At 73.6% G+C, this 56,595-nt stretch carries 51 protein-coding genes (1 of these 51 cut by a window edge); 30 read left to right on the forward strand and 21 right to left on the reverse strand.

Annotated elements, in window-relative coordinates:
- The 3 genes from ACH4ZA_RS22870 to ACH4ZA_RS22880 form a co-directional block, all read left to right on the forward strand.
- A partial coding sequence (locus ACH4ZA_RS22870; RefSeq protein ID WP_398431243.1) for a HAMP domain-containing protein occupies positions 1–3,595 on the forward strand: 3,595 nt, incomplete at its 5' end.
- A gap of 60 nt (positions 3,596–3,655) precedes the next feature.
- The gene (locus ACH4ZA_RS22875; RefSeq protein WP_398431442.1) at positions 3,656–6,139 is read left to right on the forward strand and encodes a SpoIIE family protein phosphatase; all 2,484 of its coding nucleotides are present in this window, start codon (positions 3,656–3,658) and stop codon (positions 6,137–6,139) included.
- Between the two features lie 227 nt (positions 6,140–6,366).
- Positions 6,367–6,756 carry an STAS domain-containing protein gene (locus ACH4ZA_RS22880; RefSeq protein WP_398431245.1) on the forward strand — a complete coding sequence of 130 codons (390 nt, stop codon included), beginning with the start codon at positions 6,367–6,369 and terminating at the stop codon, positions 6,754–6,756.
- Positions 6,757–6,934: 178 nt separating this feature from the next.
- Here the strand turns inward: ACH4ZA_RS22880 and ACH4ZA_RS22885 are convergent, their stop codons facing one another.
- Positions 6,935–7,405: a MarR family winged helix-turn-helix transcriptional regulator gene (locus tag ACH4ZA_RS22885; protein ID WP_398431247.1), complete on the reverse strand. Its 471-nt coding sequence runs from the start codon at positions 7,403–7,405 to the stop codon at positions 6,935–6,937.
- A 75-nt stretch (positions 7,406–7,480) separates the two neighbouring features.
- On the opposite strand from ACH4ZA_RS22885, the gene ACH4ZA_RS22890 reads away from it, so the two are divergent.
- From ACH4ZA_RS22890 to ACH4ZA_RS22915, 6 genes are read left to right on the forward strand one after another with little or no spacing between them, the layout of a single operon-like run.
- The gene (locus ACH4ZA_RS22890; protein ID WP_398431249.1) at positions 7,481–8,761 is read left to right on the forward strand and encodes a PP2C family protein-serine/threonine phosphatase; all 1,281 of its coding nucleotides are present in this window, start codon (positions 7,481–7,483) and stop codon (positions 8,759–8,761) included.
- 5 nt (positions 8,762–8,766) lie between these two features.
- Positions 8,767–9,675, forward strand: coding sequence for an STAS domain-containing protein (locus ACH4ZA_RS22895; protein WP_398431251.1), 909 nt, complete (start codon positions 8,767–8,769; stop codon positions 9,673–9,675).
- Positions 9,672–10,076: an STAS domain-containing protein gene (locus tag ACH4ZA_RS22900; RefSeq protein WP_398431253.1), complete on the forward strand. Its 405-nt coding sequence runs from the start codon at positions 9,672–9,674 to the stop codon at positions 10,074–10,076. The genes ACH4ZA_RS22895 and ACH4ZA_RS22900 overlap by 4 nt, the downstream gene beginning before the upstream one ends.
- Entirely contained in the window at positions 10,073–10,525 is a 453-nt protein-coding gene (locus ACH4ZA_RS22905; RefSeq protein ID WP_398431255.1) for an anti-sigma regulatory factor, read from the forward strand. The genes ACH4ZA_RS22900 and ACH4ZA_RS22905 overlap by 4 nt, the downstream gene beginning before the upstream one ends.
- A complete protein-coding gene (locus tag ACH4ZA_RS22910) occupies positions 10,522–11,598 on the forward strand; it encodes a SpoIIE family protein phosphatase (RefSeq protein ID WP_398431257.1) in 1,077 nt (358 codons plus the stop codon). The genes ACH4ZA_RS22905 and ACH4ZA_RS22910 overlap by 4 nt, the downstream gene beginning before the upstream one ends.
- Entirely contained in the window at positions 11,595–13,361 is a 1,767-nt protein-coding gene (locus tag ACH4ZA_RS22915) for a PP2C family protein-serine/threonine phosphatase (RefSeq protein WP_398431259.1), read from the forward strand. The genes ACH4ZA_RS22910 and ACH4ZA_RS22915 overlap by 4 nt, the downstream gene beginning before the upstream one ends.
- 8 nt (positions 13,362–13,369) lie before the next feature.
- Here ACH4ZA_RS22915 and ACH4ZA_RS22920 read toward each other — a convergent pair whose 3' ends face one another.
- Entirely contained in the window at positions 13,370–13,882 is a 513-nt protein-coding gene (locus ACH4ZA_RS22920) for a MarR family winged helix-turn-helix transcriptional regulator (protein WP_398431260.1), read from the reverse strand.
- Between the two features lie 227 nt (positions 13,883–14,109).
- Here ACH4ZA_RS22920 and ACH4ZA_RS22925 point away from each other — a divergent pair, with 227 nt between their 5' ends.
- Together ACH4ZA_RS22925 and ACH4ZA_RS22930 are read left to right on the forward strand one after the other, a co-directional pair.
- Complete coding sequence (locus tag ACH4ZA_RS22925; protein ID WP_398431262.1) at positions 14,110–15,486, forward strand: NAD(P)/FAD-dependent oxidoreductase; 1,377 nt, start codon at positions 14,110–14,112, stop codon at positions 15,484–15,486.
- A 40-nt stretch (positions 15,487–15,526) separates the two neighbouring features.
- Positions 15,527–17,773, forward strand: a complete 2,247-nt coding sequence (locus ACH4ZA_RS22930; RefSeq protein ID WP_398431264.1) for an FUSC family protein — start codon at positions 15,527–15,529, stop codon at positions 17,771–17,773.
- A gap of 67 nt (positions 17,774–17,840) precedes the next feature.
- Here ACH4ZA_RS22930 and ACH4ZA_RS22935 read toward each other — a convergent pair whose 3' ends face one another.
- The 5 genes from ACH4ZA_RS22935 to ACH4ZA_RS22955 form a co-directional block, all read right to left on the reverse strand.
- Positions 17,841–18,272 (reverse strand): hypothetical protein, encoded by a 432-nt coding sequence (locus ACH4ZA_RS22935; RefSeq protein WP_398431266.1) that lies wholly within the window; start codon positions 18,270–18,272, stop codon positions 17,841–17,843.
- A 28-nt stretch (positions 18,273–18,300) separates the two neighbouring features.
- A complete protein-coding gene (locus tag ACH4ZA_RS22940; RefSeq protein ID WP_398431268.1) occupies positions 18,301–19,137 on the reverse strand; it encodes a DUF1206 domain-containing protein in 837 nt (278 codons plus the stop codon).
- Between the two features lie 334 nt (positions 19,138–19,471).
- Complete coding sequence (locus ACH4ZA_RS22945; RefSeq protein WP_398431270.1) at positions 19,472–19,711, reverse strand: DUF5133 domain-containing protein; 240 nt, start codon at positions 19,709–19,711, stop codon at positions 19,472–19,474.
- Between the two features lie 62 nt (positions 19,712–19,773).
- Positions 19,774–20,628, reverse strand: a complete 855-nt coding sequence (locus tag ACH4ZA_RS22950) for a SigB/SigF/SigG family RNA polymerase sigma factor (RefSeq protein WP_398431272.1) — start codon at positions 20,626–20,628, stop codon at positions 19,774–19,776.
- A 222-nt stretch (positions 20,629–20,850) separates the two neighbouring features.
- Positions 20,851–21,294: an ATP-binding protein gene (locus ACH4ZA_RS22955; RefSeq protein WP_398431274.1), complete on the reverse strand. Its 444-nt coding sequence runs from the start codon at positions 21,292–21,294 to the stop codon at positions 20,851–20,853.
- A gap of 376 nt (positions 21,295–21,670) precedes the next feature.
- On the opposite strand from ACH4ZA_RS22955, the gene ACH4ZA_RS22960 reads away from it, so the two are divergent.
- Together ACH4ZA_RS22960 and ACH4ZA_RS22965 are read left to right on the forward strand one after the other, a co-directional pair.
- Complete coding sequence (locus tag ACH4ZA_RS22960; RefSeq protein ID WP_398431276.1) at positions 21,671–21,892, forward strand: hypothetical protein; 222 nt, start codon at positions 21,671–21,673, stop codon at positions 21,890–21,892.
- Positions 21,893–22,259: 367 nt separating this feature from the next.
- A complete protein-coding gene (locus tag ACH4ZA_RS22965; RefSeq protein ID WP_398431277.1) occupies positions 22,260–22,715 on the forward strand; it encodes a cyclic nucleotide-binding domain-containing protein in 456 nt (151 codons plus the stop codon).
- Between the two features lie 189 nt (positions 22,716–22,904).
- Here the strand turns inward: ACH4ZA_RS22965 and ACH4ZA_RS22970 are convergent, their stop codons facing one another.
- Together ACH4ZA_RS22970 and ACH4ZA_RS22975 are read right to left on the reverse strand one after the other, a co-directional pair.
- Positions 22,905–24,209, reverse strand: coding sequence for an MFS transporter (locus ACH4ZA_RS22970; protein WP_398431279.1), 1,305 nt, complete (start codon positions 24,207–24,209; stop codon positions 22,905–22,907).
- A gap of 228 nt (positions 24,210–24,437) precedes the next feature.
- Positions 24,438–25,052, reverse strand: a complete 615-nt coding sequence (locus ACH4ZA_RS22975; protein ID WP_398431280.1) for a LysE/ArgO family amino acid transporter — start codon at positions 25,050–25,052, stop codon at positions 24,438–24,440.
- A gap of 80 nt (positions 25,053–25,132) precedes the next feature.
- Here ACH4ZA_RS22975 and ACH4ZA_RS22980 point away from each other — a divergent pair, with 80 nt between their 5' ends.
- Positions 25,133–26,056 (forward strand): LysR family transcriptional regulator ArgP, encoded by a 924-nt coding sequence (locus tag ACH4ZA_RS22980; protein WP_398431282.1) that lies wholly within the window; start codon positions 25,133–25,135, stop codon positions 26,054–26,056.
- A gap of 74 nt (positions 26,057–26,130) precedes the next feature.
- Here the strand turns inward: ACH4ZA_RS22980 and ACH4ZA_RS22985 are convergent, their stop codons facing one another.
- Positions 26,131–26,856, reverse strand: coding sequence for a TetR/AcrR family transcriptional regulator (locus ACH4ZA_RS22985; RefSeq protein ID WP_398431283.1), 726 nt, complete (start codon positions 26,854–26,856; stop codon positions 26,131–26,133).
- Positions 26,857–27,019: 163 nt separating this feature from the next.
- Here ACH4ZA_RS22985 and ACH4ZA_RS22990 point away from each other — a divergent pair, with 163 nt between their 5' ends.
- Both ACH4ZA_RS22990 and ACH4ZA_RS22995 read left to right on the forward strand, forming a co-directional pair.
- A complete protein-coding gene (locus tag ACH4ZA_RS22990) occupies positions 27,020–28,237 on the forward strand; it encodes a saccharopine dehydrogenase C-terminal domain-containing protein (RefSeq protein ID WP_398431284.1) in 1,218 nt (405 codons plus the stop codon).
- Between the two features lie 101 nt (positions 28,238–28,338).
- Positions 28,339–28,587 (forward strand): WhiB family transcriptional regulator, encoded by a 249-nt coding sequence (locus ACH4ZA_RS22995; RefSeq protein ID WP_398431285.1) that lies wholly within the window; start codon positions 28,339–28,341, stop codon positions 28,585–28,587.
- 36 nt (positions 28,588–28,623) lie between these two features.
- Here the strand turns inward: ACH4ZA_RS22995 and ACH4ZA_RS23000 are convergent, their stop codons facing one another.
- From ACH4ZA_RS23000 to ACH4ZA_RS23015, 4 genes are read right to left on the reverse strand one after another with little or no spacing between them, the layout of a single operon-like run.
- Positions 28,624–30,459, reverse strand: coding sequence for a sensor histidine kinase (locus ACH4ZA_RS23000; protein WP_398431287.1), 1,836 nt, complete (start codon positions 30,457–30,459; stop codon positions 28,624–28,626).
- Positions 30,456–31,154, reverse strand: a complete 699-nt coding sequence (locus ACH4ZA_RS23005; RefSeq protein ID WP_398431288.1) for a response regulator — start codon at positions 31,152–31,154, stop codon at positions 30,456–30,458. Before ACH4ZA_RS23005 ends, ACH4ZA_RS23000 begins: the two co-directional genes overlap by 4 nt.
- A 17-nt stretch (positions 31,155–31,171) precedes the next feature.
- Positions 31,172–31,933, reverse strand: a complete 762-nt coding sequence (locus ACH4ZA_RS23010; protein WP_398431290.1) for a L,D-transpeptidase family protein — start codon at positions 31,931–31,933, stop codon at positions 31,172–31,174.
- A 59-nt stretch (positions 31,934–31,992) separates the two neighbouring features.
- Positions 31,993–33,411, reverse strand: coding sequence for a M1 family metallopeptidase (locus ACH4ZA_RS23015; protein WP_398431291.1), 1,419 nt, complete (start codon positions 33,409–33,411; stop codon positions 31,993–31,995).
- Positions 33,412–33,559: 148 nt separating this feature from the next.
- Between ACH4ZA_RS23015 and ACH4ZA_RS23020 the strand changes: the two genes are divergently transcribed.
- Positions 33,560–33,919 carry a DUF488 domain-containing protein gene (locus tag ACH4ZA_RS23020; protein ID WP_398431292.1) on the forward strand — a complete coding sequence of 120 codons (360 nt, stop codon included), beginning with the start codon at positions 33,560–33,562 and terminating at the stop codon, positions 33,917–33,919.
- 2 nt (positions 33,920–33,921) lie between these two features.
- On the opposite strand, the gene ACH4ZA_RS23025 is transcribed toward ACH4ZA_RS23020, so the two are convergent.
- From ACH4ZA_RS23025 to ACH4ZA_RS23035, 3 genes are all read right to left on the reverse strand, one after another.
- Positions 33,922–35,595, reverse strand: coding sequence for an FAD-binding dehydrogenase (locus tag ACH4ZA_RS23025; RefSeq protein WP_398431293.1), 1,674 nt, complete (start codon positions 35,593–35,595; stop codon positions 33,922–33,924).
- Between the two features lie 52 nt (positions 35,596–35,647).
- Positions 35,648–36,274, reverse strand: coding sequence for a TetR/AcrR family transcriptional regulator (locus tag ACH4ZA_RS23030; RefSeq protein ID WP_398431295.1), 627 nt, complete (start codon positions 36,272–36,274; stop codon positions 35,648–35,650).
- Between the two features lie 372 nt (positions 36,275–36,646).
- Entirely contained in the window at positions 36,647–37,078 is a 432-nt protein-coding gene (locus tag ACH4ZA_RS23035) for a MerR family transcriptional regulator (RefSeq protein WP_398431297.1), read from the reverse strand.
- Positions 37,079–37,132: 54 nt separating this feature from the next.
- On the opposite strand from ACH4ZA_RS23035, the gene ACH4ZA_RS23040 reads away from it, so the two are divergent.
- The 4 genes from ACH4ZA_RS23040 (at position 37,133) to ACH4ZA_RS23055 (ending at position 41,150) form a co-directional block, all read left to right on the forward strand.
- Positions 37,133–38,137, forward strand: a complete 1,005-nt coding sequence (locus ACH4ZA_RS23040) for an SDR family NAD(P)-dependent oxidoreductase (protein WP_398431298.1) — start codon at positions 37,133–37,135, stop codon at positions 38,135–38,137.
- A gap of 242 nt (positions 38,138–38,379) precedes the next feature.
- Complete coding sequence (locus tag ACH4ZA_RS23045; RefSeq protein WP_398431300.1) at positions 38,380–39,009, forward strand: alpha-ketoglutarate-dependent dioxygenase AlkB; 630 nt, start codon at positions 38,380–38,382, stop codon at positions 39,007–39,009.
- Positions 39,010–39,155: 146 nt separating this feature from the next.
- Positions 39,156–39,905 carry an MBL fold metallo-hydrolase gene (locus ACH4ZA_RS23050; RefSeq protein WP_398431302.1) on the forward strand — a complete coding sequence of 250 codons (750 nt, stop codon included), beginning with the start codon at positions 39,156–39,158 and terminating at the stop codon, positions 39,903–39,905.
- A gap of 9 nt (positions 39,906–39,914) precedes the next feature.
- On the forward strand, positions 39,915–41,150 hold the full coding sequence (locus ACH4ZA_RS23055) for a DUF4032 domain-containing protein (RefSeq protein ID WP_398431303.1): 1,236 nt from the start codon (positions 39,915–39,917) through the stop codon (positions 41,148–41,150).
- A 1-nt stretch (position 41,151) separates the two neighbouring features.
- Here the strand turns inward: ACH4ZA_RS23055 and ACH4ZA_RS23060 are convergent, their stop codons facing one another.
- Positions 41,152–42,024, reverse strand: a complete 873-nt coding sequence (locus ACH4ZA_RS23060) for a universal stress protein (RefSeq protein WP_398431305.1) — start codon at positions 42,022–42,024, stop codon at positions 41,152–41,154.
- Between the two features lie 62 nt (positions 42,025–42,086).
- Between ACH4ZA_RS23060 and ACH4ZA_RS23065 the strand changes: the two genes are divergently transcribed.
- The 9 genes from ACH4ZA_RS23065 to ACH4ZA_RS23105 all read left to right on the forward strand — a co-directional run bounded on the left by ACH4ZA_RS23065 (position 42,087) and on the right by ACH4ZA_RS23105 (position 54,537).
- Entirely contained in the window at positions 42,087–42,443 is a 357-nt protein-coding gene (locus ACH4ZA_RS23065) for a VOC family protein (protein WP_398431306.1), read from the forward strand.
- A gap of 144 nt (positions 42,444–42,587) precedes the next feature.
- Positions 42,588–44,264, forward strand: coding sequence for an FAD-dependent oxidoreductase (locus ACH4ZA_RS23070; RefSeq protein WP_398431308.1), 1,677 nt, complete (start codon positions 42,588–42,590; stop codon positions 44,262–44,264).
- 11 nt (positions 44,265–44,275) lie between these two features.
- Positions 44,276–45,778 (forward strand): ATP-binding protein, encoded by a 1,503-nt coding sequence (locus ACH4ZA_RS23075; RefSeq protein ID WP_398431443.1) that lies wholly within the window; start codon positions 44,276–44,278, stop codon positions 45,776–45,778.
- A complete protein-coding gene (locus ACH4ZA_RS23080) occupies positions 45,775–46,128 on the forward strand; it encodes a UBP-type zinc finger domain-containing protein (protein ID WP_398431310.1) in 354 nt (117 codons plus the stop codon). The genes ACH4ZA_RS23075 and ACH4ZA_RS23080 overlap by 4 nt, the downstream gene beginning before the upstream one ends.
- 97 nt (positions 46,129–46,225) lie before the next feature.
- Positions 46,226–49,243, forward strand: coding sequence for an ATP-binding protein (locus ACH4ZA_RS23085; RefSeq protein WP_398431311.1), 3,018 nt, complete (start codon positions 46,226–46,228; stop codon positions 49,241–49,243).
- Positions 49,244–49,334: 91 nt separating this feature from the next.
- The gene (locus tag ACH4ZA_RS23090; RefSeq protein WP_398431312.1) at positions 49,335–50,294 is read left to right on the forward strand and encodes a threonine/serine dehydratase; all 960 of its coding nucleotides are present in this window, start codon (positions 49,335–49,337) and stop codon (positions 50,292–50,294) included.
- 315 nt (positions 50,295–50,609) lie between these two features.
- A complete protein-coding gene (locus ACH4ZA_RS23095; RefSeq protein WP_398431314.1) occupies positions 50,610–52,265 on the forward strand; it encodes a serine/threonine protein kinase in 1,656 nt (551 codons plus the stop codon).
- A 94-nt stretch (positions 52,266–52,359) separates the two neighbouring features.
- Entirely contained in the window at positions 52,360–53,331 is a 972-nt protein-coding gene (locus ACH4ZA_RS23100) for an LLM class F420-dependent oxidoreductase (RefSeq protein WP_398431315.1), read from the forward strand.
- A gap of 120 nt (positions 53,332–53,451) precedes the next feature.
- Complete coding sequence (locus ACH4ZA_RS23105) at positions 53,452–54,537, forward strand: hypothetical protein (protein WP_398431317.1); 1,086 nt, start codon at positions 53,452–53,454, stop codon at positions 54,535–54,537.
- Here ACH4ZA_RS23105 and ACH4ZA_RS23110 read toward each other — a convergent pair.
- The 3 genes from ACH4ZA_RS23110 to ACH4ZA_RS23120 form a co-directional block, all read right to left on the reverse strand.
- Positions 54,522–54,947 carry a DUF6328 family protein gene (locus ACH4ZA_RS23110; protein ID WP_398431445.1) on the reverse strand — a complete coding sequence of 142 codons (426 nt, stop codon included), beginning with the start codon at positions 54,945–54,947 and terminating at the stop codon, positions 54,522–54,524. The genes ACH4ZA_RS23105 and ACH4ZA_RS23110 overlap by 16 nt on opposite strands.
- A 170-nt stretch (positions 54,948–55,117) precedes the next feature.
- Complete coding sequence (locus tag ACH4ZA_RS23115; RefSeq protein ID WP_398431318.1) at positions 55,118–56,101, reverse strand: aldo/keto reductase; 984 nt, start codon at positions 56,099–56,101, stop codon at positions 55,118–55,120.
- Between the two features lie 12 nt (positions 56,102–56,113).
- On the reverse strand, positions 56,114–56,595 hold the 3' portion of the coding sequence (locus tag ACH4ZA_RS23120) for a TetR family transcriptional regulator (protein ID WP_398431319.1). 175 nt of this gene lie beyond the right edge of the window; only the last 482 of its 657 coding nucleotides appear in the window; its start codon lies beyond the right edge, outside the window; it ends in the stop codon at positions 56,114–56,116.

The raw sequence follows: 56,595 nt of genomic DNA on the forward strand, positions 1-56,595 counted from the left end.
GATCCTCGAACTGAAGAACACCATCAACACGATGGTCGACCAGCTCTCCGCGTTCGCCGACGAGGTCACCCGCGTCGCCCGCGAGGTCGGCACCGAAGGACGCCTCGGCGGCCAGGCCGACGTCAAGGGAGTCAAGGGCACCTGGCGGGACCTCACCGACTCGGTCAACTTCATGGCGGGAAACCTCACCAACCAGGTCCGCAACGTCGCCCAGGTGGCGACCGCGGTGGCCAAGGGCGACCTCTCCCAGAAGATCACCGTCGACGCCCGCGGCGAGATCCTCGAACTGAAGAACACCATCAACACGATGGTCGACCAGCTCTCCGCGTTCGCCGACGAGGTCACCCGCGTCGCCCGCGAGGTCGGCACCGCGGGCAACCTGGGCGGGCAGGCGACGGTCCGCGGGGTGTCCGGCACCTGGAAGGACCTCACCGACAACGTCAACGTCATGGCGTCGAACCTGACGGGCCAGGTGCGCTCCATCGCCCAGGTCGCCACCGCCGTGGCCCGCGGCGACCTGTCGCAGAAGATCACCGTCGAGGCCAAGGGCGAGGTCGCGGCCCTCGCGGACGTCATCAACACCATGGTCGACACGTTGTCCGCGTTCGCCGACGAGGTCACCCGCGTCGCCCGCGAGGTCGGCACCGAAGGACGCCTCGGCGGCCAGGCGCAGGTGCCGAACGTGGCCGGCACCTGGAAGGACCTCACCGACAACGTCAACTCGATGGCCAACAACCTCACCGGCCAGGTCCGCAACATCGCGCTGGTGACCACGGCCGTGGCACGCGGCGACCTGTCGAAGAAGATCGACGTCGACGCCCGCGGCGAGATCCTCGAGCTCAAGACGACCATCAACACGATGGTCGACCAGCTCTCCGCGTTCGCCGACGAGGTCACCCGCGTCGCCCGCGAGGTCGGCACCGAGGGACGCCTCGGCGGCCAGGCCGAGGTGGAGGGCGTCTCGGGCACCTGGAAGCGCCTCACGGAGAACGTCAACGAGCTGGCCGGGAACCTGACCCGGCAGGTCCGCGCCATCGCCGAGGTCACGAGTGCCGTCGCCGAGGGCGATCTGACCCGGTCCATCACCGTGGTGGCCTCCGGCGAGGTCGCCGACCTCAAGGACAACATCAACTCGATGGTGGAGTCCCTGCGCGAGACCACCCGGGCCAACCAGGAGCAGGACTGGCTCAAGACGAACCTGGCGCGCATCTCGGGCCTGATGCAGGGCCACCGCGACCTGCCCGTGGTGGCCGAGCTGATCATGGACGAGCTGGTGCCGCTGGTGTCCGCCCAGTTCGGCGCCTTCCACCTCGCCGAGGACGGCCCCGACGGACCCGAGCTGCGGCTCGTGGGCGCCTACGGCTACCCCGCCGACGACACCCGTCCCACCCGCATCCCCTTCGGCCGCTCCCTGGTGGGCCAGGCCGCCCGCAGCCGGCGCACGATCACCGTGGACGAGCTGCCGCCCGGCTACGTCACCGTCTCCTCGGGTCTCGGCGAGGTCGAGCCCAGCGCCCTGCTCCTGCTGCCCATCGTCTTCGAGGGGCAGGTGCTCGGCGTCATCGAGCTGGCGTCGGTCACCGCCTTCACGCAGACCCACGTGGACTTCCTGGAGCAGCTGCGGGTGACCATCGGCGTCAACGTCAACACCATCGTGGCGAACGCCCGCACCGACGAGCTGCTCGACGAGTCGCAGCGGCTCACCGCCGAACTGCAGGCCCGCTCGGCCGAGTTGCAGTCCCAGCAGGAGGAACTGCAGCACTCCAACGCCGAACTGGAGGAGAAGGCCTCCCTGCTGGTGGCGCAGAACCGCGACATCGAGGCGAAGAACCTGCAGATCGAGCAGGCCCGGCAGGAGCTCGAGGCGCGGGCGCAGCAGCTGTCCCTGGCCTCGAAGTACAAGTCCGAGTTCCTGGCGAACATGAGCCACGAGCTGCGCACCCCGCTCAACAGCCTGCTCATCCTGGCCCAGTTGCTGGCGCAGAACCCCTCGCGCAACCTCACCCCCAAGCAGGTCGAGTACGCGGGCATCATCCACTCGGCCGGGTCGGACCTGCTGCAGCTGATCAACGACATCCTGGACCTCTCGAAGGTCGAGGCGGGCAAGATGGACGTCTCGCCGGAGCGGGTGTCGCTGCGCCAGCTCATCGAGTACGTCGAGGCCACGTTCCGGCCGATGACGTCGCAGAAGAGCCTCGAGTTCACCATCGACACGGCCGCCGGCGCCCCTGCCGACCTGCTGACCGACGACTCACGGCTGCGGCAGGTGCTGCGCAACCTGCTGTCCAACGCGGTGAAGTTCACCGAGCAGGGCGGTGTGGAGCTGCGTGTCGAGCCGGCCTCCGACGAGGAGGTGCCGAGCGGGGTGGTGCGCGGCGGCACGGTGGTGGCGTTCCGGGTGAAGGACACCGGCATCGGCATTCCGGAGCAGCAGCTGGAGACCATCTTCGGCGCCTTCCAGCAGGCGGACGGCACCACCAGCCGCAAGTACGGCGGCACGGGCCTGGGTCTGTCCATCACCCGGGAGATCGCGCATCTGCTCGGCGGCGCGGTCACGGTCGACAGCACGCCGGGGCGCGGCAGCACGTTCACGCTCTATCTGCCGGTGGCGCGGCGGGACTTCCAGGAGGTCATCGACGGCGGCCGGCCGGTGGAGCGGGTCCTCGGCGAGCCGCCCTCGGCGATCCCGGTCGGCGCTCCGGGCGTGCCGGTGGCGCTCGGTCCCGCCGGGCGGCGTCCGCGCCGGCTGCTGGTGGTGGAGGAGCGGCCCCGCGGTCTGCTGACCCTGGTGGCCGAGTCCGTCGTGGCGGACATGGCGCGCGGCCGGGAGGACGGCACGTCGGCGGCCCCGGTGGACATCGTCACCGCGGTCGGGGCGCACGAGGCGGCGGGCGCGCTGGCGGCCGAGCCCTGCCACTGCGTCGTCCTGGAACTGGGCATGCCCGACGCGGAGGCGTCCCGGTTCCTGGAGGCCCTGCACGACGACTCGGCGCTGACCGGTGTGCCGGTGCTCGTGCACAGCGGGCACCGCGCGGACCTCGCCCAGGAGCGGAGCCTGCAGTCCCGTGCGGCGGGCAAGCCGATGGAGTTCCTGTCCAGTCTGGACGAGCTGCGTGAGCGCATCACCCTGCATCTCTCCGCCGAGCAGCCGGGGGACGTGCTGGCCCTGGTCCGCCCGGACGAAGCGCAGCCCGAGGGGCCGCCGCCGGTCGACGACGCCGTCGTGGGCCGCACCGTACTGGTCGTCGACGACGACGCGCGCAACCTGTTCGCGCTCAGCGGGATCCTGGAGCTGCACGGCGTCCGGGTGCTGCACGCCGAGAACGGACGCGAGGGGATCGACACCCTGCGCAACAACCCGGAGATCGCGCTGGTGCTGATGGACGTGATGATGCCGGAGATGGACGGGTACACGGCCACGGCCGAGATCCGCCGCATGCCCGAGTACGCCGAGCTGCCGATCGTGGCGGTGACCGCGAAGGCGATGCCGGGAGACCGGGAGAAGAGCCTCGCCTCGGGGGCCAGCGACTACGTCACCAAGCCCGTCGACACCCATGACCTCATGGCCTGCGTCCGACGCTGGCTGACCGTCTGAGGACGTCGTGCACCGCCCGCGCCCAGGCGTTCGAAGCCGAGGAGTCCGCACACCGTGACCATTCCCGCCCAGCCGACAGAACCCGGTGACACCCGGTCCCTGCCCGTACCGGCCGCCGCGCCCGGGAGCCCCGCCCCGCAGGCCGGGGACCGGCTCGTGTCCGGGGAGGACGCGGGCCCGCCGGGGGCGGACGCACCGGCGGAGAGCGCCGGGCCCTCGCCGGTGGGGCGGCTCGCCGCGACCGTGGACCGGCTGCGCCGGGAGGTGCGGGCGGCGCAGGCCGAGGCGGACGGGCGGGCCCTGGTCGAACTCGCCAAGGGCATCCTCGTGGAACGCCTCGGGTGCGGGCCGGCCGAGGCGGCGCAGCAGCTGTCCGATCTCGCCGAGCAGGCCGGGACGACGCCGCTGGAGTTCGCGGTGGACGTCATCAACCAGGCGGCCAGGGACCGGGTGTCCGAGGTGACGAAGGCCTTCCTGGCCGCCGTCACGGGGACGGAGGATCCGCAGGAGCGGTCGGCCGCCGTGCGGCTGCGGGCCGCGGAGAGCGGAGCGCTGGCGGCGGCGCACGACACCCAGGCGGTCGCCGACTCCCTGCTCCAGCACGCGCTGGAGCCGCTGGGCGCGGTGGCGGTGGCGATCTGGGCGGTGGGCTCCGACGGTTCGCTGACGCTGGCGGGCAGCGCGGGGTTCTCCCCCGGCGAGGCCGAGCGCTGGCGCTATGTGCCGCCGGACGTGGCGACCGTGGCCCGGCACGCCCTCGCCGAGGGGTCGACCCAGTGGATCGGGTCGCTCGGTGCGACGGGGCTGCCCACGGTGGGGCGTCAGCTGCACGCGGGGGGTGGGCGGGTCGCGGCGCCCGCCGCGACCGCCGGGCGCGTGCACGGGATTCTGGAGATCGCCTGGCCGGCCCCGCTGCCACCGCAGCCGCCGCAGGTGATGCGCCAGGTGGAGGCGCTGGCGGAGCTGTGCGCGCACACGCTCCAGTCGTACGTGAGCGTGCGTGGGCCCGGCCGGCAGCCGGTGGTGCTGCCGGACGCCTCGGAGCTGATGGACCTGACGGACGGCCTGCACGACCCGGCCCTGGTCCTGGTGCCGCACGTCGACGCCGGGGGCAAGCTGCTCGACTTCCGCATCCAGCACGTCAACGACCGCTTCCTGGACCCGGCGGGGCGGCCCCGGGCCGTGATCAACGGCGCGCTGCTGCTGGAGGCCTATCCGATGGCCGCCGGAGGCGGTGACCTCTTCCAGCGCATCGAGCGCGTGCACGCCACGGGCGAGCCGTTCCGGGCCCGCCGGATGAGTCTGACCGCGCTGGTCGGCGAGGTGCCGCTGGCGGCCGTCGCGGACCTCAGCATCAGCCGGCACGGCGCGTGCGTGCTGCTGATCTGGCGGATCGAGGACGAGGCGGCGCGGCTGGCGAGCCTGTTGCAGAACGCACAGCGCCTCGGTCGCATCGGCGGTTTCGAGGAGGACCTGCTCACCGGCGAGACCACCTGGAACGGGCAGCTGTTCGCCCTGTACGGGCGGCCCCTGTCGAGCCCTCCGGTACCGCTGGAGGACCTGGCGGCCCACACGCACCCCGACGACGCGGTGATCGTCGGCCGGCTCCTGCGCACGCTCCTTCATCGCCGCCGTCCGGCCTCCGCCGCGTTCCGGCTGCAGCGGCCGGACGGGGTGACCCGGCACATGCGGATCGTCGCCGAGCCGGTGCTGGACACCGACGGGCGGCTGGTCGCCGTGCGAGGGGCATACCAGGACATCTCGTCGCAGCACTGGACGGAGGTGGCACTGGCCGCCACCCGCGACCAGCTGGCGCAGAGCGAGCAGCAGGCGAGCGAGCGCAGCCGGCTGGCGCTGCAGTTGCAGCACGCCATCATGCCGCCCACCCGGGCCCCGCTGGAGGCTCCCGGTCTCCAGGTGGCCGTCCGCTACCGGCCGGCCGAGGAGGAGCACCTGGTGGGGGGCGACTGGTACGACGCCGTCGTGCTGCCCTCCGGCCTGGTGATGCTGTGCGTGGGCGACGTGGCCGGGCACGGCATCGAGGCGGCGACGAGCATGGTGGTGCTGCGCAACGCGCTGCGCGGGCTGGCGGTGACCGGGGCGGGGCCGGGACAGCTGCTGTCGTGGCTCAACATCGTCGCGCACCATCTGACGGGCTCGATCACGGCCACCGCGGTGTGCGGCCTGTACGACCCGGCCCGGCACACCCTGCGCTGGGCCCGGGCGGGTCATCTGCCGCCGGTGCTGGTGCGGGACGCCCAGGCGGCTCCGCTGCCCCTGCTGAGGGGGATGCTGTTGGGCGCCGTGCCGGAGACGGTGTACGAGGAGGAGGAGGTCCAGCTGGCCGCGCAGGACACCCTGCTGATGTACACCGACGGCCTCATCGAGCGGCGCGACCGGTCCGTGGAGGAGTCCCTGACGCAGTTGCTGGTCCAGGCGCGCACGGTGCCGCCGACCCTGGACCAGCAGCTGGACCGGCTGCTCACCTACAGCAGGTCCGACACGGACGACGACACCTGCATCGTGGGCATCCGGCTGCGGTAGGGCGCCCGCGGTGTCCGGGTGTGCGGGGACGATGCATGAGGTCGCGGTTCGGGGGTATCCGGCTGTGCGCACCGACAGACCGGGGATCCGCAGGTGGAAAGGGGCAGGACAGGACGATGGGGAACATTCCCGTGCCGTGCCCTCCCGTCGCGGCCCACCATCCCGGCGCATCGAAGTCGCCCGCCGGGGCAGACGCCCCCGACCGCCAGCTTTCGGAGGAACACCACGTGTCCATCGCCCAGAACCCCCTGTCCGTCGAAGTCACGCTGCCTCGTGAGGACGTCGCCCTGGTCACGGTCGAGGGCCATCTGGACCTCGACACCGCCACCGAGTTCCAGGCCCATCTGGCCAACCAGCTCCATCACGGGCGACGGCATTTCCTGATCGACCTCTCCGAGGTCCCGTTCATGGACTCGTCCGGGATGAACATCATCCTGCGGGTCTACCAGGAGGCCCGGGATCTGCCGGGCAGCGTCCACGTGATCAACCCGAGGCCGGCCGTGCGCCGCGTGCTGGAGCTCACCGGGGTCAGCATCACGGTGCCCATATCGGAGAAGGCGGACGACGCCCTGGAGCTCATCGACCGTCGGCAGGCGCCGGAGACCCCGCAGGACTGATGTCCGCGGGGCCGCGCCGGACGACCGGTGACGTACGGGGAAAAGCGCAGGTGCGGACGACTGCCGCCCGACAGTTGTCATTTGACAACTGTCCGCGCGAGGCAACAGAGTGAGCGGGACAGATGCGGGAAGGATCACCGATGTGCCTGTGGGCGAGCCCGAGCACGCCGGGACACCGTCAGGCGGTACGGGCGTCGGCGTCGGACTGGTGGATCTGCGAGGCCGCGGCGGCGCAGAACGCCTCCAGCCCCCTCAGCAGGGCGTTGCGCTGCACCGCGGGCATCTGCTCCAGCACGCCCTCCAGCGCCGCCTCCCGGCGGGATCTGAGGTCGGCCAGGAAGGCGCGCCCGCGACGGCTGAGGAACAGTTCCAGCTCCCGGCGGCTGCCGGCGGCGGTCCGGCGTTCGACGAAGCCGACGGCCTGGAGCCGGTCGCAGAGGCGGCTGGTCGACGGCGGCGTGGACCCGAGGGACTCGGCGAGCGTGCGCAGGTTGATTCCCTCGTGGTGCTCCAGGATGAACAGCACGCGCAGCTGGGACGCGGAGACCGGAGCCGTGGAGGCGCGGCCCCACAGGACTTCCAGCAGCTCGGACGCCTGTGAGGTCACACGCGCCACCTGGTCGGGCTGCGGACGCGAGGAGGAGGACATCACGGTGACACTCTCGCAGGGATCGAGGCGACTGTCAGCCCGCGTCCGGCGCGGGGCGACGACGGGAACGGCCGCGTGAACAGACTCGTCGCCGCGGGACGCGCCCTGCGTTCCGCGGCACCGCACCGACTGCCCGACGTGCTGCGCGAGGTGCTGCGCGTCCACTACGCGGCGGAAGCGGTCGAACTGCGGCTGGCCGACTACGGACTGACGGTGCTGCTGCCCGTGCCGCCCGGCGGCCCGCGGGGCGCGGGCGTCCCGGCGCCGGCCGCCGTGCACGGCAGCGCGCCCGGCCGGGCCTTCGGCGCCCAGGAGCCGCATGTCGAGGAGCTCGGCGACGGGCTCGTCCTCACGCACCTGCCCGTGACCGTGCGCGGCGACCGGCTGGGCGTCCTGTCAGTGACGCTGCCCGGGACGCAGGCCCGGGAGCGGCTCACCGAGCTCGCCGAGGTGGCTCAGCTGCTGGGCCACGAGATCCTCGTCGCCGAGCGCGACACCGACGCGTACCGGTGTGCGCGCCGCACGGACCGGCTGACGCTGGCGGCCGAGATCCAGTGGCAGCTGCTCCCGGCCCGGTCCTGCGCCCGGGACGAGTACGCGCTGGGCGCCCAACTGCAGCCCGCCTACGCCGTGTTCGGCGACAACTTCGACTGGGCGGCCGACGACGACCATCTGACGGTGTGCGTCACCGACGGGATGGGCGAGGGCATCGAGGCGTCGCTGCTGACGAGCCTCGGCATCAACGCGCTGCGCAACGCGCGCCGGGCCGGCGTCCCGATCGCGGACCAGGCGGCCCTGGCGGACCAGGCGATCCACGCCCACTACGGGGGCGACGCCCATCTGTCGGTGCTCCTGGTGGACATCGAGCTGTCCACCGGGCGCATGCAGATCGTGGACGCGGGCTCGCCGCACCTGCTGCTGGTGCGCGACCGGGCGCTGAGCCGGGTGGACCTGGACGCGCAGCTCCCGCTGGGCATGTTCGAGGAGACCGACTACGTGGCCCAGGAGCTCGCCCTGCTGCCCGGCGACCGGCTGCTGTTCGTCAGCGACGGGGTGCACGCGGTCGTCGCGCCGGGCGGCGAGGCGTACGGCGAGCACGCGCTCGCCCGGGCGGTGGCGTCGGCGGCGCTGCTGCCCGCGGCGGACGTGCCGGGCGCGGTGCTGCGGGCGCTGACCGGCCACCGGGGCAGACCCGAGCCGGACGACGACGCGCTGGTCGTGTGTCTCGACTGGTTCGGGCAGCCGTCCCCGTCGCCGTCCGGCCGCCCCGGCTCACAGCCGTCGCCCGCCGAGGGGCAGGGCACGGTCCCGGCGCCACCGCCGGGACCGCAGCGGCACGACGCGGAGGAGGAGTGAAAGAGATGCCGGAAGACGAGACGGCGGCACAGCGGCCGGCCGGGCGGGCGGCGCCCGTGGAGGAGGTGGCGGCGTTCCTGAGCCGTCGCCGCGAGCAGATCGCCCAGCGCTGGGCCGACGAGCCCCTGTTCCGCGTCGTGTTCACGGTCTCGCGGGACGAGGCGGCGGAGGCGGGCCGGGGCGTCGTCGACGCGCTGGCCGACGTCGCCCTCTCCGGGCGGGTGGAGGACACCGACGGCGTCGGGTTCCTGCGGGTGCGCGAGCAGCTGGCCAGGATGGCGGCCGCCCGGGCGCGTGCCGGTCTCAGCACCGCGCAGATCTCCCACGAGGTGGACGCCCTGCGCACGCCCGTGGTGAACCTCCTGGTCGCCGATCTGCCGGAGGCGCCCGCAGAGCACCTGAGGGAGTGCGCGACCACCCTGACGGCGCTGATGGGCACCCTGCGGCTGGTGGTCATGGAGACCTCGCTGACCGAGGGTCAGGCCCTCATCGACCGGCAGCAGCTGCAGCTGATGGAGGTCGCCACGCCGGTCATCCGGCTGTGGGACGGCATCGTCGCCGTGCCGCTGATCGGGACGCTCGACAGCGCGCGCAGCCAGGTCGTGATGGAGACGCTGCTGGAGTCGGTCGTCGACCAGCAGGCCCGGTTCGCGATCCTGGACATCACCGGGGTGCCGACCGTCGACTCGCTGGTCGCGCAGCACCTGATGAAGACCGTCGCCGCCGTGCGGCTGATGGGCGCGGAGTGCGTCGTCTCGGGCATCCGGCCCGCCATCGCGCAGACGATCGTGCACCTCGGCCTGGACCTGCCCGTGGTCACCCGGTCGAGCCTCGCCGATGCCCTGGCGTACGCCCTCGACCGGCTGGGCGCCGGCATCGTGCCCACGGCGACCGGCGGTGCGGGTCCCCGGTGAACCACGACCTCTCGCGCGCGGGCACCGCCCATGTGCCGGTGCTGCGGCTCGGCGACGTCCTGCTGATCACCCTTCAGGGCGACCTGCACGACGGCGCGGCGGAGCGGCTCCAGCAGGACGTCGCGGAGTCGATCGTCCGCAGCCGGGTGACCGGCGTGGTCATCGACATCTCCGGCGTGGAGATCGTCGACTCCTTCCTGGGGCGGGTGCTGGCCGAGATCGCCGCGAGCGCACGCCTGCTGGCCGCCCGGACCGTGGTGGCGGGCATGCGTCCCGCGGTGGCGATCACACTCGTGGAACTGGGGCTGACCCTGCCGGGGCTGCGCACGGCGCTGAACACCGAGGCCGCCATGGAGCTGCTCGCGACGTCGTCGGACGAACCGCGCCGGGAGCCCCGGTGAGCGAGACGTCCGCGGGCGTCGGCGCCCGCCTGCCGATCCGTTCGGACCTGGACCTGGTGTGGGTGCGGCAGCACGTGCGCCGGGCGGCGGCAGCCCTCGGCTTCGGCCTGGTGGAGCAGACCAAGCTGGTCACCGCGGCCAGCGAACTCGCCCGCAACACGCTGGTCTACGGCGGCGGCGGCGAGATGGAGGCCCGGGAGACGTCGGACGGACGGGCCGCGCGCGGGCTGCGGCTGACGTTCACCGACAGCGGGCCGGGCATCGCCGACCTGGAGCAGGCCCTCAGCGACGGCTTCACCTCGGGCGAGGGCCTGGGGATGGGCCTGGGCGGTGCGCGCCGGCTGGTGCACGACTTCGCCATCGACAGCGCGCCCGGGGCCGGCACCACGGTCACCGTGACGTCCTGGGCGGCCCGCCCGCCCCGGCCGCGTGAGGAGCAGCCCGGATGACGCGCGTGTGGGACGTTCCGGTGCACGACTCGACGCGGGTGCGCGACGCCCGGGTGGCCGCGGAGGGCGCGGCGGCGCTGGCGGGTCTGGACGGGCGACGCACCGCCGACGCGGCGCTGGTCGCCACCGAACTGGCGACCAACCTGCTCAAGCACGCGCGGGGCGGGCAGTTGCTCGTGGAGGCGGTCGCCGCGCCGGGCGGGCGTGCCGAAGCCCCCCTGGTGCAGATCGTCGCCGTCGACCACGGACCGGGCATGTCCGACGTTCCCGCCGCGCTCGGCGACGGGTTCTCCACCGTGGGCTCGCTGGGGGCGGGGCTCGGCACCTGCCGACGGCTGTCGGACGACTTCGGCCTGCACAGCGTCCCCGGCCGCGGGACGGTCGCACTGGCCCGGATCGGCGGCGCGACGGCCTCTTCCGGCCGCCGGGGCCCGGCCGACGCCCCGTCCCCGCACTCCCCCGCCGCCGTTCGGGCCGGCGGGGTCAACGTCCCCTTCCGGGGCGACGAATGCTCCGGTGACGCCTGGACCTGCGTGCGGGACGGCGATCTGGTGACGCTGATGCTGGCCGACGGCCTGGGGCACGGCCCCGAGGCGGCCCGCGCCTCGACCGCGGCGGTGGAGGAGGTGCGGCGCAGCGCCAGCCTCGCGCCGGCCGAGCTGCTGCGCCGCCTGGACGGCGCGCTGCGCGGCACACGGGGCGCGGCGGTCGGGGTGGCGAGGCTCGACCTGCGCGCCGGGCGGCTGCTCTTCGCCGGCATCGGCAACATCGGGGCGCGCCTGCGCGAGGGCGACTCCTGGCGGCATCTGCTCTCGCGACCGGGCATAGTCGGCGTGCACCGGCCCGCCACCGTGCCGGAGACGGCGGCCGAGTGGGCCGCGGACCGGCTGCTCGTGCTGCACAGCGACGGACTGCCCAGCCGCTGGACGCCGCCCGTGGACCCCCGTCTGCTGTCCGCGGACCCCGCGCTCACGGCCGCCGTGACGGTGCGCGACGCCGGCAGTTCCGCCCGTCCCGTACGGGACGACACCGCCGTCGCCGTCCTGTCCCCGAGCCCGCCGGACCGCCCATGAGGCGCAGCTGGCGGATCGGCTCCGTGGAGGACGCGGCACGCGCGCGCATCGCGGTCGCCCGGGTGGCGGCCGCGTACGGCGTCGCGCCGCTGGACCGCACCCGGTTGTCGGCCGCGCTCAGCGCGCGGCTGCGCCGGTGCCTGACCAAGGGCGGAGTCTGGTCGCTCGAGCTGACGGGGGCCGGGGGGAGGCTCGACGTCGAGGTCGCCGCCTCTCCCGCGGGCGACGAGCCGCCGTGGCGGTACGCCGCGCCCTGCCCGGAGCCGGCCGCGGGCCCCGTCGCCGATCCGGTGGCGGGCGACGTCACCGTCCTGTCGGAGGCGCTGCTCGGCGCGGACGAGGACACCGCCCTCGTGCTGGACAGGCTCGCCGAGCAGGAGGAGCTCGTCGCGTTCCACCGGGAGGAGCTGCACCAGACCAACCAGGGCGTCCTGGCGCTGCACGCCGACCTGGACGCCGCCGGGCGGGCCCAGCGTGAGGCCTTCGCGGCGGAACGCGCGGCCCGCCGCGAGGCGGAGAGCGCCCGCCGCAGGCTGACGTTCCTGGCCGACGCCAGCGCCGCGCTCACGGCCTCCCTCAACCACGAGGAGATCGTGCGCCGGCTGCCCGAGCTGCTGGTGCCCGAATACGCCCGCACGGTCGACGTGTGGCTGTTCGACGCCGAGGACGAGCGGGGGGCGTCCGCCCCGCGCCCCGCGGCCGCGGTGATCGCGGCCCGCACCGGCAGACCCCAGTACGCGGCCGACCGGCCCGGCGGTCTGCCCGGGGTGGACGACCAGCCCGCGTCGGCGCTGCTTCCGACCCGGCCCCTGCTGTGCGTGCCGCTGCCGACGCGCCGGGCGCCGCTGGGCGTGCTGACCCTGACCCCGCCCGGCGAGCGCTGGGACCCCGACGACGCCGTGATGCTCGTGGAGCTCACCCGGCGGGCGGGCGGCGCGCTCGACAACGCCCGCCGCTTCGAGCACAACCGGGACATCGCCGAGACGCTCCAGCGTGCCCTGCTGACGGAGCTGCCCGCTCCTTCGGGGCTGCGGCTGGCGGCCCGCTATCTGCCGGCCACGTACGGGCTGAACATCGGCGGCGACTGGTACGACGCGTTCCGGCAGCCCGACGGCAGCCTGATCATCGTCATCGGCGACGTGACCGGGCACGGGCTGCACGCGGCCGTGATGATGAGCCAGCTGCGCACCGCGCTGCGCGCCTACGCCGTCGACGGGGGCAGCCCGGGCGAGCTGCTGACCCGGCTGCACACCTTTCTGCACCACCTCCAGCCCGACCTGTACGCGACCGCCGTGATCGCCCGCTTCCGGCCCGGCGAACCCGTGCTGACATGGGCGGCCGCGGGTCATCCGCCGCCCGTGCTGCGCGGCCCGGACGGCCGGGTGCGCACGCTGGACGCCAAGCCGGGGGCGATGCTCGGCATCCCGTTGCACCAGGAGATCGCCGACCACACGGTGCCGCTGGAGCCCGGTTCCACGCTGGCGCTCTACACCGACGGCCTGGTGGAGCGGCGGGCGCAGGGCATAGACCCGGGGATCGACCGGCTGGCGGCGGCGCTCGGCGGGTTCCGTGCCGGGGAGCTGGACGCGGATCTGGACGGCGCGGCCGAGCGCATCCTGGAACCGATGCTGAGCGACTCCGAACGCGACGACGACGTCTGCCTGCTGCTGTGCCACATCGACAGCCACGTCGGCGGCGGGGCAGGCGGCCGGGCGGACGACCGCACGGCCGGCCGGGTCGGCGACGTCCGCGGCGGGGCCTGAGCGGGCGGTCAGTCGTCCGGGCCGGCCGGCTCGCGGCCCGACGCCGACCGCCCCGTCACCGTGTGGGCCTGGTGGAAGGCGAACAGTCCGTGCTCGAGAGCGGCGCGCTGGGCCGGCGTCATGGCCTCGAACACCGCGGTGAGCCGCCGGACCCTGCGCTCGGCCACGTCCGCGAGGACGCGGTGGCCGTAGGCGGTCAGCACGAGCTGCACCTCACGCCGGCTGTGCGGCTGCACGGTCCGCTCGAGGAGCCCCGCGGCCTCCAGCCGGTCGCAGAGGCGGCTCGCGGTGGGCAGGCCGACGCCGAGATGCTCCGCCAGGGCCGTCAGGTTCAGCTCCGGGCGGCCCCGGACCGTGCGCAGGGCGTGCAGCTGCCGGGCGGGCAGCCGGGGAGGGGCCTCCTCCGCCGCGGTGAGCCAGCAGGCCACCAGGCTCTCCACGGCGTCGGCGACCTGCCGCGCCTGCCTCCCGCGGTGCGTCCACCGTCCGTCGTCGGAGCCGTCCGCGTACCCCGCTGTCACTGCTGTCGGACCACCGGATTTGTCATGTACGTCGGCCTACCCGAAGGACCGGGGCGTACACAGGCCCATCGGGGGGTACGACGCTGGCCTCAGGAGAAACGTTCGTCTGCATGCCTCGCCCGGCTGGCGGAACCGGCCCGGGCGCGGTGGTATCGATAAGGTGCGAACGGCCCGGGGCGGGGCACGCGCATGACGTCGGAGCAGACCGCCCGGAGCCGCAGAAAGGGATGGACATCGTGACACGACCCAGGATCCTGGTGGTGGGCGCGGGCTTCGCGGGGGTGGGGTGCGTTCGGCGACTGGAACGCGAACTCTCCGCTGCGGAGGCCGACGTCACCCTGGTGACGCCGTTCGCCTATCAGCTCTATCTGCCACTGCTGCCGCAGGTCGCCTCGGGCGTGCTGACGCCCCAGTCGATCGCCGTGTCGCTGCGCCGGAGCAGGAAGTACCGCACCCGCATCATCCCGGGCGGCGCCATCGGCGTGGACCTCGCGTCGAAGGTCTGCGCCATCCGGACCATCACGGACGAGATCGTGAACGAGCCGTACGACTACATCGTGCTGGCTCCCGGCAGCGTCACCCGCACCTTCGACATCCCCGGGCTCACCGACCACGCGTTCGGGATGAAGACCCTCGCGGAGGCCGCGTACATCCGCGACCACGTCATCACCCAGCTCGACCTCGCCGACGCCAGCAACGACCCCGCCGAGCGTGCCTCGCGGCTGCAGTTCGTGGTCGTCGGCGGCGGCTACGCCGGCACCGAGACGGCCGCCTGTCTGCAACTGCTCACCCACAACGCGGTCAAACGCTATCCGCGGCTGGACCCGAACCTGATCAAGTGGCACCTCATCGACATCGCCCCGAAGCTGATGCCGGAACTCGGCGACAAGCTGGGCCGCAGCGCCCAGGAGGTCCTGCGCAAGCGCGGCATCGACATCTCGCTGGGCGTGTCGATCGCCAAGGCGGGCCCGGAGGAGGTCACCTTCACCGACGGCCGGGTGATCCCGACCCGGACCCTCATCTGGACGGCGGGCGTCGTGGCGAGCCCGCTGATCGCGACGCTCGGCGCGGAGACCCAGCGCGGGCGGCTCGTGGTCGGGGCCGAGATGAACCTGCCCGGGAACGACGGGGTGTTCGCGCTGGGGGACGCCGCCGCCGTGCCCGACCTGGCCAAGGGTGAGGACGGTGCGGTCTGCCCGCCCACCGCGCAGCACGCGATGCGGCAGGGCAAGGTGGTCGCCGACAACGTCATCGCCACCCTGCGGGGCCGGCCGATGCGGCCCTACGTGCACAAGGACCTCGGTCTGGTCGTCGACCTCGGCGGCACCGACGCCGTCTCCAAGCCGCTCGGCATCCAACTGCGTGGGCTGCCCGCGCAGGCCGTGGCGCGCGGCTACCACTGGTCGGCGCTGCGCACCGGCGTCGCCAAGGCGCGCGTCCTGACCAACTGGACGCTCAACGCGATCGCGGGCGACGATTTCGTCCGCACCGGCTTCCAGGCACGCCGTACCGCGAAACTGAAGGACTTCGAGTACACCGACAGCTATCTGACGCCCGAACAGGTACGGGCGCAGGTCGAGGGGGCGGCCCCGGACAGCGCCTGACATCCGCACGGCAGGAGAGACGGCAGGAGAGTACGACGGCGTGAGGGCTGCGACACGGTCGCTCGGCGCTCGGTGGCGGGATCGGGTCGCTGCGTCCGATCCCGGACTGCTGCGTCTGGCGGCGGGACTGCGCACGGTCGGCGCGATCGCCCTCACGCTGGCCGTGCTCTCCCTGCTGGGCGCGGACGTCCCGCATCTGGTGGCGGGCGCCATCGCCTCGATGGTCGCCACCTTCGCCGTCCGGGAGAAGCAGCGCGGTCGGCAGGCCGTCACCCTGGCATTGGGCCTGCCCGTGGCGCTCGCCTCCGTGTCGTTGGCGGCGCTGCTCAGCTCCCGGACGGCGGCCGGCGACGTCGTCTTCATCGCCCTGATCTTCTGCGCCGTCTACGGCCGCCGGTTCGGCGACCGCGGGACCACGCTCGGGCTGATCGCCTTCCAGGTCTATTTCATGGCCCTGTTCGTCGGCGTGGGGACCTCGTCCCTGCCGGGCTACCAGCAGGTCATCGCGGTGGCCTTCGCCTGCAGCGCGACCGTCCGGTTCCTGCTCGTGCCGCAGACCCCGTCCGGCATCCTGGAACGGCTGCGACAGGCCTTCCGGGCGCGGCTCGCCCAGTTGCTGGACGCTCAGCTGGACCTGCTCGACGCCGGTCCGGACGACGCGGAGAAGGCTCTCGGCCAGGTGCGCGAGGGCACCGCCCGGCTGCACGAGACGGCCATGATGATCCAGGGCCGGCTGGTGGAGGGCACGCCCGACGAGACGGTCGCCCGCCTGGTGCAGCGCCGGATCGCCGACGCCGAGATCGCCGCCGAGCGGCTCGGGCTGCTCCTGCTCACCGCCCGCAGCGCCGAGCGGGCGGACACCCTGACCCTGCACCTGCCCGGCGCGCCGCTGCCCGAGGCCACCCGGCTGCCGGTGCGGGACGAGGCTCTCGACACGCTCCGCCATGACCTGCGGGCCCTGCGGCTGCTGGTACGGCATCCCGTCGAGGCGGGGTCGGGCACCGCGCTGTCCCAGGTGCGCAACCGGCTGCTCGGCTACCGGGACGAGGAGAACCTGCCGCAGGCGCCGCCCCCCGTGCAGGACGTCTTCCGGGGCGTCGGTGAGACCGCGCGTGCGGTACTGGGTCTGCGGATCGCGCTCGACGGGCCGCAGGACGAGTCCGCCGACAGCCTTGAGACGGCCCGTTCCCGCGAGGAGCTGGACGCCGAGGACGCGGCGATCGGCGGCGCAGAGGACGACGAGGCCCCGGCGGACGACGTCACCGGGCTGCGCAGGCCCACCACCCGGGCCGCCGTGCAGGTCGCCGTCGGGTCCTCGCTGGCGATACTCGGCGGCGAGCTGCTCTCCTCGCACCGCTGGTACTGGGCGGTGCTGACCTGCTGGATCGTGTTCATGAACACGTCCTCCACCGGGGAGATCCTGGTCAAGGGCTACCGGCGGCTGCTGGGCACGGTGCTCGGCGTGGTGGCCGGCATCGCGCTGGCGGGCCTGGTCGGCCATCACACCTGGACGGCGTTCGCGGTCGTGCTGCTCTGCGTGTTCGCGATGTTCTACACGGCGCCGCTGTCGTACACGCTGATGTCGTTCTTCGTGACCGCCGCGCTCGGTGTGCTGTACACGCTGCTGCACACCTACAGCCTGTCCGTGCTGGTGCTGCGGGTGGAGGAGACGGCGCTGGGGGCGGCCTGCGGGATCGTCGCGGCGGCGCTGGTGCTTCCGGTGCGCACGGACCGGCGGACCAACGAGCTGCTGTCGACCGTGCTCGAGCGGCTCGGCGAGGTCACCGGGGCGGCGGTGGAACAGCTGAGCGGCGCTCCCCCGGCCGATCTGCTGGAGCGCGCCCGGGACCTGGACCAGGCGTTGGCCGATCTGCGGGCCGCCACCCAGCCCCTGACCCACCCGGTGACCCCGCTGCGGTCGCGGCGGGACACCGCCCGCTACGTCGTCGCGCTGCTGGAGACCTGCGCCTACCACGCCCGGTCGCTGGCGGCGACGGCGGAACTGCTGCCCACCCATCCGTCGATAGCGGCGGACCCGCGGCTGCGCCGCGCCGGTGCGCGCATCCTGGACAACATCGGGGCGCTCGACGCGCGCGTCGCGGACGAGCGGAGCGCGGCGGAGGTGCTGGCCGGACCGAGCGTCGCCGCGCTGCTGAAGCCTGGCGTCCCGGGGACACCGCGCTACGGACGGGTGACCGACCGCGTACTGCGGCATCTCCAGCGCCTGGACGAGGCCGTGGTGGGCCTCGCCCGCCCGCTCGGGGCGCCGGTGGCGGCGCCGAGGTGAGAGCGGGCCGAGGCGAACCCGTGAGCGGCCGGGCCCTGCGCAGGCTGCGCGGAGCGATCGGCCGGGCTCAGAAGTCGGTGGGCATTCCGCTGGCCGCCGCGATGCCCCGCAGGGCCTCGGTGTCCTTCTGACGTTGCTGTATGCAGCCGGCGATCTCGGCGAGACGGGACGGGTCGGACGCGGTGACCGCGTCGGTGACCACCCGGACCGGGCCGGTTCCGTCCACCTGGATCTCCACCAGCTGGTTGTCCAGCCGGCCGGTGACCGCGGTGGCGATGACCAGCGCGGCCTCGTCGCGGACCTCCTGCGGCAGGTCCTGGGTCTCCTGTGGGTCCAGGGCGAAGTCGAGACTCTCGGGTGGCTGTTCGTCGAGGGCGCGCAGCGCCGGGGCGACGACCTCCAGCAGGAGCTGGTAGTCGTCGCTGTCCATGCGGACGCGCAGCAGGTCGAGATACATGTCCACGGGCCGTCCGTCGCGCGGGAACTCTGCTTCGTTCATTTGGTCCGTGTTCCCCGGCAGACGGCTGTCAGACCTTGCGCCAGCGAGCCATGCAGAAGGAGAAGAGTCCGAAGAGGACGAGCCCGGCGGCGACGCAGGCCAGCAGGGCCGGCCCCGCCGGGGTGCCGGCGAACGAACGCAGGGTGTCGTCGAGCCCCTTGGCCTTGTCGGGCCGGTAGTCCACGGCGGCTCGGACGGCGAACGCCCCGGCGGCCGCGAACACCAGCCCGCGGGCCGCACCGCCGCCCACTCCGGTGACGTCCACCATGCGCCGCACGCCCGGGGACATGTCCCCCAGCCGCAGCTGCTTGCGGTACGAGCGCATGACGGCGCGGGCCCCGATCCACAGGCCGGCGACGACGATGCCGACGCCGGCCGCGCCGACGATCCACTGGCCGGCGGGGAGGTCGAGCACCCGGGCGGTGACGTCCCGGGACTGTTCGTCGCTCGAACCGCCGCCGTCGCCCGAACCGGCGGCGAACTCCAGCACGGAGTAGGCGACGAAGGAGTAGAAGGCGCACCGGGCGAGCGCGGTCAGCCGCTTCCTGGCGCTGCGCCCGTCGGAGCCGGCCCCGCCGAAGACGGCTTCGGAAAGCCGCCACAACGCCATGCCGACCAGCCCCACGCCCAGCGCCCACAGCAGTACGGCGCCGAAGGGCTTCTGCGCTATCTCGGCGAGGGCGCCGCGGCGGTCGGCCTCCTGTCCGCCCTCGCCGAAGGCGATCTGCAGGGCGATCACACCCACCAGCAGATAGATCACACCGCGAGCGGCGAGCCCGGCCCGGGCCGCCCCCTTGGTCAGCGACCCGCGCGCCGCCCGCTCCGCCTCGGCCCGCCCGTTGCGCGCCCACGCACTCGTGTTCATCCCGACCTCCCGGAATCCTCCCCGAACTTCGCGGGATCCGCATGCCCTCGCTCGGGCCGTGCACACCCGTCGGCCGGCGACGGGCGGGCGCACCCGGCACCAGGCCCGTCCGTGCCGCACGCCGAAGAGGTGCGCAGGACGGCGGTGGAGGGAGACCACACAGAGGCGCGGACGCAGCGCTCACGGACGCATGGACGCTCGGCGCAGGGACACGGGGCTGCGCGCCCGGAAGTACCGGGGCTGGGCGCACGAACGGGCAGGCGCACCGCGGCCGTCGCCGTGGTGCGCCTGCCCGTCATCGCCGCTCAGGCGTACGTGCCCGTCCGGGGCGTGCTCAGGCGTACACGCGCGGGCCGTCGTCGGTGTGACGTCCGGCGGCGTCGGCGGCCGCGGCCGCGTCGAGCCACTGGCGCGCCGTCTCCAGGGCGTGTCGCACGTCCCGGGTCCCGGTGGACACGCACAGGGTGTAGGCGAGATCGCGGGCCTGCGGATGGTGCTCGCCGGCTCCGGACTTCCTCAACCCCTCGTATTCGTCGACGAGTTTGCGCAGGACGGCGGGGTGGGGCATCAGCATGGGCCGCTTCTCTCCGTTCTTCGTTCGGGACCCGGTGGTGAAGGAAGGGGTGTCCTGCGGTGTCAACGCAACGCCTCCTGGCGCACCCGCTCACAGCTGCGGTTGATGAGGCGGGAGACGTGCATCTGGGAGATGCCCAGCCGGTCGGCGATCCTGCTCTGCGTCATGTCCTCGAAGAAACGCATGTAGAGGATGGCGCGTTCGCGTTCCGGCAGCCGCCGCAGACCCTCCTTGGCGGACTCGCGGTCCACCACGGTGTCGAAGGAGGAGTCGGCGGCGCCGAGCGTGTCGGCGAGGCTGTACCCGTCGTCGCCGGCCGGGAGTTCGGCGTCCAGCGAGAGCGTGCTGAAACTCTCCAGGGCCTCCAGGCCCGCCGCCACCTCGTCCTCGGTGAGGCCGGTGTGTGCGGCGAGGTCGGCGACCGAGGGCTCGGGGGCGCCCGGGGCCTGGGCCAGCTCCCGCCGGGCGACGCGCACCTTGTTGCGCAGCTCCTGCACCCGGCGGGGCACGCGCAGCGCCCACATGCGGTCGCGGAAGTGACGCTTGATCTCGCCGGTGATGGTGGGCACGGCGTAGCTCTCGAAGGCGCCGCGCTCGGGGTCGAAGCGGTCGACGGCCTTCACCAGGCCGAGGGCCGCCACCTGGCGCAGATCCTCGGTCGCCTCGCCGCGGTCGCGGAACCGGCCCGCGATGCGGTGGGCCATGGGCAGCCAGGCGGTGACGATCTCGTCGCGCAGGGCGTCCCGTTCCGGCCCGTCCGGCAACGCGACGAGCCGGGCGAAGCGGCCTGCCGTGTCGGGCGCGTCGTCGTGGGTGCGGCGCAGTTGGGCAGTGGTCCGGTCGGTGGGCCGGGCACTGGGCTGAGCAGAGGTGGAAGCCGTGACGTCGTGACGGCTTGTCGACATGTCGATAGGCATGCGGATTCGCTCCTGAACGGTCATTTCAGGGACAGACGACGAGAGGGCTTCTGCCACCCGGGACGCACGAGGCGCCCCGGGGCGGACATACCGCTCCCGACGGCGCGCCTCCGGTCCGAAGCACGAACCTCCGTCTGCCCTGCCCCCGGGGGCGCAAACTCCGCTTGCCCGAAACCCGTCACGGAATGCCCCGGCCGCGCGCCCGGGGGACCGGCACGCGGGTCAGAACACGGGCACGACGGCGGTGATGCGCTTGCCTCCGGAGGGGAGACCGGCCACCCGGACGTCGCGGGCCAGCCGGCAGACGATCGGCCAGCCGCGGCCCCCCGCGCGCTGTCGTCCCCGTTCGTCGTACGGGTCGACGGCGACGGGCGGCCGGTCGCTGCGATCACTGACGGAGACCCGCACGGCCCGGCCGTCCAGGTCGACGTCGAATCCCGTCATGCCGCCCCCGTGAAGGATGGCGTTGGTCGACAGCTCCGAGGCGACGAGCAGCGCGTCGGAGAGGCCTTCCTCGTCGTACGGGCATCCGGTGACCCCGTGCCGGGCGGCCACAGCCCGCCGTACGGCGTTGCGGACGTCGGCGGGTCGGCACCGCCCGCGCTCCCCGTACCGGAAGGGGCCCTCCGGCGTGTCCACGAAGTCGGTGGAGTCGTTCCCAAGCATCCCTTTCGCTCCCCTGGCAGTCGCCGAGTGGTGGTGGTCGGCGGTCGATGTCGATGGCCGATGAGTGAGGTGTCGTGCCGGCGGCTCCGCCGAGCGGCTGTTCCCGTGGCGGCCGTCCGGCGGTCCTGCCGTCCGGCGGGCCCGTCGAGCGGGCGGACCGGCGTGCTCGGCGGCCGGCGCGTCGACCCTGTCGGGCCACGGCCTCGGCGGGACGGAGACGGTCCGCTCGCGTCGGCGGTCCGGGTCCCGCAAGGGCGGCCACGCCCCCGCCGGACCGCACCGCACGTTGCTCTACTCTCCGGCTGGCCATCCAGCTCGCGGCCAAACCTCCCGGACGGGGAGCAATCGTCTGCCGGGGCGGGGGTAGACGACGTACATGATGGATGTCGTGGACTCGGACGAACTGCTGCGCCGCATCCAGCGGGCCAGGACCTGCGCACAGGAGGAAGTGCGGGCCTGGCGGGCCCGGAGCGCGGATCTCGCGGACGCCGACGCGGACGGGGCGCGTGACGCCCGTACGCGGGAAATCGCCTACGAGGCCGTGCTCAGGGTGCTGGACGAGATCGTCACCCCGGGCCGGCCGACCGAGGGCCGCTGACCGGGCGGGGTGGACCAGACCGCCGCCCGGACTACGTCAAGTGAGGCCGTCCGGGCGGCAGATGAGGTGAAACGGGTCACGCAACCGGGTTTTTGGTGTGCCAAAACCCTGCGAATGGTTTACCGTTCATACATACGTGGTGGTCGGGGTCGACACACTTCTCCCCCACACCCCACGCTCGTACCGCCCTGGCTGGCTTCCCCCGTCCAGCCAGGGCTTTTCTCTGCCCTCTCCCGGAAAATCCCGTCCGCCGAGGTGCCCCCGGCGTCCCGAACGGCTGAAATGGGAAGAGGCAAGCACCCCAGCAAGCACCCAGCAAGCACCCCGGACAAGCACCCCAGACGATCGCCGGCGAGAGGCTCGCGCCATGACCAGAGCGACCAAGCTGCTGACCGCCCTCCCCCCGCCCCAGCGCCAGCGCCTGATGACACTCGCCCGAGAGGTCTCCTTTCCCGAGGACGCCCGGATCTTCGAGGCGGGGGGCACGGCCGACCGCTTCTGGATCATTCGCTCCGGCGCCGTTTCGCTCGTCCAGCAGGTGACGTCGCTGCGCCGGGTGACCGTGGCCGGCCTCGGCTCCGGCGACCTGCTGGGATGGTCGTGGCTGTTCCCGCCGTACCGGTGGGACTTCGGCGCGGAGGCGTTCAGCCCCGTGCGCGCCTACGAGTTCGAGGCGCAGCCGGTGCTCAAGCTGTGCGAGGAGGACCCGGCGCTCGGCATGACGCTGGTGCGCCTCGTGGCCGAGATCCTCGCGCACCGGCTGGAGATGACCCGCGGCAGGCTCATGGAGCAGTACGGGACACACCGGCGCGGAGTGCTGTAGCGGCACCCGCCGACGGAAGTCGTGGGGGCGCATGCCGAGGGAAGTCGTGGCGGCACGCCGACGGAAGCCCTGACGGCACATGCCGACGGGGTCCGCCCACCGTGACACGCGACGCACCCAGGGGCCGGGGGGCCAGGGGCCTGGGGGCCGGGGGGCCAGGGGCCTGGGGCCTGGGGCCTGGAAGCCGGATCAGATGCGGTAGCGGCGCAGTGCGGGCAGCGCGGCCGCCAGGCCCAGCATCGCCGCGACCACCAGCAGTCCGCCTCCCGTCACGGCCGCGCGGGGCCCGAAGGCGGCGCCCGCGGTGCCGTGCAGCACGTCGGCCAGGCGCGGGCCGCCCGCCACCACGACCGTGAACACGCCCTGCATGCGCCCGCGCATCTCGTCGGTGGCCGCCGACAGGAGGATCGCCCCGCGGAAGACCATGGAGACCATGTCGGCGACGCCGGCACAGGCCAGGAACAGCACGGCGAGCCACAGGCTGTCGCTCAGCCCGAAGCCGGCGATCGCCGCGCCCCATGCGACCACCGCGCCGATGACCATCAAGCCATGCCGGCGCGCACGGGAGAACGTGCCGGACAGCAGACCGCCCGCCACCGCTCCGACGGGGATCGCCGCGAACAGCAGGCCGAGGGCGAGCCCTTCGCCGTAGGGGGCGTAGGTCTCGGCGGCGAGCTGCGGGAACAGGGCGCGCGGCATGCCGAAGACCATGGCGACGACGTCGGCGAGGAAGGACAGCAGCAGCACCTTGTGCAGGGCTATGTAGCGGAATCCCTGCGCGATCTCCCGGATCCCCGCGCGCCGGACCGTCGCGGTCGCCGCCGGCGGAAGCGCGGGCAGGCGGACCACGGCCCAGAGGGTGACGCAGAGCGCGACGGCGTCGAGGAGGTACAGCTCCGGCAGTCCGACGACGGGGATCAGGGCGCCGGCGAGCAGCGGGCCGGCGACCAGCCCGGTCTGCATGACGGTGGAGCCGAGGGCGTTGGCGGCGGCCAGTTCGTCGGCGGGGACCAGCCGGGCGATGGAGGCGTTGCGAGCCGGCGCGTTCAGGCCGAAGAAGGCCTGCTGGGCGGCGAGCAGCACCATCAGCACGGCCACGGAGCCGAGTCCCGCCGCCGCCTGGAGCCAGAACAGCACCGACGTCACGGCGATGCCGCTGTTGGTGACCAGCAGCAGCTTGCGCCGGTCGACGGTGTCGGCGACCGCGCCGCCCCACAGCGCGAACAGCACCATCGGCGCCAGCCCGGCGAGGCTCGCGTAACCGACCCAGGCGGAGGAGCCGGTGATGTCGTAGATCTGCTTGGGCACGGCGACGGCGGTGAGCTGACTGCCCACCGCCGTGACGACGGTGGAGGACCACAGCCTCCGGTAGGCCGGCCGGCGCAACGGGCGCGTGTCCATCGCCCAGCGGCGCCAGCCGCGCCGGGGGCGGTCCCGCGGGCTCGGGTCGGCCTCCCCGGCCTCGGGCGCGGTGCTGCTCTCGCTCGTGTCCACGCGAATCCTGGTTGCTCGATACATCTTTCTTGTCGGGGGTCACTATCCCAGCACCTGCGAGGGTTCTGCCGAGCTTTGGACGGACGATCTCATTCCTCGGACACCGCTGTTCGCCCGATGCCCGCGGTGCACCCGCCTCGGCCGGCCTGTGCGGACCGTCCCGACCGGGTTGCGCGGAGCCGTCCCGACCGGGTTGCGCGAAGCCGTCCCGACCGGGTTGCGCGCGGATCAGGCGCCCGCGACGAGCGTCACTCCGAGGACGACCATCGTGGCGGCGACCAGGCCGTCCAGGACGCGCCAGGCCGAGGGCCGGGACAGGGAACGGCTGAGCAGCCGCGCCCCGAAGCCCAGTGCGGCGAACCAGCACACGCTGGCGAGCGCGGCCCCGAGGCCGAACGTCCAGCGCAGCGGGCCGCGGTCGGCGGCGACGGAACCGAGCAGGAAGACGGTGTCGAGGTAGACGTGCGGGTTGAGCCAGGTCATCGCCAGGCAGGTGAGAACGGCACGCCGCCGGGAACCCACCGGGTCGCCGCCGGCCACCAGCGCGCCCGAGGGCCGGAACACCCGCCGGGCCGCCAGTGCCCCGTAGCCGACGAGGAACAGGCCGCCGATCCAGGCGACCGCGGTCAGCGCGCCCGGCCAGGCCGTCACCAGCGCGCCCACTCCGCCCACCCCCAGCGCGATGAGCAGGGCGTCCGAGAGGGCGCAGATCCCGACGACGGCGAGGACGGCCTCCCTCCGGATCCCCTGACGCAGGACGAAGGCGTTCTGGGCGCCGATGGCGACGATGAGCGAGAGACCGGTGCCGAAACCGGCGGTCACGGCGGCGAGAGCTTGGGACATGCCGTCCACGCTAGGGAAGCGATCACTACGCGTACAGCTAAAGATTCTTACGTATCATTAGCGCCCGTGATGACGACGTGATGACGGACCTGCCCCTCGACCAGGTGCGGACGCTGCTCGCCGTGGTGGACGAGGGCACCTTCGACGCGGCCGCGGCCGCGCTGCACGTGACGCCGTCGGCGGTCAGCCAGCGGGTGAAGGCCCTGGAGCAGCGCACGGGCCGCGTGCTGCTGCTGCGCACCAAGCCGGTGCGGGCGACGGAGTCCGGGGAGATCGTCGTGCGGTTCGCCCGCCAGCTGGCCCGGCTGGAGCGCGACACGCGGACCGAGCTGGGCATGAGTGCGCAGGGCGAGCCCACCCGGGTGAGCGTCGCGGTCAACGCCGACTCCCTCGCCACCTGGTTCCTGCCCGCCCTGTCCCGGGTGCCGCTGGAGCCGCCGCTCTGTTTCGAACTGCACCGCGAGGACGAGACCCGTACGGCCGAGCTGCTGCGTGAGGGGCTGGTGATGGCCGCGGTGACCTCCTCGCCCGACGCGGTGACCGGCTGCTCCGTGCGCGCGCTGGGCACGATGCGCTATCTGGCCGCCGCCAGCCCGGAGTTCGCGGCCCGCCATCTCGGCGACGGCCCCCTGCGCGACACCCTCCTCCGGGCTCCCGTGCTGACGCTGGACCGCAGCGACGACCTCCAGGACGCCTTCGTGCGCGGTCTGCGGCGCGGGGCGGGCGGCGCGAGCACCCTGCGCCACGCCGTGCCGACCTCGGAGGGCTTCGTGACCTCGATCGTCGCGGGCCTGGGCTGGGGCATGGTCCCCGAGGCGCAGGCCGAAGCGCCGCTGCGGGCCGGCCGGCTGCTCTCCCTCGCCCCTCGACGTCCCCTGGAGGTCTCCCTGTACTGGCAGCAGTGGCGGCTCGACTCGCCCGCGCTGGCCGCGCTCGCGGACGCCGTGGCGGCGACGGCGGCCGAGGCCCTGCACCCTCCCCGCCGGGACGCGCCACAGCACTAGCCGACGACGGCAACGGCAACGGCGATGGCGCAGGAGTGGTCGGCCGCACCGAGGGGCTTCAGGGGCGGCGGCCCTCAGGGGGTCGCGGGCCGGTTCTCGCGCAGGGCGGCCAGCCGGGTCTGCGCACTGTCCAGCAGCATCTCCAGTGCCGTCGGGTACGCGCTCGTCACCATGCGGGCCGACAGCAGCGCGGCCGCCTCGGCGATCCGGGGGTGGGTCTCGGCGGGCAGCCGGGCGTAGGTCGAGCGCCACATGCCGTCGTCGGCGCGCTGCGCGGCCGGCGGCAGGGCCAGGGCCGCGGCGTCCAGGGCGGCGAAGGCCAGGGTCTGGTCGATGAAGGCGTGGTAGATCCGCACGGTCTCCGCCAGCGGGAAGCCGGCCGTACGCAGCACGTCCAGCACGGCCTCGTCGGCGGCGAGTTCGCTCGGCCGGCCGGTCACCCGGCTCGTGGTGAGCTGGGCGGCCTGCGGGTGGGCGACGTACGCGGCGTGGATGCGCAGGCCGACGGCGTGCAGGTCGGCCCGCCACTCCCCCGTCGGCCGCCAGCCGCGCAGCGCCTCGCCGATGAGTGCGTCGCCGATGGCCAGCGTGAGGTCGTCCATGCCCCGGAAGTAGCGGTAGAGCGTGCTGGGGTCGCAGTCGAGGGCGAGGCCCAGGCGGCGGGCGGTGAGTCCGGCGCTGCCGTGCTCGCGCAGCAGGCGCAGCGCGGCCTCGACGATCAGCCGCTCGGACAGCACCGTGCCGCTGCGGGTGGGCCGGCGTCTGCGCCGTTTCTCCTCGGGCACGACCTGCTTGGCCATACGTCCCACCCGCTTCCTCCGGCCCGTCGCCGTCCTGCCCACGGTCTCCGGGGTGCATCCTTATGCCAACGCCATTGACCTTACGTGAGCCCCGGGCGTTGTATCGGTGCCGGGCCCCGCTTCGCACACGTCCTTCTCAGGTTCGGCCGAGGGAGTTCTTCTCATGCGTGTCCTGCTCGTAGGCGCCGGCGGTGTGGGCACCGCCGTCACCCGCATCGCCGCCCGCCGTCCGTTCTTCGAGGCGATGGTCGTCGCCGACTACGACCCCGCCCGCGCCGCGGCCGCCGTCGCCGCCCTCGACGGCGACGAGCGGTTTCTCGCCGAGCGGATCGACGCCGCGGACCAGGCGGCCGTGGCCGCCCTGCTCGCCCGCCACCGCTGCGACGTCCTGCTGAACGCCACGGACCCGCGGTTCGTGATGCCGCTGTTCGGCGCGGCGCGCACGGCCGGCGCCACCTATGTCGACATGGCGATGTCGCTGTCCCGCCCGCACCCGGAGCGGCCGCACGAGGAGTGCGGCGTCAAGCTCGGCGACGCGCAGTTCGCCGAGGCCGACGACTGGGCCGCCGCCGGCGCCCTGGCGCTGGTCGGCATGGGCGTCGAGCCGGGCCTTTCGGACGTCTTCGCCCGGTACGCGGCCGACGAACTCTTCGACGGGATCGAGGAGATCGGCGTCCGCGACGGCGCGAACCTCACCGTCGAGGGCTACGACTTCGCCCCCTCCTTCAGCATCTGGACCACGATCGAGGAGTGCCTGAACCCGCCGGTCGTCTACGAGGCCGACCGCGGCTGGTTCACCACCGCGCCCTTCAGCGAGCCCGAGGTGTTCGACTTCCCCGAGGGCATCGGGCCGGTGGAGTGCGTCAACGTGGAGCACGAGGAGGTGCTGCTCGTGCCGCGCTGGGTGAAGGCGGACCGGGTCACCTTCAAGTACGGCCTGGGCGCGGAGTTCGTCGAGACGCTCAGGACGCTGCACCGCCTGGGACTGGACGGCACCGCGCCGGTGACGGTGCCGAGCGCGCGGGGACCGGTTCAGGTCTCGCCCCGTGACGTGGTGGCCGCCTGCCTGCCCGACCCGGCGACGCTGGGCGAGCGCATGCACGGCAAGACCTGTGCGGGCACCTGGGTGCGCGGCGTCAAGGACGGGGCGCCCCGCGAGGTGTACCTGTACCACGTGGTCGACAACCAGTGGTCGATGGCCGAGTACGGCAGCCAGGCCGTGGTGTGGCAGACGGCGGTCAACCCGGTGGTCGCCCTCGAACTGCTCGCGACGGGCGCCTGGTCCGGGACGGGCGTCCTCGGACCCGAGGCGTTCCCGGCCCGCCCCTTCCTCGACCTGCTGACGGAGTACGGCTCGCCGTGGGGGCTGCGGGAACAGTGAACGACTTTCCGGGCGCGCCCTGTTTCACCTCCGCCTCGCCGGTGACCCGATCAGGAGCAATCATCCGGAACATCACAGACGAGAGATCGCAGGTGACTTCGATGGACGACTGGCGACAGCACGCCGCGTGCCGCCGCGAGGACCCGGACCTCTTCTTCCCGATCGGAACCTCGGGCCCGGCGCTGATGCAGGAGGAACAGGCCAAGTCGGTCTGCCGGCGCTGCCCCGTGCAGGAGGCGTGCCTCGAGTGGGCCATGGAGACCGATCAGACGCTCGGGGTGTGGGGCGGCACGAGCGAGACGGAACGCCGCGCCCTCAAGCGGCGCATCAAGGCACGACGCAGTTCGTGACCGTGAACGCGGCCCGGACGGCCGGGCGTTGACGCCTCAGCCGTCGCCCGGCGGCGGCGCGGCCGGAAGCCGCAGCGTGAACACACTGCCCTCGCCCGGGGTGCTGGCCGCTTCGATCGCGCCTCCGTGGGCGTCCGTCAGCTGGCGGACGATCGACAGGCCCAGCCCGCTGCCGCCGGTGCGCCGGCTCCGCGACTTCTCCGCCCGCCAGAACCGCTCGAAGACGTGCGGCAGATCCTCGGGGGCGATGCCCGAGCCGGTGTCGGCGACCTCCAGCACGACCCGGTCGCCGTCCCGGCGGGCGGTCAGTGTGACCGAGCCGTCGGCCGGGGTGTGGCGCACGGCGTTGGCGACGAGGTTGCCGAGGACCTGCCGCAGCCGCACCGGGTCGGCGTTCAGCCAGACGGCGTCGTCGGTGCCGGTGCGCAGCGCGACCCCGGCGGTGTCGGCCGCCACCCGGTGGGCGGCGGCGACCTGGGCGAGCAGATCGTCGGCGGGCACCGGTTCACGGTGCAGCACCAGGGTGCCGGCGTCGGCTGCGGCGAGGTCGCGCAGGTCGTCGATGACCCGTTGCAGGACGAGCGCCTCCTCGTGCAGCGCGCCGAGCAGTTCGGCGTCGGGTTCGACGAGCCCGTCGCGGGTGACCTCCAGCCAGCCGCGGATGTTGGTGAGCGGACTGCGCAGTTCGTGGGCGACGTCGGCGACGAGCGCCTTGCGCTGCGCCTCCAGCCGTTCCCTGCGTTCGGCCAGGTCGTTGAAGGCCTCCGCGAGGATGCCGGTCTCGTCGCGCGTCGTGACGGGAACCCTTGCGTGCCGGTCCGGGGGCTGCTGCGCGGCCTCCGTCAGGGCGCGCAGCGGGCGGACGAGACGGGTGGCGACGAGGGCGCTCACCGCGACGGTGACGGCCAGCACCAGCCCTGCCACGCCGACGACCTTCGCCTTGTTGGCCGGCGACATGTCCCAGCGGGTCCGGGCGCCGGTGTCCCCGCCGCCCAAGAACAGTTCGGCGGCCGGAGCCACGTAGGGGTCGAGCTGTACGCGGCGGGCTTCCTCGAGGCAGGTCTGGGCCGCCCTCATCGCCTTGGCGTCGCGCGCCTTGGCGAGGACGGGCCCGGGAGTCGCGTCCCGGCCGAGGGCGCCGGGTGTGCCGGGTCCGAAGAACAGCGGCGACCCGGGATCGAGGCCCGCGCGGGTCAGGCAGCCGGCCGCATGCCTCTGGAGCGCGGTCATCGCCTTCTCCTCGGTGGGCATCGGGGCGTTGAGGCGGCCGTCCGCGCACTCGTCGGGCACATAGCCGGACGAGGTGGCGCCGTCGGCGTCCTCGATCACGGGTCGGCCGCTCGGGGTGCGGGTCACCGTCGTCTCGATGCCGTGGCGGGCGAAGCACTTCTGCCGGTCGCGGGCGCGGGCGTCGAGCTCGCTGCGTTCACCGGAGGTGAGCCGGTAGGGCCCCACGACCCGCGGATCGATGCCGCTGAGCTGGGCGCCGCGCTCGGTGTACGTGTCGGTGCGCAGCGGGTCGACGGCGGCGGCGGCGCGCGGCGGGAGCGACGTGCCCGGCGGCGCCGAGTCCGCGAGCGGGGTGCGGTCGGCCGTGGTGAGGGCGATGCGCCGGCCGGTCCTCGCGGACAGCTCGCCGACCGCCTGCTGGACGCCGGTCCACTCGGGGTGGGTGGCCGCGTAGCCGCTGAGCTGAGCCAGGATGTCCATGTCGTCGGCGAGCGCCTGGCCCTGTTCCTCCCGCAGCGCGCGGGTGGTGGTGGTCACGGCGAGCCAGGCCGTCGCGGCCACCGAGCACACGGCGATCAGGACGGAGGCGCTCAGCAGCCGCACCAGCAGACGCTTGCGCAGGGGTATCCGGGTGCGGTTCACGGCCGGCCGCCGCTCAGCTTGTAGCCGACGCCGAACACGGTGAGCAGCCGCACGGGCTTGCGCGGGTCGGCCTCGACCTTGCGGCGCAGGTTCATGATGTGCACGTCGACGGCCCGTTCGGTGGAGGAGCGGTCGAAGCCGCGGGTGCACTGGAGCAACTGCCTCCGGGAGAAGACCCGTTCGGGTTCCGCGACCATCGCCAGCAGGATCTGGAACTCGGCCGGTGTGCATTCCACGGGCTCGCCCTCGCAGCGCACCTCGTGCCGTTCCGGGTCGACGGCGAGCCCCGCGGCCCGCACGACGGCGCCGTCGGGCCGGTCGGCGCCGGCCCGGCCGCTGCGCCGCAGGACGGTGCGGATGCGGGCCATCAGCTCGCGCGGGCTGTACGGCTTGGTCATGTAGTCGTCGGCGCCGAGCTCGAGGCCGAGCAGGAGGTCGTCCTCGGCGGCTCGGGCGGTCAGCATCAGCACCGGGACGTCGTCGTCCTGCCGCAGCACCCGGCACACCCCGAACCCGTCGACGACCGGCAGCATGAGGTCGAGGACGACGAGGTCCGGGCGGTCCCGTCGCACCGCCTCCAGCGCGGCGGAGCCGTCGTGCACGACCGTGGCCGTGTGGCCCTCGGCGAGCAGCGAGCGGCGGATGAGCTCGGCCTGCATCGCGTCGTCCTCGGCCACCAGTACATGAGCGCACACGCGATTACTCCGTTTTCTCAGTGGGCCAGAGAGGCATGGTCGCCCATGACGGCCACGGGGTGCAGAGCGGGGTCGAGGGCGCGCAGCAGTTCCTTCATGTGGCGCTCTGCGACGCTCACGCAGCCGTGGGTGGGGCCGCCGTGGTCGACGTGGAGCCAGATCCCGCCGCCGCGGCCAGCCCCGAGCGGGCGGGTCCAGTCGAGGGGGGAGACGCCGGGCGTGCGGTTGTAGTTCACCGCGATCACGTAGTCGAACGACCCTTCCAGCGACTCGCCCTGGAATCCGGTGCCCGGTGAGCGGAAGCCCCTGCCGTGGTCGTAGGGAAGTCTCGTGCCGGGGTCGGGCAGCAGGCCGCCGGCGTCGGTGAGGCCGTAGACGCCGATGGGCGAGCGCAGGTCGCCGCCCATGTGGTGGTCGCTCCAGCCGCGCAGGGCGTTGTGCGCGGGCCAGCGCTCGCCGGCCTGCCAGCCGGCCTCGGTGCGCCGGTAGAGGACGACGGTGGAGAGCGGGGAGTTCTTCCCGGCGCCCGTCACCACGACCGCCTGCCGTGCGTCGCCCGGAACCTGGGACCAGGTCTTCGGGCCCAGGCCCGGTATGCGCTGCGGCACGGTCCGGGCGGCCGCGGCGGGTGCGGGGGCGCTCGGCGCGGGGCTCACCGCGGCCGGGGTGCGGTCGGCCCCGGCTCCGTCGAGGGCCGCGGTGCCGCCGCATCCGGTGAGCAGCAGGGACGCGGCGAGCAGCGCGGCACGGGGTCGGGGCCGGAGCGGGTTGGCGATCATGGGTCGACTCTCGCCGACAGGTGTGTGGAACTCGTCAGGTTGCGGGCGCTGTTCGCCGACTACGGCGTTGCGGGCTTGCCCCGGCCGTACAGCCAGGTGCGGAAGAGGCCGCCGAGGTCCTTGCCGGAGGTCCGTTCCGCGAGGCGTTCGAACTGGGCGGTGGTGCCGTTGCCGTTGCGGTGCGCGGCCGCCCAGGCGCGCAGGATGCGGAAGAAGGCGCGGTCCCCGACCGTGGTGCGCAGGACGTGCAGGGTCATGGCGCCGCGCGCGTAGACGGGGGTGCCGAAGATGTTCGCGCCGCTGCCGGGGTCGCCGGGCGGGAACGCCCACAGCTCGTCGGTCGCCGGGAGGGCGTACAGGTCGTCGAAGCTCTTCTGGGCGCTGTCGCCGCCGTGCTGCTCGGCGTAGAGCCACTCGGCGTAGGTGGCGAAGCCCTCGTTGAGCCAGATGTCCTTCCAGGAGGTGAGGGAGACGGAGTCGCCGAACCACTGGTGGGCGCTCTCGTGGACGAGGGTGCTCAGGGAGGGCGCCCGGTCGTACACCGGCCGGGTCTGGGTCTCCAGGGCGTAGCCGACGTTCGGGGCGTGGTCGACGATGGCCCCGGCGGCACGGAAGGGATAGGGCCCGAACAGCCGGCTCTCCCAGTCGAGCACGGACGGCAGTTTCTTCACCACCGGTGCCGCGGCCGCGGCCTCGCGCGGGTCGACGGCGTTGTACACCTGAAGGCCGTCGCGGGTGGTGTACTGCTCGACCTTGAACTTCCCGACGGTCGCGGTGGCGAGGTAGGCGGCCATCGGTTCCTTCTGCCGCCAGCGGTAGGTCGTCGTGCCGTGCGCGGTGCGCCGGCCGACGAGGACGCCGTTGGCGACTGCCGCGCGGTCGGCGGGGACGGTGATGGCGAAGTCGTAGGAGGACTTGTCGAGGGGGTGGTTGTTCGCCGGGAACCAGGTCATGGCGCCCTGTGGTTCGCCGGCGACGAAGGCGCCGTCGTCGGTGGGGATCCAGCCGTCCAGGGACCCGTCGGGGTCGGTGACCGGGCCGGGGGTGCCGGTGTAGGTGACGGTGATCTGGAAGCGCTCGCCCTTGCGCAGGGCGCGCTTCGGGGTGACCACGAGTTCCTGGCCCTGCCGGCGGTGCGCCGCCCTGACGTGATCGACCGTCAGGCCGGTGACCTTCAGCCCCTGGAAGTCGAGGTCGAAGCGGGTCAGGCGCTGGGTGGCGCGGGCGGTGAGGACCGCCTTGCCGTCGAGGTGGCGGCTGCCGGGGTCGTAACGGAGGCTCAGGTCGTAGTGGGTCACGTGGTAGCCGCCGTTGCCGGCGAGCGGGAAGTAGGGGTCGCCGACGCCGGCCGTGCCCGTCGGGCCGGCCGCCGCGGCGGGGCCGGCCGCCGCGAGCAGCGCGGCCACGGCGACGGGGACGGTGGCGGCGACGGCTTCGCGGCGCAGCAGGGCGGTGGTGCGTCTGCGGGGCTGTGTCACGTGCGCTCCTGGGGGGGCCTGTGGTCAAACGTCCTCAGACTAGGACCGGACGCCGCGGTCTTCCCCCTCATTCAGGTCAAGCCGAGCGGTGTCCTCGGACGTCCCGGGCCTAGGATCGACACGATCCGCCTACCCGAGGACGGCCGCCATGAAGGTCCGCGTACGTCGCGTGTACGACCCGCCCGAGCCGCAGGACGGTGTGCGGGTGCTGGTCGACCGGCTGTGGCCGCGCGGGGTGTCCAAGGAGGCGGCTCGCGTCGACGAGTGGCCCAAGGGCCTCACGCCGTCCACGGAACTGCGCCGCTGGTACCACGCGGGCGAGGGCTCGCACGAGGAGTTCGCCCGCCGCTACGAGGCGGAGCTCACCGAACCAGAGGCGGCCGAACTCCTCGATCATGTACGTGAGTTGATGAAGAAGGGCCCGGTGACGCTGCTCACCTCCGCGAAGTCCCCGGAGCAGAGCCACACGGCGGTGCTGGTCCGCCTGTTGACGGCGGACCAGCCCTGACGTCAGCCGGTCTGCTTCGCCGCGGCCCGGCCGGCGGCCCGCCCCGAGAACAGGCAGCCGCCGAGGAAGGTGCCTTCGAGGGCGTTGTAGCCGTGGACGCCGCCGCCCCCGAAGCCGGCCACCTCGCCCGCCGCGTACAGACCCTCGACGGGCTGCCCGTCGGCGCCCAGGGCGCGTGAGTCGAGGTCGGTCTGGATGCCGCCGAGCGTCTTGCGGGTGAGGACGTGCAGCTTGACGGCGATCAGCGGGCCGGCCTCGGGGTCGAGGACGCGGTGCGGGGTGGCGACGCGGCCGAGGCGGTCGCCGATGTAGCGGCGGGCGTTGCGGATGCCCTGGATCTGGGCGTCCTTGCTGTACGGGTTGGCCATCTGCAGGTCGCGGGCCTCGATCTGCCGGCGCAGGCCGTCCACGTCGAGCAGCGGCTTGTCGGTCAACGCGTTCATCTTGTCGACGAGCTCCTCGAGGGTGTCGGCGATCACGAAGTCCGCGCCGTGGTCGAGGAACGCCTGCACCGGCGCCGGGGCTCCCTTGCCGAGCAGCCGGTCGCGCAGCACGGCCCGGCGGTCCTTGGCGGTGATGTCGGGGTTCTGCTCGGAGCCCGACAGCGCGAACTCCTTCTCGACGATCCTGCGGGTGAGGACGAACCAGGAGTGGTCGTGGCCGGCGATGTCCTCGGTCGTGCGCAGGTACCTGAGCGTGCCGAGGGTGTCGTAGCCGGGCAGGCACGGGTCGGGCAGCCGACGGCCGAGGGCGTCGAACCACAGGGAGGAAGGGCCGGGCAGGATGCGGATGCCGTGGCCGGGCCAGATGGAGTCCCAGTTCTGGATGCCCTCGGTGTAGTGCCACATGCGGTCGCGGTTGACCAGCCGGACGCCGGCCTCGGCGCTGATGTCGAGCATCCGGCCGTCGACGTAGGCGGGCACACCGGTCACCATCTCGGCGGGGGGCGTGCCGAGCCGCTCGGGCCAGTGGCGCCGCACGATGTCGTGGTCGGCGCCGATGCCGCCGCTCGTGACGACGACGGCCCTGGCGGTCAGCTCGAAGTCGCCGATCGGGTCGCGGTTGGAGGCGACGCCGCGCGCGGAGTCGTCGGGGGCCAGGACCGTGCCGCGCACGCCGCGGGCGGCGCCGTCCTCCATGACCAGCTCGTCCACGCGGTGGCGGTGGTGGAAGGTCAGCAGTCCGTCCCGGGCGGCCTGCTTGGCGTACCGGACGAACGGATCGACGACGCCGGTGCCCGTCCCCCACGCGACGTGGAAACGGGGCACGGAGTTGCCGTGCCCGTCGGCGCGCAGATCACCGCGTTCGGCCCAGCCGACGGTCGGCACGAAGGAGATGCCGTGCCCGGCGAGCCAGCCGCGCTTCTCCCCCGCCGCCCACTCCACGTAGGCCCGCGCCCAGCGCACCGCCCAGGAGTCCTCGTCCTCGGTCCGGTCGAACTGCGCGCTGCCCTGCCAGTCGTTCCAGGCGAGGTCGAAGGAGTCCTTGATGCCGAGGCGGCGCTGCTCCGGGGAGTCGACGAGGAAGAGCCCGCCGAAGGACCAGAACGCCTGGCCGCCCAGGTTGGCGGCGTTCTCCTGGTCGACCAGGGCGACCCGCCGGCCTCTGCTGGTGAGTTCGTGCGCCGCGACCAGGCCGGCGAGGCCCGCTCCGACGACGATGACGTCCGCGTCCATGGCGACCGTTGCCCTTCTGTCCGAGTCTTGTGCGAGGTGGTGTGCGTGGGGGTCAGGCGTGGTGTCCGCTGCCGTCGGTCAGCAGCGCGGTGAGCAGCTGCCTGAGCCAGGCGCGGGCGCTGTTCACGTCCTTGTCCAGCAGCAGTTGGGTGGTGACGCCGTCGTAGGCGGCGACCACCGCGCGGGCGGCGCAGTCGACGTCGCCGAGCACGGCGGGCAGCGGGGTGTGGCCGCGGGCCCGGGACAGCCGGTCGGCGATCGCGCGGCGCAGTCGGGCCCGGTGTGCGAGCAGGGTCTGCGCGACGGCCGGGTCGCGGGCGGCGTGCACCAGGAAGTCCGTCTTGACCAGCAGCCAGTCCAGGTCGAGGAGGAGCACCTCGGTGACGCGGTCCACGGACGCCGGCACGTCGAGGTCGGGCCCGTCGCCGGCGAGGGCGTCGGCGACCTGCCGGGCGATGACCTCCGCACGCTCCTGGTAGAGGGCGAAGAACAGTTCGTCCAGGCTGCCGAAGTTGGAGTAGAAGGCGCCCCTGCTGTAGCCGGCCGCGTCGCAGACCTCCTCGATGGAGACCCGGCCGAAGCCCTTGGCGGCGAACACGGCGAAGGCGGCGTCGAGCAGGTTGGCGCGGGTGCGGACACGGCGCCGGGTGACGCGTCCCGTCGTCTGCTGCGCCGCCATGACCGCACCTCCGTTCGATACATGAATGTATCCGATACATCGACGTATCGAAAGGGGTCGTGGGACCGGGCGAGCCAGGGCTAACTGGGCGAGCCGGGTCTGGTTGTCACGGACTCGATCGTTGAGCTCGGTGTATGCCGACGGCCTGCAGGTTCCGTCCGCTCCGTCGAACCCGGCGACCTTCACGGTTCCTACGGCACCCGGCCTGAGCTGCTCGGTCAAGAAGTGCATGCGAGGGTCGGCCGGCACGGACATGGAGGTGAGCCCAGGGCGTCTCCGACGGCTCTTGGGCGGTGAACATCGACGCCGCCTCCGGCCGGGCCCACCAGCACGCCGCCAGCGTCCGGGCGCCGGCCGCCGACCAGAAACGACCTAGTCCGCGGCAGCCGTCGGGTCCCACAGTCCGGCGGCCGTACCGCGGGCGACGTGCTCGGCGTAGACGCCGACCTTCCGGGCGATGATGGAGCGGCACTCCTCAAGGGCGCGGATCTGGCCCTCGACGCGGCGTTGGTGGGCGTCGAGGAGCCGCAGCCGCTCCGGCTCGTTGCCCGGACCCTGCCGGACCAGTTCTGCGAACCGCTTCAGTTCGGCGAGGGGCATCCCGGACTCCCGCAGCCGGACGCAGATCCCCAACCAGTCGACGTCGGTGGGGCTGTAGCGGCGGCGACCGCCCGCGGTGCGGTGGACCGGGCCGACCAGCAGGCCCTCGCGCTCGTAGAAGCGCAGGGCGTGGACGCTCAGGCCGGTGCGGTCGGCGACCTCGCCGATGCCGAGCGATTCGGTGAAGGACTCGGTCGTCGCCATGCGGACACCCTAGGGCTTGATCTAGACCCTTCTCTAGCTCGTAGCGTCCTCGACATGAGCACTGAGACCGCCACCGCGCAGCATCCGATCAACTCCCCTTTCTCCGCGGCCTCCACCGCTGAGGAGGTCATGGCCGGGGTCGACCTCTCCGGCAGGACCGCCGTCGTCACCGGCGGCTACTCCGGCCTCGGCCTGGAGACCGCGCGGGCCCTGGCGGCCGCCGGGGCCCGGGTCATCGTCCCGGCGCGCCGACCCGAGTCCGCCCGGGCGGCGCTCGCCGGACTCCCCGGCGCCCCCTGCGAAATCGTCCCCCTGGACCTCACAGACCTCGGCAGCGTCCGCTCCGCCGCCGCGCGCATCCGGGAGGTCGCCGACCGGCTCGACTTCTTCATGGCCGTCGCCGGGGTGATGGCCACCCCGGAGCGGCGCGTCGGGCCCGGTTGGGAGTACCAGCTGACCGCCAATCACTTTGGGCACTTCGCCTTGGTGTGCGAGCTGTACCCGCTCCTGCGTGACGCGCACGGCGCCCGCGTCGTCGTCTACAGCTCCGGCGGTCACGGGATCACCGACTTCCGCTGGCACGACCCGCACTTCCGCACCGGCTACGACCGCTGGCAAGCGTACGGCCAGGCCAAGACCGCCAACGTCCTGTTCGCCGTCCACCTCGACGCCCTCGGCCGCGGCGACGGCGTCCGGGCATTCGCCCTCCACCCGGGAAGCATCATCACCGAACTCCAGCGGGAACTGACGCGCCGTGAACAGGTCGACCTGGGCTGGGTGGACGAGCAGGGAGCTGTGATCGGCGAGGGCTTCAAGACCCCGTCGCAGGGCGCCGCCACCGGTCTGTGGGCGGCGACCTCCCCGCTCCTCGCCGGCCGCGGCGGGCTCTACCTGGAGGACTGCGAGGTGGCGCGGGTCACCGACGAGGACGGGCCGATGGACGACGGCTGGGTCCGGGGGTACGCCGTCGACCCGGCTTCGGCCGCACGGCTCTGGCAGCTGTCCGTCGCGGCGACCGGGGCCGGGCCGATCGGCGAGAGCGCTTCTCATGGCTCTTGACCGCCCGGTGGATCACGGGATTCACCGGGCAGGTGTCCAGCAGGGTGCGACGACGCGAACCGACCGATGCGCAGCGGGCAACGCGTCCCCTCAGAGCCCGGCAGAGCACCCTCCTCGGCCAGTGACAGATACCTCGCCCAAGTGCCAACTGTCCCGCCCGGTCACAGTCGCCGATCGACCCCGCCCTCCTCCCCGGGCGCACCGCCACGAACATATTTTCGATTAAGGCGTAGGCTGGAACCATGACCGCGCACCACCTCCAGGGCTCCCTCTTCGACCAGACCGACGAACTGCGCCTCGGTCCCCTCGACAGGCTGCGCCGCACCGTGCTCGGCGCGGGCGCCTGGATCGACGTGCTGCCGGGCTGGCTCACCGGCTCGGACGCCCTGTTCGAACACCTGGCGGCCGAGGTCCCGTGGCGCGCCGAGCAGCGCCGGATGTACGACAACGTCGTCGCCGTCCCGCGCCTGCTGGCGTTCTACGCGGAGCACGACGCGCTGCCCCATCCGGTGCTGGAGGAGGCCCGCCGGGCGCTGTCCGCGCACTACGCCGCGGAACTGGGCGAGCCGTTCGTCACCGCCGGGCTGTGCCACTACCGCGACGGCCGGGACAGCGTCGCCTGGCACGGCGACCGGATCGGCCGCGGCGCCGACCGGGACACGATGGTCGCCATCCTCTCCGTGGGCTCCCCACGCGACCTGCTGCTGCGCCCCGCGGGCGGGGGCGAGGCGGTGCGGCGGCCCCTCGGGCACGGCGACCTGATCGTGATGGGCGGCTCCTGCCAGCGGACCTGGGAGCACTGCATCCCCAAGTCCGGCCGCGCCGCGGGGCCGCGCATCAGCGTCCAGTTCCGTCCCCGCGGAGTGCGATGACGCCGGGCGCGCGAACGGGGCGGCCACCACGGGCGAGGCCGCCGCCCGCGGGTGCGCACGACTCGGAACCCCACCGTCCGCATGCCTGCGGTGATCTGCTTTGCTGTCCCCCGTCGAGCACCAACCTCCAGGACCCGGGGACGGCCATGCGGGCAGACGTACGGCAAGTGGCGGACGGCACCTACCTGGTGCACGGCTCGCACACCAACTGGGTGATCCTCTCCGAGGGGGACGCCTTCACCCTGATCGACACCGGCTACCCGGGCGACCGCGAGCGGGTCCTCGACTCCCTGGCGGCGGTGGGCGGTTCCCCCGAGGCGCTCTCGGCCGTGCTGATCACCCACGCCCACAACGACCACCTGGGCTCCGCCGAGCACCTGCGCTCGGTGCACGGAGTCCCGGTCTATCTGCACGAGGCGGAAGTCCCGCACGCCCGCCGGGAGTTCCTCCAGCAGGTGAGCGTCGGGGCGATCCTGCGGAACGCCTGGCGGCCCGGCGTCGTGCCGTGGCTGGCGCACGTGGTGCGCTCGGGCGGCGCCGAACAGCATCCGGTCACCGCACCCGAGGCGTTCCCCGTCGCCGACGGCCCGCTCGACCTGCCCGGCCGCCCGGTCCCCGTGCACACCCCGGGTCACACCGACGGCCACACGGTGTACCACCTGCCGCAGGCGGGGATCGTCGTCTCCGGGGACGCACTGGTCAGCGGTCACGCGACGTCACGGGTGAAGGGGCCGCAGCTCCTGCCGGACATGTTCCACCACGAGCGGGCCCGAGCGGTCGCGTCGCTGGACGTGATCGGCGCTCTGGAGGCAGACCGGCTGCTGCCCGGCCACGGCCCGCTGCACCAGGGGTCCGTGCGGGCGGCGGCCGAGCTGGCCCGCGAACGCGCCGTCTAAGGTCAGGCCATGGCTTTGCAGATCAGCGCCACCAACCCGGAGCACCCGGCACTCCTGCTGGAGCTGCCGTGGCACCTGCCCCTGGAGGAGTGGCCCGAAGAGCTCCTCGTCCCGCTGCCGCGTGGCATCTCCCGCCACGTGGTGCGCTACGCCCGGGCCGGCGACGAGGTCATCGCCGTCAAGGAGCTCGCCGAACGGCCCGCGCTGCGCGAGTACGAGCTGCTGCGCGACCTGGACCGGCTCGGCATCCCCTCCGTCGACCCGCTGGCCGTAGTCACCGGCCGCACCGACCCGGGCGGTGACCCGCTGGAGCCGGTGCTGATCACCCGCCATCTGGGCGGTTCGCTGCCGTACCGCTCCATGTTCGAGACGACGATGCGCCCGGCGACCATGCACCGGCTGATGGACGCCCTCGCCGTGCTGCTGGTGCGGCTGCACCTGGCGGGTTTCGCATGGGGCGACTGCTCGCTGTCCAACACGCTGTTCCGGCGGGACGCCGGCGCCTACGCCGCCTACCTCGTGGACGCCGAGACCGGCGACCTGCACCCGCAGCTCAGCCCCGGCCAGCGCGACTACGACCTCGACCTCGCCCGGGTCAACATCAGCGGCGAGCTGCTCGACCTGGAGGCCTCGGGGGCGCTGCACCCGTCCGTGGACCCGATCGAGTTCGGCACCGAGATCTGCCGCCGCTACGGGGCGCTGTGGGACGAGCTGACCCGCACCTCGGTGTATCCGGCGGGCAAGTACCACTACATCGAGCGCCGTATCCGCCGGCTCAACGAGCTCGGCTTCGACGTCGCCGAGATGCAGATCGAGCACTCCTCCAACGGTGACTCGGTCGCCTTCGTGCCGAAGGTCGTGGACGCCGGCCACCACCAGCGCCAGCTGCTGCGCCTGACCGGCCTGGACACCGAGGAGAACCAGGCCCGGCGGCTGCTCAGCGACCTCGAGAGCTGGATGGCCACCCAGGACGACTACGCCCCGGGCGACCCCCTCGCGGCCCGCCCGGAGGTGCTGGCGCACCGCTGGGTGCGGGACGTGTTCCGGCCCACCGTGCGCGAGGTGCCCCTCGAACTGCGCGGCTCCATGGACCCGGCGGAGATCTATCACGAGCTCCTGGAGCACCGCTGGTACCTCTCGGAGCGCGCGCAGCACGACATCGGGCTCGACACGGTGGTCGCCGACTACATCAGGAACATCCTGCCCAAGGCACGCGAGACGCTGGAGCCGACGCTCCCGGAGTGAGTCAGCCCTGCGGCACGACGGCGACCGGGCAGTCCGCGTGATGCAGGACGCCGTGCGCCACCGAGCCGATCCGGGCGCCCACCGCCGTGCGGTGGGCGCGTCGGCCGACCACCATCAGCTGCGCCCGGCCGGACACCGAGAGCAGCACCTGCCCGGCGCTGCCCATCTCCACGTGCTCCACCACGGGCACGTCCGGGAACCGCTCCCGCCACGGCTGCAGCGCCTCGGCGAGCGCCTTCTTCTCGTAGGGCTCCAGGCCGCCGGCCTCGTCGAGGAGCTTGAGCGAGCCGGGGCTGTAGGCGAACACGGGCGGCAGCGTCCAGGCCCGCACGGCCCGCACGGTCGCGCCCCGGGCCGCGGCCGTCTCGAAGGCGAAGCGCAGCGCGGGGGCGCTGTCCTCGGGGTCGCCCTGCTGACCGACGACGATCTCCTGGCCGCCCGCCTCCGCCGTGGCCCGGTCGCCCGCCCGCACCAGCACCACCGGGCGCGCCGCCTCGGCGATCACCTGCTGGCCCACCGAACCCAGCAGGAACCCGACGACCGGGCCGTGCCCGCGGGAGCCGAGGACCAGCAGCTCCGCCTCCGCCGCCGCGGCGACCAGCGTCTCGACCGGTCCGCCCTCACACACGTCGGTGGCGACGGCCAGTCCTGGGTGGCGCTCGGCGATCTCGGCGACGGTCCGCTCGGCCGCGTCGCGCACCCAGCGTTCCTGTGCGTCCCGGTCGGCCACGTCCTGTGCCGCGTTCGGCTGGAACCGCCAGGCGTGCACCACCCGCAGCTCCAGGTCGCGCCGGACGGCCTCGCGGGCCGCCCAGGCGAGCGCCGCCACGCTCTCGTCCGTCCCGTCGACCCCTGCCGTGATCGGGCCCGTCATCCCGCCGCCTCCTCGTGTCGCGATCACATCCGTCGGGCTCCAGTCTTCCCTAAGCTGCGGACATGACCTTGGAGTGGGAGCAAGTGATCGTCGACGCGGCCGACCCGGTGGCGCTCGGGCGCTGGTGGGCGGCGGCTCTCGGATGGGTCGTGGTCGACGAGTCGCCCGACGAGTACGAAATCCGACCGGAGCGGGACCGGCTGCCGGGCCTGCTGTTCGGCCGGACGCCCGATGCGAAGACCGTCAAGAACCGGCTCCACCTGGACTTCCGGCCGGACGACCGGGACGCCGAGGTCGCCCGTCTGCTCGCGCTGGGCGCCCGGCACGTGGACATCGGCCAGGGTGAGCAGCCGTGGGTGGTGCTGGCCGACCCGGAGGGCAACGAGTTCTGCGTGCTGGGAGCGCGGCGGACGCCTTGACCGTGCGCGCCCGGCGCTGTGCCGGCAGTGCACGGCCCGCCGACAACTCCGAGCGTTCCCCGTCGATCGAACATACGATGGGCACAGCCGGCGCGGGATTCGCCGTGCCGCGACGACCGACGACCCTTTCGGGGTGGGAGACGCATGGCACAGGCCGCCGATTCGGCGCGGACCGTCATCCTGACCGTGGACGACGACCCGGGGGTATCCCGTGCCGTCGCCCGTGACCTGAGGCGCCGCTACGGCGCCTCGTACCGGATCGTACGGGCCGAGTCCGGGGAGTCCGCGCTGGAGGCGCTGCGCGAGCTGAAACTGCGCGGCGACCTCGTGGCGGTGATCCTGGCCGACTACCGGATGCCGCAGATGAACGGCATCGAGTTCCTCGAACAGGCGCTGGACGTGTATCCGGGCGCCCGGCGGGTGCTGCTGACCGCCTACGCGGACACGAGCGCGGCGATCGACGCGATCAACGTCGTCGACCTCGACCACTATCTGCTCAAGCCGTGGGACCCGCCGGAGGAGAAGCTCTACCCCGTCCTCGACGACCTGCTGGACGCCTGGCGCGCCAGCGACTACCGGCCCGTGCCCGCGACGAAGGTCGTCGGGCACCGCTGGTCGGCCCGGTCCTCGCAGGTGCGGGAGTTCCTGGCCCGCAACCAGGTGCCCTACCGCTGGTACTCCGCCGACGAGCCCGAGGGGCAGCGGCTGCTGGCCGCGGCCGGCGTGGACGGGCAGCGGCTGCCGCTGGTGGTCACCGCGGAGGGCGCCCCCCTGGTCGAGCCGGACGCGCCCGAGCTGGCCGCCCAGGTGGGTCTGGCGACCACGCCGACGGCCGAGTTCTACGACCTCGTGGTGATCGGCGGCGGCCCGGCCGGACTGGGCGCGGCCGTGTACGGGGCCTCCGAGGGGCTGCGGACGGTGCTCGTGGAGCGGTCGGCGACCGGCGGGCAGGCCGGGCAGAGCTCGCGCATCGAGAACTACCTGGGCTTCCCGGACGGGGTCTCCGGAGGCCAGCTCACCGAGCGGGCGCGCCGCCAGGCCGCGAAGTTCGGCGCGGAGATCCTCACCGCGCGCGAGGTGACCGGGCTCGAGGTCAACGGGTCCGCGCGGGTGGTGCGCTTCTCGGACGGCTCGGCGGTGGCCGCGCACAGCGTGATCCTCGCGACGGGCGTGTCCTACCGGCAGCTGGCCGCGCCGGGCTGCGACGACCTGACCGGCTGCGGGGTGTTCTACGGGTCCGCGCTCACCGAGGCGGCCTCCTGCCAGGGACACGACGTGTACATCGTGGGCGGCGCCAACTCGGCCGGTCAGGCGGCGATGTACCTGTCGCGGGGCGCCAAGTCCGTGACGCTGCTGGTGCGCGGGGAGTCCCTGACGGCGTCGATGTCGCACTACCTGATCCAGCAGATCGAGGAGGCGCCCAACATCTCGGTGCGCGCCCGGACGGTCGTCGAGAGCGCGCACGGGGAAGGTCGGCTGGAGCAGCTGACACTGCGGGACGTGACCACCGGGCAGAGCGAACTCGTCGACGCGCAGTGGCTGTTCGTGTTCATCGGCGCGGCCCCGCTGACCGGCTGGCTGGACGGCACGGTGCTGCGCGACGAGCGCGGGTTCATCCTCGCCGGCCCCGACCTCACGCCGGACGGGCGGCCGCCGGCGGACTGGGAGCTGGACCGGCCGCCGTACCACCTGGAGACCAACATCCCCGGCGTGTTCGTGGCGGGCGACGCGCGCGCCGAGTCCGCGAAACGGGTCGCGTCCGCCGTCGGAGAGGGAGCCATGGCCGTGATGCTCGTCCACCGTTACCTGGAGCAGTCGTGAACGGGCGGCTGATGCCGTGCAGCCCGGCCGAGATCAGTTCGCTGTTCCTGTTCGAGAAGCTCTCCCCCGACCAGCTCGGACGGCTGTGCGGCGAGGGGCGGGTGGAGAAGTTCGAGCCCGGCCCGGTGTACACCGAGGGTGATCCGGCGACCTGCTTCTACGTGATGCTCGAGGGCACGGTCGTGATGTACCGCCGGGTCGGCGGGGACGACATCGAGGTCAGCCGCACCTCCCAGCGCGGGGTGTACGCCGGGGCCATGCAGGCCTACCTGGGCGACCGGGTGCCGCAGGTCTACCAGAACTCGATGCGGGTGACGGAGCCGACCAGGTTCTTCGTGCTGCCCGCCGAGTCGTTCTCTGCGGTCATGCAGGAGTGGTTCCCGATGGCGGCGCACCTGCTGGAGGGGCTGTTCTTCGGCTCGAAGAACACCCAGCGGGCCATCGGCCAGCGCGAACGGCTGCTGGCGCTGGGCTCGCTGTCGGCGGGTCTCACGCACGAGCTGAACAACCCGGCGGCGGCGGCCGTGCGGGCCACCGCCACGCTGCGGGAACGGGTGGCGAAGATGCGGCACAAGCTGGCCGTGATCGCCTCCGGCGGGTACGAGCCGGCGGCGCTGACCCGGCTGATCGAGATCCAGGAGCGCACGGCCGAACTGGTCGCCAAGGCGCCGAGCCTGAGTCCGCTGGAGGCCTCCGACCGGGAGGACGCGCTCACCGACTGGCTCGACGACCACGGCCTGCCCGAGGGCTGGCGGATCGCGCCGACCTTCGTGCAGGCCGGACTCGACGTGGACTGGCTGGAGCAGGTGGCGGCCGCCGTCGACGACGATGTCCTTCCCAGCGCGATCGGGTGGCTGAACTACACCGTCGAGACCGAGCTGTTGATGGACGAGATCGACGACTCGACCAACCGCATCTCCCATCTCGTCGACGCCGCCAAGCAGTACTCCCAGCTGGACCGCGCTCCCTACCGGGTCGCCGACGTCCACGAACTCCTCGACAGCACCCTGCTGATGCTCGGCGGCAAGATCGGCCGGCGCATCCAGGTCGTCAAGGACTACGACCGGACGCTGCCGAAGATCCCCGCCTACCCGGCGGAGCTCAACCAGGTGTGGACCAACCTCGTCGACAACGCCGTGTTCGCCGTCGACAGCGCCGGCGGCGAGGGCACGCTGACCGTGCGGACCGCGCGGGAGGGCGACCGGCTCCTGGTGGAGTTCCGCGACACCGGCCCCGGCATCCCGGCGGACATCCGGGGCCGGATCTTCGACCCGTTCTTCACCACCAAGCCGGTCGGCGAGGGCACCGGTCTGGGCCTGGACATCTCCTGGCGGATCGTCGTCAACAAGCACCACGGCAGCCTGCACGTCGAGTCCGCGCCGGGCGACACCCGCTTCCAGGTCCTGCTGCCGCTGACCGCCCCCGATCCGGGCGTCGACGGCGGCCCAGGACCCGACACCCCTGAGACCCCCGAGACCCCCGAGACCCCTGAGACCCGCGAGGAGCCCGTATGACCGACGTGGACGGCATCGACACGAGCGTCCCGCCCAGCGGCGACGGCTGCGTCGACTGCGACGCCGCGGGCGGCTGGTGGTTCCACCTGCGGCGCTGCGCGAGCTGCGGGCACGTCGGCTGCTGCGACTCCTCCCCCGCCCAGCACGCCACCGCCCACTACAAGGCCACCGGACATCCCCTGGTCCGCAGCTTCGAGCCGGGCGAGGAGTGGTTCTGGGACTACTCCTCGGACGAGCTCTACGAGTCGGGGCCGGAACTGGCCCCGCCGGTAAGCCACCCCGCCGACCAGCCGTCGCCGGGGCCGGCCGGGCGGGTCCCGCAGGACTGGGCGCGATCGCTGCACCGCTGACGCCCCCGGGTCCTCGCTCCCGGTCGCTCTCAGTCGCTCCCGGCCTCCGTCCCTGGTCGCGGCGCACGTCGAAGGCGGCGCGTGCCAGGATGGAGACGTGTCGCAGACCGTGTTCAGCACTCCGTTCATCGGCCGGGAAGAGGAACTGGCCCGGCTCTTCGGCGTGCTGGAGCACGCCCGCGACGGCGAGGCGCGCGCCGTGCTGCTCGCCGGGGACGCGGGCGTCGGCAAGACGCGCGTGCTCGGCGAGGTCGCCGCGCGAGCCGCGCAGTCCGGCCTGACCGTGCTGACCGGTCACTGCGTCGACCTCGGCGACGTGGGACTGCCCTATCTGCCGTTCACCGAGATCCTGGGCACGCTGGCGGCCGACGAGCGGTTCACCGCGATCCTGGGTGCGCATCCGCTGGTCGACCGGCTGCTGGGCGCGGGCTCCGGCACGGCGCCGGACGACGGGGACCGGGCCCGCGCGACCGGCGGAGAGGGCCGGCTGCGGCTCTTCGAGGGGATGGCGGCGCTGCTGGCCGACCTGTCGCGGGTCGCTCCGGTGCTCCTCGTCCTGGAAGACCTGCACTGGGCCGACCAGTCCTCCCGGGACCTGCTGCGCTTCCTGCTCAGCCGCGGGTTCCTGCAACGGCCGGCGGGCGACGGGAGGGGCCACCGGCTGGCGGTGCTGGCCTCCTACCGTGCGGACGACCTGCACCGCAGGCATCCGCTGCGCCCGCTGCTGGCGGAGCTGGTACGGCTGCCGGCCGTGGACCGGCTGGAACTGCGGCCGCTGGCGGACGCGGAGGTGACCCGCCTGGTGCGGGCCCTGGAGGAGCGCCCGCTGCCGGACGCCACGGTCCGCGGGATCGTGGCGCGCGCGGAGGGCAACGCCTTCTACGCGGAGGAGCTGTCCACCGCCGCCTGCGCGGAGACCGGGGGGATGCCGAGCGGACTGGCCGATCTCCTCCTCATCCGCGTCGAGCAACTCCCCGACGCCGCGCAGCAGGTGCTGCGGACGGCCGCCGTCGCCGGCCGGCGGGTGGAGCACGCCCTGCTGCGGGACGCGATGAACCTGCCGGACGACGAGCTGGAGTCGGCGCTGCGCGAGGCCGTCGGCCGCCGGCTGCTGGCCGCCGGCGACGACGGCACGTACGCCTTCCGGCACGCGCTCGCGCGCGAGGCGGTCTACGCCGACCTGCTTCCGGGCGAACGGGCCCGGCTGCACGGCGCGTTCGCCCGGCTGCTGGCAGGCCGGGGCCGGCGCGCCGAGACGGCGGCCGAGCGGGCCCACCACTACCGGGAGAGCCACGACCTGGTCGAAGCCCTCACCGCCTCGCTGGAGGCCGCCGACCACGCGCAGCGCGTCGGGGCGCCCGCCGAGGAGCTGCGGCATCTGGAATCCGTCCTGGACCTGTGGGAGTCGGTGCCCGCCGAAGCCCTGCCGTCCGGCGGGGGCGACGACCGGGTCACGCTGACGCTGCGCGCCTCGGCGGCCGCCGCGCACGCCGGAGAGGCGCACCGCGCGGTGTCGCTGACGCGGGCCGCGCTGGCGGGCGTCGGCCAGGACACCGACTCCGAACTGGCCGCCCGGGTGCGGTACACGCTCGCGGGCACCTTGATGAACGTGGACAGCCTGACGGCCGCCTTCGCCTACAGCAGCGAGGCGCTGGCGATGATCCCCGCCGAACCGCCGTCGCCCACGTGGGTGTGGGCGGCCGCCACACATGTCCTGGCGGCGCGTCAGGTCGGCGACTTCGGCACCGCCCTCAGGGTCGCCCGGCAGGCCCTCGAGGTCGCCGAGCGGCTGGACCTGACGGACGCCCGCGCCGATCTGCTGGTCTCGCTGGCCAACCTCGAGGGCGGAGGCCGCCGCTCCCCCGAAGGCCGGGCCCGCTTGAAGGAGGCACGTGAACTCGCCCTGCGCGGCGGCAACGCCTCCGTGGAGATGCGCGCCCTGTTCACCCTGGCCATCGGCGCCTACGAGGCCGGGGAGCCACAGGAGTGCCTGCCCTGGCTGGCCGAGGGCCTGGACCGGGCTCGCCGCGCCGGGCTGCTGTCCTCCCCTTACCCGCTGGAGATGCGCTATCTCCAGCTTCTCGTGCTCTACACCCTGGGCCGCTGGGACGAGTGTCTGCGCACGGCGGCCACCGATCTCGCGGTGCTGCCCGCCTCGGGCGGCTTCGCGGTCGGTCCCGCGTTGTACGTGGCTCTCGCGCGCGGCGAACGCAGCGCCGTCGAACGGGCCCGGGGCCTGCTCGAAGGCGGCTTCGACTGGATGGCGACGCTCGTCGCGGGCATCGTGCTGACGGACGCGGCGGCGTCGAACGGCGACCCGGAGGCGGCGGTGGCGCGGCTGCGGACCTCGGTGGAGTCCCTCACGGACGACGCGGGGACGCGCCCCGACGTCACCGTGCGGCTCACCGCGCTCGCCCTCCCGGCCGTCGCCGACGCGGCCTGCGAGGCGCGGCGCGCCGGTGACGAGGCCACGGCCCGCCGCTGGGCGGCAGTGGCCGCCGAGCTCCTGGAACCCGCCCGTGCGGTGGCCCTGCGCGGCGGGACCGGCGCGCCGCAGGGGCCGGAGGGGCACGCCTGGCTGGCCCGCGCCGAGGCCGAGTGCGCCTGGGCCGCCACGGGACCGGACCCTGCGCTCTGGGCACGGGCGGTGGCTGCCTTCGGTCAGGGCGACGTGTACGAGCTCGCGCGGTGCCGGCTCCGCTACGCGCAGGCCCTGCTCGCGGCAGGCCGCCGCGAGGAGGCCGCCGTCGAGGCCGACGCCGCCCGGGCGACGGCCGTCCGGCTGGGGGCCGGCCCGCTGCGCGAGCGGGTGGACGCCCTGATCCGGCGCGGCGGACTCGCCGGGGGTCCGGCCGGCGCCCGGGACCGTCCGACGTCGCTGACGGCGCGGGAGCAGGAGGTGCTGCGACTGCTCGGCCTCGGCCGCAGCAACCGGCAGATCGGCGAGGAGCTGTTCATCAGCGGCAAGACGGCGAGCGTGCACGTCTCCAACATCCTCGCCAAGCTCGGTGCGGCGAGCCGCACGGAGGCCGTGGCGATCGCCTACCGCGAGCGGCTGCTGGAGCCGCGGTCCGGCGCACCCGACCGAGCCCCGCGCGGCCACGGCGCGGGTTGACCTGCACGACCGCGCCGGGTGAGGGTGCGAGGACACGAAGAGTCAAGGCGCGGTCCCGGCTTGTGCCGCCAGCGCCGGAAGGGTGACCGCCTTGATCGGCATCTCGGACATCGAAGCCGCCGCCGAACGGATCGCCGGACATGTCGTCCGCACGCCGACGGTGCCCAGCCCCGGCCTGTCGAGCCTGCTCGGCGTCCCCGTGACCGCGAAACTCGAACTCCTCCAGCGCACGGGCTCGTTCAAGGCGCGGGGCGCGACGGCGAAGCTGCTGTCACTGGACGAGGCCGAGCGGGCCGCCGGGGTGGTCGCCGTGAGCGGCGGGAACCACGGCGTCGCGCTCGCCGTGATGGCCGCCGCCCTGGACGTGAAGGCCACGGTGGTGATGCCGCGCTCGGCGCCGGCCCGCTCCGTGGAGACCGCGGAGGCGGCCGGCGCCTCGGTGCGGCTGACCGACGGCATGGACGCCGCGTTCGCGCTGGTGGAGCGGTTGCGCGACGAGGGACTCACGCTGGTGCACCCGTTCGACGATCCGCTGGTCGTCGCCGGTCAGGGCACCGTCGGTCTGGAGCTCGCCGCCGACGCCGGCGAGCTCACGGACGTGCTGGTCAGCATCGGGGGCGGCGGGCTGATCGCGGGCGTCGCCGCGGCGCTGCGGGCGCGGCGGCCGGATGTGCGGATCTGGGGCGTGGAGACGCAGGGCGCACAGGCGATGTCCGAGGCGCTGGCGGCGGGCGGGCCGGTGCCGGTGGCGCTGTCGTCGATCGTCACCACCCTCAGCGCGCCCAGCGTCTCACGGCTGACGTACGACCACGTCCGCGCGCTGGTGACCGAGGTGCTGCTGGTCTCCGACCGGGAGGCCGTGCGGGGGTCCGTGGAGCTCGCCGAGCACGCGAAGGTGTGGACCGAGCCGGCGGCCGGCTGTCTGCTGCCCGCGGCGCGGCGGGTCGTCGAGCGGGTCGGTGACGGGGCACGGCTGGGACTGGTGGTCTGCGGGGGCAACGCGACGACCGCCGACATGAGGGCCTGGACGGACCGGTTCGAGGTGCGCTGAGTCGATTCGCCGGGAAGAGGGAAATCCCGGCCGAGGCGTCGCCGAAGGGAATGGACCGGGGCCGGGGAGGTCGTTTTCCGGACGCCCGGGGAGACCCGCCCGTCTTGTTTACCGCGGGTTACCGTCGCAGGACGGGACGGGTGCCCCACTCCGGCCGAGGTCCGCCAATTCCCTTTTCTCGCACACCTACTCGACGCGTGACGAAGTCTTTTTCTTGAATGAAGGACAGGAATCGCGCCGAGTTGCGGTCCCGTTGAACGCACCCCCTCACGCCGGTCGTACCACTGGGAAAGGTGACAGCGGTTTCGACGAGGGATGACCATGGTCAAGACGCACGTCTCCACGCACGAGTGGGTCGCCGGGAGGTACCGGCTGCTCGACGTCGTCCATCGGGAGACGAACCGCGTCAGCTGGTACGGCGAGTACGTCGAGGAGACCGGGGCGGCCCGGCCCTGCCTGGTCACCAGGATCGGTCTGCCCGCCGACCAGGGCGAGGAGAAGGCGCGGCAGGCCGCCGACCGGGTGCTGCGCATGTCGGAGACGATGGCCCGGCTGTGCCCCGGCCGGATCGCGTCGGTCGTCGACGCCCTGGAGGAGGACGGTTCCCTGTGGACCGTCACCGAATGGATCGACGGCCTGCCGCTGGGGCAGCTCATCGCGCAGAAGGGCGCCTTCAGCCCGGGAAGGGCCGCGGCGATCGGGCTGCAACTGCTCGACGTGCTCGAGGTCGCGCACGGCGAGGGCATCACCCACGGCGAGCTGAGTCCCGGCCAGATCTTCGTGCGGAGCCAGGGCCCCGTCGTCCTCACCGGGTTCGGGCTGGCCGGCGCGACCCTGGCCCCGCGCGTGGCGGCCCCGTCGTACGCCTCGCCCGAACAGGCCCGCGACGAGCGGATCGGCCCCGCCGCGGACCTGTGGACGCTGGGCGCGCTCCTCTACACGATGGTCGAGGGACGGCCGCCGTACCGGGACCGGGACCGGCCCGAGGCCACCCTCAGGGGCGTGGACAGGCTGCCCCTGCGCACCCCGCTGCGCGCCGGTCCCCTCACCTCCGTCGTACAGGGCCTGCTGCGCAAGGACTCCCGGGAGCGGCTGACCCGCACGGTGGTGCGCCAGTCCCTGACCCGCCTGCTGGACGAGGACCCGCACACCGCCGCCGTGCCCACTCCCCGGCTGCGCCGCGTCCGCGCCGCCGCACGACAGGTCGGCCCGCAGTGGAGCGGCCGGGCGATGGCGGCCGGGACCGCGCTGGCCGTCGTCACCGTGGCGCTCGCCGCGCTCGCCGTGGCCCAGGGCCTGCCCGACGGCGACGACACGGCGGCGGGCGACGCGCAGGCCCGGCCGTCGGCCTCCGCCACGGGGCCGGGCGAGGACGCCGGCGACAGAGTGTCCGCCACGCCGGACCCGGCCCCCACGCCGACCCCCGCTCCCAGCAGGCCGGCCAGTCCCTCGCCGAGCGCGCCTGCGCGAACCTCGCCGCCGCCCGCCACCGCCGACGCCCTCCCGGAGGGCTTCCGGGTCTACCACGCCGAGGAGGGCTTCTCGGTGGCCCTGCCCAAGGGGTGGCAGCGGCTGAACACGGCCCGTGCCGCCGACGGGGCCTACCGCGTCACGTTCGGCGCGAAGGGCGACCCGCGCACCCTGGCGGTCACCTACAGCAAGGACGCCGGACCGGACCCGGTCGCCGTCTGGCGCGACGACGTCGAACCCAACCTGAAGCGGACCGCGGGGTTCCGGCGGATCGGCCAGATCAGGGCCACGACGTATCAGGGGTTCAAGGGCGCCGACATGGAATGGCTCTCCGACGGCGCCGACGGGCAGCAGCGCACGTTCGGCCGCGGCTTCCTGCTCGGCGGGGGCCGCAGCTTCTCGCTGCGCTGGACGACGCCCGCCGCCGACTGGAACGCGAGCGCCAACCGGCAGGCCATCGACACGTTCCTCAAGACCTTCCGGCCGGGTCCGGCCGCCTGAGCCCGGCGACCGGGGACCGGAGCCCGCGGGACTCCGCCCCCTCCCGGTCGCCGGCGGCCTGTTTCCCCCCGCGACGGCCGGGGACTCGGGGCTCATGGTGCGAATCGGATACACGATGATGACCGAGCAGGCCGGCCCTCGTGACCTGGTCGACCACGTGGTGCGGGCGGAGGAGGCGGGCTTCGACTTCTCGGTGACGTCGGACCACTCCTTCCCCTGGCTGCGCTCGCAGGGACACGCGCCGTACGCCTGGAGCGTGCTCGGAGCGGCGGCCCAGGCCACCTCGCGGATTCCGCTGATGACGTACGTGACGTGCCCGACCTTCCGCTACCACCCGGCGGTGGTGGCGCAGAAGGCGGCGACGATGCAGTTGCTGTCCGAAGGTCGCTTCCGGCTGGGGCTCGGCTCGGGCGAGAACCTCAACGAGCACGTGGTGGGCGGCGGATGGCCGTCGGTGGACGTCCGACACGAGATGCTCGAGGAGGCCGTGGAGATCATCCGGGCCCTCTTCGAGGGACGGCACGTCACCCGGCACGGCGCCCACTTCGACGTGGAATCGGCCCGGCTGTGGGACCTTCCGGACGAGCCGCCGCCGATCGGGATCGCCGTCTCCGGCGACCGCTCCTGCGCGCTCGCGGGCCGGCTGGCCGACCTGGTGATCGCCACCGAGCCCGAGAAGGCGCTGCTCGACGCGTTCGACCGGCACGGCGGCGCGGGGAAGCCGCGCGTCGGCCAGCTCCCCGTTTCGCACGACGCCGACCGTGACACGGCCGTACGGCGGGCGCACGACCAGTTCCGCTGGTTCGGCGGCGGCTGGAAGGTGAACTCCGAACTGCCGCACCCGGACTCCTTCGAAGCCGCGACGCAGTTCGTGACGCCCGGCGACGTCGCCGCCTCGATCCCGTGCGGCGACGACCCGGACGACTTCGTCGAGGCCGTACGCCCGTATGTCGAGGCCGGGTTCACGGAGGTCGCCCTGGTGCAGATCGGCGGCGACGCCCAGCACGCCTATCTGGACTGGTCGGAGAAGACCCTGCTGCCCGCGCTGCGCGGCGCCTTCGGATGACCGGGGAGCCCGGCCCGCGCGCGGGTCTCGCCGGGGTCCGCCGCAGGGCGCGTATAGGCTGCCGTCGCGGATGTCCGCGGCGCCGATCCCGCGGCCGCAGCCTGTGGAGGAGAACGACCCGTGACCCTGGCGATCGACCTGCCCGAGACGGCCGCCGAGGCGTCCGCCGAGACGTCCCCCGCGCCGCTGTCCGACCTCGTGGCGCGCGACGCCCGTGAGTTCGGCGTCTACGCGCGGACCGGCGGGTGGGCCTTCGGCCTGCTCGTGGCGCGCAGCGTCCGGCCGGGCGGGCAGGGCGCCGACGAGACGCCGAAGGTGTCGGCGAAGGAGTTCGCCGGGCTGGCCGGCTGCTCCCCCGAACGCGTCCTGCGGTTCTACAAGGCGTGGGACCGGGCCGCGGACGACGGTCTCGTCCCGCATTTCGAGGAGCTGGCGCCCGGCCAGGAGGTCGAGCTGCCGGACGCCGACGTCTGGCTGACGTACTACGTCTCGCGCTCCAGCGCCACGTCCGAGCGCGGGGCCGCGATCGCGGAGGCCGCCGAGGCCGAAGGCATCCGGCCCACGAAGGCGCTGGAGGTCGCGGAGAACCCCACCGCGCTGCGGGCCGCGATCCTCGCCGACCCCTCGACCGCCCGGGCCGCCCGCGCCGCCCTCCTGGACCGCGTCAAGGAGGACCCGGAGCTGCAGCACGAGCTGGCCCGTGACGTCGTGCGCACCGACGACCTCAAGAAGGCCGTGGCCTCCGAGAGCCGCTCGGCCGACCGCATCGGCTATGTGCGGCAGATCGCCGAGTCCGGCCGGATCAGGACGCCCGCCGGGCAGACCCTCGACGCGCCCGCCGAGCTGCGTCAGGAGGCCGAGCGGCATCTGTCGCTGCTCGACGAGCTGGACGAGGGCGAGGACGCCGGCGAGTGGGCCAACGACGCCTACGACACCCTGAAGGGCCTGGTCGTGGAGACCGTCGAGGCCGATCCCGAACTGCGCGTCCAGGAGCGGCGCACGAAGTTCTACAGCAGTCTGCAGCGGGCGACCAGGGTCTTCGAGGAGCTGACCTTCGACGACGTCGACACGCAGGAATTCTACGAGGACGACATGGTCCAGCAGCTGGAGGAGCTCCAGCAGGCGATCGGCAGCTGCATCGCCGCGCTGCGCGGCGCACGGGGCGCCGGCCCCGAGCCGGACGGCCCGGCTCAGTCCGTGGTGTAGTGACTCCGGGTCCACAGGGGCAGCACGAACCAGCACAGTCCGTACCACGCGACCACGCCCGCGACCAGCCACGGCACGAACGCGTCGTGGGTGGCCACCCGCATGATGAGCAGCAGCGAGGAGGTCATGGTGGCGAGCAGCAGGAGCAGGCCGACGAGGGTCAGCCGGGACGCCACCTGCACCGCCTGCGGCTTGACCCGCCGCCCGGAGACGAGGCGGTGCAGGGACACCGGGCCGATGAGGGCGCCGGTCGCACAGGCGCCGAGGACCACGGTCACGATGTAGATGACCTGGTCGACGTCCTCCAGGTCCGCGTAGCGCGGGGTGAACACGACGGTCAGGAGGAAGCCGAAGAGGATCTGCACACCCGTCTGGGCGACGCGGATCTCCTGGATGAGCTCGCCCCACATCCGGTCGGCTCTCTCCTCCTCGGTCTCGTTCCGCCCCGTGCGCCGCTCGGCGCTCGTCGCCGTGTCCGTCACCTCTGCCGCCTCCCGGTTCGCGTGGTGGTCCCTCGACCCCCCTCCTCACCGCGAGTACCCCGGGAGCGGCGGTTCTTGCCGCCCGGCGCCGGGCGCGTCTACCAGCGGCCCTCGACCTGCTCCCTGATCCGCCGGTCGTAGAGGTCGCGGACTGCCGCGACGGTGGCCTCGGAGAGCTCGGGGAGACGGGCGGCGGCCGCGTTGGCGCGGGCCTGCTCGGGAGAGCGGGCGCCCGGGATCACGGTGGTCACGCCGGGCTGCTGGACGATCCAGCGCAGCGCCAGCTGGGCCGGGGTGTACCCCTCGGGGGCGAGGGCCGCGAACTCGACGGCGGCCTCGACGCCGGTGGCGTAGTCGACGCCGGAGAAGGTCTCGCCCTGGTCGAAGGCCTCGCCGTGCCGGTTGTAGGCGCGGTGGTCGTTCTGCGGGAAGACGGTGTCCCTGGTGTACTTCCCGGAGAGCAGTCCGGAGGCGAGCGGGACCCGGGCGATGATGCCGACGCCGGCCTCGCGGGCCGCCGGGAGCACCTCGGCCAGGGGCTTGAGGCGGAACGGGTTGAGGATGATCTGCACACTCGCGACGCCCGGCCGGGCGATCGCGGTGAGGGCCTCGGCGCAGGTCTCCACGCTGACCCCGTAGTGCGCGATGCGCTCCTCCTCGACGAGGGTGTCGAGGGCGTCGAACACCTCGTCGCTGGAGTAGACGGGGGTCGGCGGGCAGTGCAACTGCACGAGGTCGATGCGGTCGACGCCGAGGTTGCGGCGGGAGCGGTCGTTCCAGGCGCGGAAGTTGTCCAGGACGTAGTTCTCGGGGATCTGCTCGACGCGGCGGCCCATCTTCGTGGCGACCAGCACGTGCAGGTCGGGCCGGCCGCTCAGGAAGGCGGCGATGGTCTGCTCGCTGCGTCCGTCGCCGTACACGTCGGCGGTGTCGAAGAAGGTGACTCCCGACTCGGCCGCCGCCTCCAGGACCGTGAGGGCTTCCTTGTCGTCGACGTCGCCCCAGTCGGCCCCCAGCTGCCAGGTGCCGAGACCGACGACGGACGCGTGCTGACCGGACCTGCCGAATTCGCGCTCTTCCATGCCGTCAGTGTGTCATCCGCGGTGGTCCGCCGCGCCGCCCGGGCCGTCGCCGCCGGCGCCGCCTTCGAGGTGGGCCTGGATGGTGGGGCCGTACCGGTCGGCGATGTCGTCGACCGAGGTCGCGCGCAGTTCGCTCCCCCGGGCGATGCCGTACATGACGCCGAGGCCGAGCAGGGCGGCGACGGCCAGTTCGGCGCGGACACCGCGGTGGGCGCCGGTGAGGCGCTCGGCCAGGCGTTCGGTGACCTGGGCGCGGAAGTTGGCGCGCAGCACGTCGCCGTGGTCGCCGTGCAGGGGCGCGAACGCGATGCGCAGCAGGGGGTCGGCGCCCCGCTCGCGCTGGCTGACCAGCACATGCCGGACCATGTGCCGGCCCAGTCGCTCCAGCGGAGCGTCCAGTACGGCGTCGGCGTCCTCCTCGAAGGACATCACCCGCGCGAACAGGGCGTCCTTGTTGCCGAAGTACTTCAGGACCAGGGGCGCGCTCACCCCGG

The organism is Streptomyces sp. NPDC020597 (assembly GCF_044335095.1).
Taxonomy (GTDB): domain Bacteria; phylum Actinomycetota; class Actinomycetes; order Streptomycetales; family Streptomycetaceae; genus Streptomyces.

Coding starts and splice junctions, on each gene's coding strand:
- ACH4ZA_RS22885 (WP_398431247.1), bottom strand. CDS start 7,405: ATGTCCTCCTCCTCGCGTCCGCAGCCCGACCAGGTGGCGCGTGTGACC.
- ACH4ZA_RS22895 (WP_398431251.1), top strand. CDS start 8,767: ATGCCGGAAGACGAGACGGCGGCACAGCGGCCGGCCGGGCGGGCGGCG.
- ACH4ZA_RS22910 (WP_398431257.1), top strand. CDS start 10,522: ATGACGCGCGTGTGGGACGTTCCGGTGCACGACTCGACGCGGGTGCGC.
- ACH4ZA_RS22915 (WP_398431259.1), top strand. CDS start 11,595: ATGAGGCGCAGCTGGCGGATCGGCTCCGTGGAGGACGCGGCACGCGCG.
- ACH4ZA_RS22925 (WP_398431262.1), top strand. CDS start 14,110: ATGGACATCGTGACACGACCCAGGATCCTGGTGGTGGGCGCGGGCTTC.
- ACH4ZA_RS22935 (WP_398431266.1), bottom strand. CDS start 18,272: ATGAACGAAGCAGAGTTCCCGCGCGACGGACGGCCCGTGGACATGTAT.
- ACH4ZA_RS22940 (WP_398431268.1), bottom strand. CDS start 19,137: ATGAACACGAGTGCGTGGGCGCGCAACGGGCGGGCCGAGGCGGAGCGG.
- ACH4ZA_RS22945 (WP_398431270.1), bottom strand. CDS start 19,711: ATGCTGATGCCCCACCCCGCCGTCCTGCGCAAACTCGTCGACGAATAC.
- ACH4ZA_RS22950 (WP_398431272.1), bottom strand. CDS start 20,628: ATGCCTATCGACATGTCGACAAGCCGTCACGACGTCACGGCTTCCACC.
- ACH4ZA_RS22955 (WP_398431274.1), bottom strand. CDS start 21,294: ATGCTTGGGAACGACTCCACCGACTTCGTGGACACGCCGGAGGGCCCC.
- ACH4ZA_RS22960 (WP_398431276.1), top strand. CDS start 21,671: ATGATGGATGTCGTGGACTCGGACGAACTGCTGCGCCGCATCCAGCGG.
- ACH4ZA_RS22965 (WP_398431277.1), top strand. CDS start 22,260: ATGACCAGAGCGACCAAGCTGCTGACCGCCCTCCCCCCGCCCCAGCGC.
- ACH4ZA_RS22975 (WP_398431280.1), bottom strand. CDS start 25,052: ATGTCCCAAGCTCTCGCCGCCGTGACCGCCGGTTTCGGCACCGGTCTC.
- ACH4ZA_RS22980 (WP_398431282.1), top strand. CDS start 25,133: ATGACGGACCTGCCCCTCGACCAGGTGCGGACGCTGCTCGCCGTGGTG.
- ACH4ZA_RS22985 (WP_398431283.1), bottom strand. CDS start 26,856: ATGGCCAAGCAGGTCGTGCCCGAGGAGAAACGGCGCAGACGCCGGCCC.
- ACH4ZA_RS22990 (WP_398431284.1), top strand. CDS start 27,020: ATGCGTGTCCTGCTCGTAGGCGCCGGCGGTGTGGGCACCGCCGTCACC.
- ACH4ZA_RS22995 (WP_398431285.1), top strand. CDS start 28,339: ATGGACGACTGGCGACAGCACGCCGCGTGCCGCCGCGAGGACCCGGAC.
- ACH4ZA_RS23010 (WP_398431290.1), bottom strand. CDS start 31,933: ATGATCGCCAACCCGCTCCGGCCCCGACCCCGTGCCGCGCTGCTCGCC.
- ACH4ZA_RS23020 (WP_398431292.1), top strand. CDS start 33,560: ATGAAGGTCCGCGTACGTCGCGTGTACGACCCGCCCGAGCCGCAGGAC.
- ACH4ZA_RS23025 (WP_398431293.1), bottom strand. CDS start 35,595: ATGGACGCGGACGTCATCGTCGTCGGAGCGGGCCTCGCCGGCCTGGTC.
- ACH4ZA_RS23030 (WP_398431295.1), bottom strand. CDS start 36,274: ATGGCGGCGCAGCAGACGACGGGACGCGTCACCCGGCGCCGTGTCCGC.
- ACH4ZA_RS23035 (WP_398431297.1), bottom strand. CDS start 37,078: ATGGCGACGACCGAGTCCTTCACCGAATCGCTCGGCATCGGCGAGGTC.
- ACH4ZA_RS23040 (WP_398431298.1), top strand. CDS start 37,133: ATGAGCACTGAGACCGCCACCGCGCAGCATCCGATCAACTCCCCTTTC.
- ACH4ZA_RS23045 (WP_398431300.1), top strand. CDS start 38,380: ATGACCGCGCACCACCTCCAGGGCTCCCTCTTCGACCAGACCGACGAA.
- ACH4ZA_RS23050 (WP_398431302.1), top strand. CDS start 39,156: ATGCGGGCAGACGTACGGCAAGTGGCGGACGGCACCTACCTGGTGCAC.
- ACH4ZA_RS23055 (WP_398431303.1), top strand. CDS start 39,915: ATGGCTTTGCAGATCAGCGCCACCAACCCGGAGCACCCGGCACTCCTG.
- ACH4ZA_RS23060 (WP_398431305.1), bottom strand. CDS start 42,024: ATGACGGGCCCGATCACGGCAGGGGTCGACGGGACGGACGAGAGCGTG.
- ACH4ZA_RS23065 (WP_398431306.1), top strand. CDS start 42,087: ATGACCTTGGAGTGGGAGCAAGTGATCGTCGACGCGGCCGACCCGGTG.
- ACH4ZA_RS23070 (WP_398431308.1), top strand. CDS start 42,588: ATGGCACAGGCCGCCGATTCGGCGCGGACCGTCATCCTGACCGTGGAC.
- ACH4ZA_RS23075 (WP_398431443.1), top strand. CDS start 44,276: ATGCCGTGCAGCCCGGCCGAGATCAGTTCGCTGTTCCTGTTCGAGAAG.
- ACH4ZA_RS23080 (WP_398431310.1), top strand. CDS start 45,775: ATGACCGACGTGGACGGCATCGACACGAGCGTCCCGCCCAGCGGCGAC.
- ACH4ZA_RS23095 (WP_398431314.1), top strand. CDS start 50,610: ATGACCATGGTCAAGACGCACGTCTCCACGCACGAGTGGGTCGCCGGG.
- ACH4ZA_RS23100 (WP_398431315.1), top strand. CDS start 52,360: ATGGTGCGAATCGGATACACGATGATGACCGAGCAGGCCGGCCCTCGT.
- ACH4ZA_RS23110 (WP_398431445.1), bottom strand. CDS start 54,947: ATGTGGGGCGAGCTCATCCAGGAGATCCGCGTCGCCCAGACGGGTGTG.
- ACH4ZA_RS23115 (WP_398431318.1), bottom strand. CDS start 56,101: ATGGAAGAGCGCGAATTCGGCAGGTCCGGTCAGCACGCGTCCGTCGTC.